The sequence below is a fragment of the Gammaproteobacteria bacterium genome, from assembly GCA_015709695.1.
Lineage (GTDB): Bacteria > Pseudomonadota > Gammaproteobacteria > Steroidobacterales.
The window spans coordinates 2,559,725-2,617,395 of record CP054183.1 but is presented as its reverse complement, the minus strand read 5'-3'; the positions used below and the strand labels follow the sequence as shown (position 1 = coordinate 2,617,395).

The following is a 57,671-nucleotide window of genomic DNA, read 5'->3' as shown; positions in this document are numbered from 1 at the left end:
ATGGACGAACTGCAGGCCGGGCTGGAACAGTTCGGCGCGGATCACCAGCGCCATGGCGCCGCCCACGAACAGCATCACCAGCGCGAACACCAGGTACAGCGTGCCGATGTCCTTGTGATTGGTGGTGGTGATCCAGCGCATCAGGCCCTTCGGCGGCCCGTGGTCATGGTCGTCGTGGCCGTGGCTGTGGTCGTGCTTGTGCTCGGCGTGTTGCGTGGCGCTCATTGCTTGCTGCTCCCTTGCTGCATGCCTGGCGCGGCGGGCCGCGCTGGCTGCACTTGATGACTGGTGTTGGCTGGCGGGTCCCGGATGCCCGGCTCAGGTGCCGCTGGCGGCGGTTGCCGCGGCGGCCCCTGCGGTGGCCACCTGGGTGCCGGCCTTCTGCTCCGCCAGCCAGGCCGCGAACTTCTCCTTCGGCAGCACCTCGACCACGATGGGCATGAAGCCATGGTCCTTGCCGCAGAGCTCGGCGCACTGGCCACGGTAGGTGCCGGGCTCGTCCACCTTGAACCAGCCCTCGTTGATGTAGCCCGGGATGGCGTCGCGCTTCACGCCGAAGGGCTGCATCCACCAGGCATGGTTGACGTCATTGGAAGTGAGCAGGTAGCGGATCTTCACGCCGGCCGGAATCACCAGCGGCCGGTCGACCTCCAGCAGGTAGTGCTCGACCGAGTACGGGTCGATGCCGGAATTGCGCTGGCGCGCGACGTTGCTGGTCTGGGCGAGGCTGCTGTAGAAGCTCACGTCCTGGTCGACGTACTCGTAGTTCCACTTCCACTGGAAGCCGGTGATCTTGATGGTCATCTCCGAGCCGCGCGTGTCCTCGATGAACACCAGCTCGCGTGCCGCGGGCACCGCCAGGAACACCAGCACCAGCACCGGCAGTGCCGTCCAGATGATCTCGGCCGTGGTGCTGTGGTCCCAGGTGGCCGCCCTGGCGCCCCTGGATTTGCGGAAGGCGAACATCGCGTAAATCATGACGGCGAACACCGCGGCGCCGATCACCACGCAGACCCACAGCACCAGCATGTGCAGGTCATAGGTGCGGCGGCTGATCTCGGTGACGCCGGGTGGCAGGTTGAGCTGCCAGGCGGCGTGGGCGGCGGGCAGGGCCAGCAGGCCGCAGACGGCGGCCAGGATTCGGGCGCTGAGGGATCGCGGTGACGACATCGGGTGTTCCTACAAACTGGTCAACCAGGACATTGCAAAACCTTCATTCGCCGGCGCCGCCGGCTTGCGGTGCGCGGATCAGTTCCGCCAGCCGCTGCCGCAGGCTCTCGCGTTCCGGCTCCGTGAGGAACGCGCCGACCTCCACCATCCGGCCCATGGAGCCCAGCAGCAGCCGGCTGGGCCAGCTGGCATGGGCCGCCGGCCTGAGCTGCACGCGGGTCCAGGCCCGGATGAAGCGGACCTCGACCTGGTGGGGCCCGTTGCTGCGGGCGACCACCACGTCACGCTCGTCGATGCTGATCCGCTCGCGGATACGGCCGCGGCGCAGGCTCAGCACCAGCGCCGTGCCCAGTCCGAGCAGTTCGAGACCGGCGAACGGCAACACCGGCCACAGGCCCGCTGCCGTACACGCGCCGGCGGTCGCCAGGGCCAGGGCCGAGGCCGAGCAAAAAAAGAGGGTGGCGGTGCGGGGCGTGAGGGAGCAGTTAGGACTGAGCTCGAGCAGGTGCACTGACGGTCCTTCCGGCTTCTTGTCGCGCCCCCCTGAAACCGGAACCCCGCCCGGCAGTCCGGGCTATGGTAAGGGATGCCCGGAAAGCGCGCAATTCAGGCTTTCCGAGGCCTGCTTCGTGTTCTCAGGGTGGCCGCCGGCGCAATCGCTCCAGGGAAATCTCGACCTCGCCCCGCTCTCCCCGTGTCGCGCCGCGATCGCCGGTCCACGCCTGGCCATAGAGGACTTCCAGCGTGGTGTGCAGGTTGCCGTCATGGCTGCGCCCGGCTTCGAGGGCCTGCAGCATGGCGCGCCAGCGGCCCGGAGCGGTGAGGCTGCGCCGGCGGCGGGGCCCGAGGTCGCTGGCGCCGACGCCACGCAGGTCGGCCACCAGGCGTCCCGTGTCCCGGTAGGTCACCGTCAGGTTCTCGGCGTCCACCACCGGCTCGGCGAAGCCTGCGCGGATCAGCGCATCGCCCAGGTTGTGCATGTCGGTGAATGACAGCGTGTGCGGCTGCTGGTCCACCCGACCCCAGGCGCTGCGCAGCTCCCGCAGCGTCTGCGGCCCGAGGGTCGTCAGCAGCAACAGCCCGGGCACCCGCAGCACGCGGCGCACCTCGGCCAGGACCGCATCGGGATCCTCGCACCAGTGCAGCAGCATGCCGGCGACCACCAGGTCGACGGACCGGCTGGCGAATGGCAGGGCCGCGGCATCCGCGCAGATCCGGTCCCAGGGCTGCGCGGCGGCGCCGGGCATGGCCGGTACCAGGTCGATTGCGAGCAGATGGGCCTGCGGGTAGCGGGCGGCCAGTGCCGCGGTGGCTTCGGGTGGGCCCGCGCCCAGGTCGAGGATGGTCGCAGGCTGCAGGCTGACGAGGTCCAGCCGCTCGAGCAGCCGGGCGCGGATCTCCGCATGCATGAAATCGGCGGCCGCATAACCCGCCGCGACCTTGCGGAAGGCCCGGGCGACGGCCTTGCGGTCGGGGCCGGTCGCCTGCCCGCCCATGCCGCGCCGCCGGGCCTAGTGGCTGCCGGCGGCCAGCGGCTCGGGTCGCAGCCCCAGGCGATCCAGCAGCAACCGGTCGCGGTCGGCAGCCGGGTTCGGGGTGGTCAGCAGACGCTCGCCGAAGAAGAGCGAATTGGCGCCGGCGAAGAAACAGAGCGCCTGCATCTCGTCGCTCATGTCGGTGCGCCCGGCCGAGAGGCGCACATGGGAAGCCGGCATGAGGATGCGCGCCAGTGCGATGACCCGCACGAAATCCAGCGGGTCCACCGCCGCGGTGCCGGCGAGCGGCGTGCCCTCGACCTGCACCAGCTGGTTGATGGGCACGCTGTCCGGATGTGCCGGGAGCGTCGCCAGGGTATGCAGCAGTTCCACCCGGTCGCGCAGCGCCTCGCCCAGGCCGATGATGCCGCCGCAGCAGACCTTGAGGCCCGCGGTGCGCACGTGCTGCAGGGTTTCCAGGCGGTCCCGGTAGCTGCGGGTGCTGATGACCTGCGGGTAATGGCGCTCGGAGGTGTCCAGGTTGTGGTTGTAGTAGTCGAGCCCGGCCTCCTTCAGCTGGCGGGCCTGGGACTCGCTGAGCATGCCGAGGGTGGCGCAGGTCTCCAGGCCCAGTGCACTGACCTCGCGGATCAGCCCGGCAAACTGCTCCACCTGCTTCGGCCTGGGCGAGCGCCAGGCCGCGCCCATGCAGAAGCGGGTGGCGCCGCCGGCCCGGGCGGCCCGCGCGCGCTCGAGGACTTCCGTGCTGTCCATCATGTGCCCGGCATCGACGCCGGTGTCGTAGTGCACGCTCTGCGGGCAGTAGGCGCAGTCCTCGGGGCAGCCGCCGGTCTTCACGCTGACCAGGGTGCTGATCTGCACCGCGTTCGGATCGAAATGCTGGCGATGGACGCTGTGGGCGCGGAACAGCAGATCGTTGAAGGGCAGGCTGGCCAGGGCCCAGACCTCGTCCAGGGTCCAGTCGTTGCGGATGGCGGGCGAGTCGGACACGGGCGGGACCTTGTATCTCGTTGAAATGGGGCCGATGGGAGCTGGCGCCGCCGGCCTCCCATGACGAGGCTGGCAGTATCGAAACCGCCTCCCCGGCTGTCAACCTGCGCCCATGAGCAAAGTCGACGAGTGGCTCGCCTGGCTGGTGCCGCGCCGCTGCGTTCTCTGCAACGCACCGAGCGGTGCTGGCCTGGTCTGTGCGGCTTGCGGGGCCGACCTGCCCTGGCTGCCGGCCCCGGTCGCTCCCTCGGCGCTGTTCGCGCCTCTTTCTTATGAGTATCCGGTGGACCGGCTGGTCCTGGGCGCCAAGTTCCAGCGCCAGCTGTCCCATGCCCGCGCGCTGGGCGAACTGCTGGCCGGAGCACTGGAAGCCCGCGCCGGCAGCGCCTGCCCGGGTTCGGCCGCCCGGCCCGAGGTGCTGCTGCCGGTGCCCCTGCACCCACGCCGGCTCGCCGAGCGCGGCTACAACCAGGCGCTGGAGCTGGCCCGGCCCGTGGCGGAGCGGCTGGGCCTGGAGCTCGCGCCGCGGCTGGCCCGGCGGCAGCGCGCCACGGCCGGGCAGACGGGGCTGAGTCGCCCCGCACGCCGGCGCAACGTCCGCGATGCCTTCGTGGCCGGCGACTGCAGCGGGCTGCGGGTCGCCGTGGTGGATGACGTGGTCACCACGGGCAGCACGGTCGCGGCCCTGGTGCGCGCCCTGCGGGTTGCGGGTGCGGCCGGGGTCGAGGTGTGGGCCGCGGCGCGGACGCTGTGACCGGCGTCAGGCCGGCCGGAAGGTGAAATCCAGGACGATGCCGGCGAACACCGCCGCACCGACCCAGTGGCTGTGCAGGAAGGCAAGGAAGCAGCGGGCCGGATCGCGGTCGGCGATCAGGCGGCGCTCGTGCAGCATCAGGGCCGAGGCCACCAGCAGTGAGCCGAAATACCAGGGCCCCATCGCCGCCAGCTGCCCGGCCAGCGCCAGCGCCAGCACCAGCACGATCATCAGCAGGCTCACGATGAACACATCGGCACTGCCGAAGAGGATGGCGGTGGACTTCACCCCCACCTTCAGGTCGTCGGCACGATCCGCCATGGCGTACATGGTGTCGTAGATCAGGGCCCAGACCACCACCGACAGCCACAGCAGCCAGGCGAGTCGCGGCACGGCGCCCGTCTGCGCGGCGAAGGTCATGGGGATGCTCCAGCCGAAGGCGGCGCCGAGCACCAGCTGGGGCGCGGCGACGATGCGCTTCATGAAGGGATAGGCCACCGTCAGCAGGCCGCCGGCCACCGCCAGCAGCTGCGCGAGGCGGTTGAGCTGGAGGGCCAGGGCGATCGCCACCAGCGACAGGGCGACGAACAGCCCCAGGGCCTCCTGGGGCGTGACGCGCCCGGCGGCCAGCGGGCGGTCACGGGTGCGCTCGACGTGCGGGTCGAGGTCGCGGTCGGCCCAGTCGTTGATGACGCAGCCTGCCGAGCGCATGACCACCACGCCGAGCACCATGATGCTGAAGACCATCGGCTGCGGTCGTCCATCGCCGGAGATCCACAAGGCCCAGAGCGTCGGCCACAGCAGCAGCCAGATACCCACCGGGCGGTCGAGGCGCATCAGCCGCGCATACTCACGCAACGCCATGGATCCGGTGCCCGCTCCCCGACCTGCAGCTGGTTTCATACGGCTCCGTAGCGATCGGCCTCGCCGATCCAGCGGTGGATGAGGGGTTCTGCCAGCTCCGGGTTGCGGGCGAGCACGTCCTGGCCCAGGCGCTGCACCCAGGGTGCGAGGTCGGCGTCGCGCAGCAGGTCGGCCACGCGCAGCTGCGTCAGGCCGGTCTGCCTCGTGCCGAGGACTTCGCCGGGTCCGCGCAGTTCCAGGTCTTTCTGTGCCACCACGAAGCCATCGTTGGTTTCGCGCATCACCTGCAGGCGCTCGCGCGCCATCCCCTGGAGCGGGGGCTGGTAGAGCAGCACGCAGTGGCTGGCGGCGGCGCCACGCCCGACGCGGCCGCGCAGCTGGTGCAGCTGGGCGAGGCCCATGCGCTCGGCATTCTCGATGATCATCAGCGTGGCCTCCGGCACGTCCACACCGACTTCGATGACCGTGGTGGCCACCAGCACCTGCAGCGTTCCGGCGGCGAACTCGCGCATCACGGCGTCCTTGTCCTCCGGCTTCATGCGGCCATGGACCAGGCCCACGGCCAGTCCGGGCAGCGCTGCCGCCAGCATCTCATGGGTGGATTCGGCAGCCTGGTAGTCGAGTTCCGCGGAATCCTCGATCAGCGGGCAGACCCAGTAGGCGCGGTGGCCGGCGCTGGCGGCCTCGCGCACGCGGGCGACCACCTCGGCGCGGCGCCGGTCGGGCAGCGCGATGGTCTGCACCGGCTGGCGGCCCGGCGGCAGCTCGCGGATCACCGAGCTGTCCAGGTCCGCGTACAGCGTCATGGCCAGGGTGCGCGGGATCGGCGTGGCAGTCATCACCAGCTGGTGCGGGCGCTGGCTGCCGGCGGCGCCCTTCTGCATCAGCGCGAGGCGCTGGTGGACACCGAAGCGATGCTGCTCATCGACGATCATCAGCGCCAGGCTGCGGTAGGTCACGCCCTCCTGGAACAGGGCGTGGGTACCGATCACCACCTGGCCGCGACCGCTGCCGATGGCCTCGAGGGCGTGCTGCCGCTCGCGACGGCCGAGGCTGCCGCTCAGCCAGACGGGTTCGATGCCGAGCGGTGCCAGCCAGCGCGTGAAACTGCGCCGGTGCTGCTCGGTCAGGAGTTCCGTGGGCGCCATGACCGCGACCTGGTGGCCGTTCTCGACGGCGCGCAGCGCCGCCGCGGCCGCCACCACGGTCTTGCCGCAGCCGACATCGCCCTGCACCAGGCGCAGCATCGGCTGCGGCTGCATGAGGTCGGCATCGATCGCCGCGAGCGCCTCGCGCTGGCCTGTGGTGAGCTCGAAACCGAGACCGGCGAGGAAGCGCTCGCGCAGGCCATCGCGCGCCGGCAGCGGCAGGGCCGCGTCCTGGCGGGCGCGCTCGCGCAGGCGTCTCAGGCTGAGGTGATGCGCCAGCATTTCCTCCAGCGCCAGCCGGCGCTGCGCCGGGTGGCGGCCGGCCGCGAGCCGCGCCAGGTCCACCCCCGGCGGCGGGCGGTGCAGCGTATGCAGTGCTTCGTGCAGGCCGGGCATGGCATTGCCGTCCGGCAGTCGCCCTTCCAGCCAGTCCGGCAGCAGTGGCAGGTACCGCTCCAGCGCCTGTGTTGCCAGGGCACGCAGGCGGAATTGCTGCAGGCCTTCGGTCGAGGGATAGACCGGTGTCAGTGCCTGTTCGAGGGTGAGCTGCTCGTCGGCGCCGAGGAACTGGTACTCCGGGTGCACCATCTCCAGGCCGCCCGGCCCGCTGCGCGCTTCACCGAAGCAGAGCACGCGGCGACCGCGGGCCAGCTGCTCCTGCTGTGCCTTGCTGAAGTAGAAGAAGCGCAGCGTGATCATGCCGGTGCCGTCGCCGATGCGGCAGAGCAGGCTGCGCCGGCGGCGGAACACGATCTCCGCCAGCGCCACCTCGCCGGCGACCACCACCCGGCTGCCTGGCACGACGGCGCCGATGGGGGTCAGCCGCGTACGGTCTTCGTAACGCTGCGGCAGCAGGAACAGCAGGTCAGCCGGCTGCCTGACGCCGAGCCGTGCGAGCTTCTCCGCCAGCGCCGGGCCGACGCCGTGCAGGTCGGTCAGCTCCCGGGGAATCGCGGCCGGCATCGCCACGGCGGCCGTTCAGCCGGCGAGGATGGCGTCGGCCTCCACTGCCGCGCCCTTCGGCAGGGCCGATACGCCAATGGCGGCACGGGCGGGAAAGGGCTGCGGGAAGTACCCGGCCATGATCTCGTTCACCGCGGCGAAGTGGCCGAGGTCGGTGAGGTACACGGTGACCTTCACGGCCTGCTCGAGTCCGAGCCCGGCTGCCGCGGCCACCGCCGCCAGGTTGCGGAACACCTGGTGGATCTGCTCGCGGATGTCGCCGGCCACCAGCTGGCCGGTGGCCGGATCCAGCGGGATCTGGCCGGAGATGTAGACCATGCCGCCGGCGCGGATCGCCTGGGAATAGGTGCCGATGGCGGCGGGCGCCTGCGCCGTGCTGATGACCTGCTTCGACATGGAGAACCTCGATGCGGCTGCCGGAACCCGGAAACGGCGCCCATGATCGGTCATTCGGCCGCCGGGCACTAGGGTCAGGCGCAGCTGCGGGTGACCTTCTTCACCGCCGCCATGTGGCGGATGCTGCGGATGACCTGGGCGAGCTGCTTGCGGTCGCGCACCAGGATGGAGAACACCAGTGCCGCGGTATCCTCGAGCCGGTCGTCCACCGAGACCTGCTCGATATTCGAACCGGCGTCGCCGATGCGCGAGGCGACTTCGGCCAGCACCCCGGGCTTGTTGTCGACTTCCACGCGGATCTCGCTGGAGAATTCGCGCTCGATGCCGGTCTCCCAGGTGACCGGGATCCACTTGTGCGGCTGCTTGCGGTACTCGCTGAGGTTGCCGCAGGTGTTGCGGTGGATGACCACGCCGCGCCCGGCGCTGAGGTAGCCCATGATCGCGTCGCCGGGCAGCGGATGGCAGCAGCGCGCGTAGCTCACCACCAGGCCCTCGGTGCCGGCGATGGTGATGGGCGAGGCCTTGCCCGCGGCACCCGTGGGCTCGCCCGCCGGCGGCGCCTCGGTCTCGGCACCCTCCTGCAGCAGCACCTTGGCGACCACCGGCGCGAGGCGCTCGCCGAGGCCGATCTGCTCGAACAGTTCGTTGGCGCTGGCGAGGCCGAGCTCGTCGAGCAGCTTCTGCATCTGCTCGCGGCTGACCTTGCGCAGCGCGGAGCGGAAGTCGCGCAGCGACTGGTCGAGCAGGCGCCGGCCGAGCTCGCGTGCCTCGCTCTGCTGCAGGTTCCTGAGGAACTGGCGGATGGCGGCCCGCGCCTTGGCGGAGACCACGAAGTTCACCCAGGCCGGATTGGGGCGCGCCGTCTTCGCGGTGATGATCTCCACCGTCTCGCCGTTGTTGAGCGTGGTACGCAGCGGCACCAGGCGTCGGTCGATCTTCGCGGCCACGCATCGGTCGCCGACGCCGGTGTGCACGGCGTAGGCGAAGTCCACGCAGGTGGCACCGCGGGGCAGGCGCAGGATGTCACCCTTGGGCGTGAACACGTAGACCTTGTCGGGGTAGAGGTCCACCTTGACGTGTTCGAGGAATTCCTCGGAATCCGCCGCCTGCTGCATTTCGCTGATGCTGGCGAGCCATTCGCGGGCGCGGGCCTGCGGCGGCAGGGCCTCGGGTTCGTTGCCGGGTTCCTTGTACTGCCAGTGCGCGGCGATGCCGCTCTCGGCGATGCGGTCCATCTGCTCGGTGCGGATCTGCACCTCGATGGGGATGCCGTTGGGCCCGAGCAGCACGGTATGCAGCGACTGGTAGCCGTTGACCCGCGGGATGGCGATGTAGTCCTTGAACTTCCCGGGCATCGGCTTGTAGAGCTGGTGCACGATGCCCAGACCGCGGTAGCAGCTGTCGACGTCGGGCATGATGAGCCGGAAGGCGAAGACGTCGGCGATTTCCGAGAGCGACTGCTTCTTGCGCAGCATCTTGCGGTAGATGCTGTACAGGTGTTTCTTGCGGCCCAGCACCTTGCCGGGGATGCCGGCATCCTTCAGCGCCTTCTCCAGCCGGTCCTCGATCTTCCTCACGAACTGGCGCTGGTTGCCCTCGGCCTTGCGCACCGCGCGGTCCAGCACCCGGTAGCGGAAGGGGTAGGCATGGCGGAAGCCGAGGTCCTCGAGCTCGGTCTTCACGCTGTTGATGCCGAGCCGGTTGGCGATGGGGGCGTAGACCTCGAGCGTCTCGCGGGCGATGCGGCCCTGCTTCTCCGGCGGCATGGCCTCCAGCGTCTGCATGTTGTGCAGCCGGTCCGCGAGCTTCACGAGGATGACGCGGATGTCCTCCACCATCGCCAGCATCATCTTGCGGAAGCTCTCGGCCTGCGCTTCCGCGCGGCTGGTGAAGGAGAGCTGGTCGAGCTTGCTTACGCCGTCCACCAGCGCCGCCACCTCGGGGCCGAAGCACTTCTGGATGTCGGTCTTCGCGGCGGGCGTGTCCTCGATGACGTCGTGCAGCAGCGCCGCCTCGATGGTCTGGTGGTCGAGGCGCAGCTGCGCGAGGATGCTGGCGACGGCCACCGGGTGGGTGATGTAGGGCTCGCCGGAGCGGCGCTTCTGGCCGGCATGGGCGGCGGCGGCGAACTCGAAGGCCGTTTCGACCCGCTTGAGCTGGTCGGGTGGCAGGTATTCCAGGCGCGCGAGGAGCTGGCGCAGCCCGAAGTTGCGCCGGCCCATCAGCGGCAGCCTGTCGAGCAGCAGGGCCCCGTAATCCATGAATGGATTTTAGCGGGGCAGGCAGGCCCTTTCCGGGCTTATTTCAAGGAGCGGCGCGACGCAGCGGTCAGATGAGGTCGGAATCGTCGTTCATGTTGATCGGCTGGTTGGCCAGCAGATCGTTGGCCTGCTCGGTGGCGAACAGGTCGGCGGGCGTGGGATCGGCCTCGGTGAGGATCTCGGGGCCGACGAGGCCCTCGGCGATCTCGCGCAGGGCGAGCACGGTGGGCTTGTCGTTTTCCCAGTCGAGCTGCGGCGGGGCGCCGTTGGCGAGCCGCCGGGCACGCTTGGCGGCGACCATGACGAGTTCGAAGATGTTTTCGACGTTGCCGAGGCAGTCTTCGACGGTGATTCTGGCCATGGTGCGCTGTCCGGGGGTCGTTTTGGGGTGCAAAGGCTAACCGGGTGGAGGGCGGGGCGCAACCTTGGACCGAAGTGGCCGCCCTTGCGGCCGGTAGCCGACGCTGCGACCAGTGGCCGCCCTTGCGGCGGGAGACACCAGGCGCCGCCGAACCGCCCGGAGGCGGGGGGCCTCCAAACCAAGCGAGTATCGGGGAGCGACTTTGGAGGCCCCCCGCCGCAAGGGCGGCCACCGGCCGCGGCGTCGGCTACCGGCCGCGGCGTCGGCCACCGGTCGAAGCGTCGGCCACCGGTCGAAGCGTCGGCCACCGGCCGCAAGGGCGGCCACCGCGCCGGCCCAGCGTCAGCCCGGCTTCATGCCCCGGCCAATGACCGCGGCCGCCATCCGCTGCACCGCCGGCTCCGTCGTCCGCGAGGCGGCACCGCGGCCCGCGAGGATGGCCTGCAGCGTGGCCAGTGCCCGGTCGCGATCCTCGTTGATCACCACGTAGTCGAACTCCGGCCAGTGGCTCATCTCCGACTGCGCCTCGGCCAGCCGCCGCGCGATGACGGCATCGCTGTCGGTGGCCCGGCCCCGCAGGCGACGCTCCAGCTCGGCGAGCGACGGCGGCATGATGAAGATCAGCACGCTCTGCGGCATGCGCTGGCGCACCTGGCGGGCGCCCTGCCAGTCGATGTCGAGCAGCACGTTGCGCCCGGCAGCGGTGTGCGCCTCGATCTGCGCCCGGCCGGTCCCGTAGTAGTTGCCGAAGACGCTGGCGTACTCCAGCAACTCGCCGGCGGCGATCATGGCCTCGAAGCGCGCATGGTCGACAAAGAAGTAATCCTGCCCGTCCCTCTCGGCGCCCCGCGGCTTGCGTGTGGTGAAGGACACCGAGAAGCGCAGGCCCGGGTCGGCCGCCAGCAGGCCGCGGGTGAGCGTGGTCTTGCCGGCGCCCGAAGGTGCGCTGAGGACGAAGAGCTGGCCTGGCGACGGGGTCATGGCGGGAGAGGGGGCGGCCTGTTGCCGGTGTGTTGCGTCGCCGCTCATCGTACACTGGCCGCCGCAAGCCGCACCCGGCGTCCCTGACTGGAGACCACATGTTGCGTTCACGAGCACGATCCGCCGCCCTTGCGCTGGCGGCCGCCATGGCCTGCGGTGGCGTGGCTGCTGCCGAGGAGTCCTGGCAGCACACCGCGACGGTCTACATGATCGGCGCGTCGATCGATGGCAAGGCATCCATCGGCAATCTCGACGCCGACGTGAATGTCGGCTTCGACGACATCCTCGACAATCTCGAATTCGGTGCCATGGCGTCGTATCGCGGCAAGCGCGGCCGCTGGGCGGTGGTGGCCGATCTGATCTACATGGACCTCGAGCAGAAGAAGGACGGGCTCGGGCCGGCAGGCCGCACCCGCGCCAAGGTCGAGGGTGACCAGCTCATCACCGAGCTGGACCTGTCCTACGCGCTGACCGATCGCCTGGACGTCTACGGCGGCCTGCGGTACTGGGATCTCGATGCGGACCTGCACATCTATGGCGGCGGGCCTCTGGGCCAGACGCTCGCCGCGAGCGAGAGCGAGAGCTGGCTCGATCCGGTCGTCGGTCTGCGCTACGAGTGGCCGCTCGGCCGGGACTGGACGCTGGTGGCGCGCGGTGACATCGGCGGCTTCGGCATCGGCAGCGACTTCAGCTGGCATGCCACGGCGTTTGCTTCCTGGGCCATGAGCGAACACGCCAACCTGCTGATCGGCTACCGCCACCTCGATGTCGACTACGACGATGGCAGTGGCGCCGGCCGCTTCCGCTGGGATGTGGCCGAAGGCGGTCCCGCCCTGGGATTCGCCTGGCGCTTCTGAGGCCGGGGACCGCCGTCCTCACTCGCGCTCGTAGGCAGCCAGCGCCGCGGCCAGGTCGCGGTCATGAGGCTGCGTGCGCAGGGCTTCGCGCAGCGTGAGGATGGCGCCGGCGACATCTCCCGTGTCGTGGCGGGCAACCGCGTAGACGTAGGCCAGGCGCGCATCGGCCGGGTCGAGTTCATGGGCCCGCCGCAGTTCCATCAGGGCTTCGCGGGTGCGTCCCTGGCGGACCAGCGACAGGCCGAGCGCATGGTGGGCAACCGCCACATCCGGGTCACGCGCGAGGGCTTTGCGCAAGGTCTGTTCGGCGGCGGCTTCGTCGCCGGTGGCCCGCTGTGCATCGGCGAGGTTCACGGCCGCCTGCACGAAGCCGGGGTCCAGTGACAGCGCTGCGCGGAACGAAGCCATCGCGGAGGCCGGGTCGCCACGTTCCATGGACAGCGCGCCGAGTTCGACCTGCGCCTCCGGCCGGTCGGCGTTGAAGCGGCGGGCCGCGACCCACTCGGCCAGCGCCGCGGTGAACCGTGGCACTTCGTCACCGACGAGCCGCGACTCCGCTTCCCCGGCGAGCGAGCGGGCGGCCGCCATGCGCACCAGCCGCACGCGGTCTGTCAGTAGTGCCGGCAGGCTCTCGGCACGCAGCCCCGCATCCGCGGAGCGCAGCGCTTCGGCCGCCGTTGCCCGCGCCAGCGCATCGGTGTCGGCCAGTGCTGCGAGCGTCGCCGCCTGCATGTCGGTGCCAGCGAGATGCGTTCCGTGGGCAATGGCGCTGGCGCGCACGATCGCCGGTTGGGCCGCATCGGTGGTGAGCCTGGCCAGCCCGGCTGCCGCCGCGGGGTCGCCACGCCAGGCGGCGGCGAATGTCGTGGCAAAGCCCTGGAAGTCCGGCTTGCCCTGCGGGTACCAGGCCCTGATCGCCCCGGCCGCCCACTGCGCGCCGCGCTCCGCGTGGCAGGTGCCGCAGGCGTTCGGCGTGTCGAGCGTCACGCTCAGGTCCGGTCGCGGGATGCGCAGCGAATGGTCATGGCGCGGGTCCACCACCATGTAGGTCGTCGCCGGCATGTGGCAGGCGGTGCACGCGGCGCCCGGGGTGCCGGCCTGGTGATGGTGATGCGCGGTGGTGTCGAAGCTCGCGGGCGCATGGCATTGCGCGCAGACGGCATTGCCCGGGGCGCGCAGCCGCTGGGAATGCGGGTCATGGCAATCCGCGCAGGTCACGCCGGCGGCCTGCATGCGGCTCTGCATGAAGGAGCCCCAGGTGTAGACCTCGTCGCGCTGCTGGCCATCGGCATGGTAGAGGCCGGGCTCGATGAGTGCGGGCTGGAAGGCGTCGAGCCAGTTGTCGCCGGCGTGCACCGCGTCGGAGAACTGCCCGCGCCGCGCGTGGCAGCGGGCGCAGGTGGTGATCTCGCGCTCGCTGGTGCGCGGAACCGTGCGTGTCGCCGTGATGGCACTACCAGCCTTCCAGGCGATGCCGTGGCGTTCGTCGAGCGCCACGACGAGCCCATGGTCCGCGTCCATTGCCCGCCAGCCGTCGGCCTTCCTCGCCCAGGCGAGGTGCCTGGATGCCGGCCCATGGCAGGCTTCGCAGCCGACGCTGATTTCGGACCAGCGGGTGGCGTAGCTGCGAGTGGCCGGGTCGAAGTTCTTTCGCAGGTTGGTGGAATGGCAATCCGCGCACTGGTAGTTCCAGGTCTGGTCGATGCCGGTCCAGTGCAGGGGATTGCCGGGTTTCAGGTCCTGCCCCGGGTAGAGGTCGAACCAGCGCTGCCCTCCCGCGTCCGCGGGCCGCGTATCCCAGGCGAGGCCGAGCGCCTGTAGCCGGCCGCCGGGCAGCGGCACGAGGTACTGCTGCAGTGGACGCACGCCGAAGCTGTACCGGATCTCGAAGTCCGCAGTGACTCCATCGGGCCCGTCGGTGTGGACGAAAAAGCGGTTGTCGCGCCGGAAAAAACGCGTTTGCTCGCCATCGAATGCCACGGTTTCGCCAGCGAATCGGCCTGCCACCGAGGTGTCACCCGCAACCTGCATCGCCAGCGCGTGCTGGGATCCCGTCCATGCGGCATGTTCGCTGGCATGGCAGCCGGCGCAGGAGGCCGAGCCGACGAAGGACGGGGGAGGCAGCGCCGGTGGCTGCCGCGCAAGCAGCCACCAGGCCGTGCCCGCGACGCCGGCGAGCAGGAAGGCAGCATACAGAAGCCGGGTCACCCGACTCCGGGCATGGCGTGGCTGTGATAGGCTGGCTCCCGACATTGCAGCACGATGGTAGCCTACGGAAGACCCGGTGCTGTCCTGCACGAGGGTAAATCAGGGGGGAGTCATGACGCACAAAGTCCGCAATGCAGCCTGCCTGTGGATCATGGCCTTGTTGCCGATTCCCGGGCTGGCGCAGCAGAACCTGCCATTTGCTGACCCGCCGTCGCCGAGCACGGCCGGCCCGACCATCGCGGAGTCCCGCTACGTGCCGTCGAAGCCGGTGTCGCACCTGCCGGCAGGCGCGCCGAACATCGTCATCATCATGCTCGATGACGTCGGGCCGGCGCTGCCCGATACATTTGGCGGGCCGATCCATACGCCGACGCTGTCGCGCATCGCCCAGAGCGGCATCACCTATAACCGCTTCCACAATGCGGCCATGTGTTCGCCGACCCGGGCGTCGCTGCTGACGGGCCGCAACACCCATCGTGTCGGCTTCGGGCAGATCGCCGAGCTGGCCAACAACTGGGAGGGCTATACGGGCGAGATTCCCGCTACCACCGCTTCGATGGCCAAGGTCCTCGGCTACTACGGTTACAACACCGCGGCTTTCGGCAAGTGGCACAACACGCCGGCGGAGCAGACGACCGCCCAGGGGCCCTACGATCGCTGGCCCACCGGCCGGCTGGTCGGGTTCGATTATTTCTACGGCTTCCTGGCGGGTGAGTCATCCCAGTGGGAGCCGGCGATCGTCCGGAACACGACCCGTATCGAGACACCGGAGAAGGAAGGCTATCACTTCACCGAAGACATGGCGGGCGACGCCATCGCCTGGCTCCGGCGCCAGAATGCCCTGGCGCCACAGCAGCCGTTCTTCATGTACTGGGCGCCCGGCGCGTCCCACGGCCCGCACCATATTTTCAAGGAGTGGGCCGACAAGTACCGGGGCCGGTTCGACCAGGGATGGGACAAGCTCCGCGAGGAGATTTTCGCGCGACAGAAGAAGCTCGGCTGGATTCCGGCCAACGCCAAGCTCACGCCGCGCGCGGCCACCATGGCTGCCTGGGCGGACATTCCCGACAGCGAGAAGCCGTTCCAGAGCCGGCTGATGGAGGTGTTCGCGGGCTACACCGAGCATGCCGACACCCAGGCCGGGCGGCTGGTCGACGAGATCGAGCGGCTGGGGCTTCGCGACAACACGCTGATTTTCTATGTATGGGGCGACAACGGCTCCAGCTCCGAGGGCCAGAACGGCTCGATCAGCGAACTGCTGGCGCAGAACGGCATCCCGACGAAGATCGCGGACCACATCAAGGCCCTTCAGGGGCTCGGCGGCCTCGACGCGCTCGGCAGCCCGAAGACGGACAACATGTATCACGCAGGCTGGGCCTGGGCCGGGTCCACGCCGTTCCAGGGAACCAAGCTCAATGCCGGCCACTTCGGCGGCACGCGCACGCCGATGGCCGTCTCGTGGCCAAAAACCATCAAGGCCGACAAGGCGATCCGCAGCCAGTTCCATCACGTCAACGACATCGTGCCGACCGTCTACGACGTGCTGGGTATCCAGGCGCCGACGGAGGTGGACGGCGTGACGCAACAGCCGCTCGACGGCATCAGCATGCGGTACACCTTCGCCGATGCCAGTGCCACCGGCCGCAAGCAGGCCCAGTATTTCGAGGTCATGGGCGATCGCGGCATCTATTCCCCCGACGGCTGGTTCGCCGCGGCCTGGGGTCCGCGCATCCCGTGGGTGCCCGGGCTGCCGCCGGGTATCAAGGACTGGTCGCCGGACAAGGACACCTGGAACCTCTACGACCTCGGCAGCGACTTCGCGCAGGCCAGAGACCTCGCCGCGTCGAAGCCGCAGAAGCTGGCCGAACTCAGGCAGCTCTTCGACCGGGAGGCGAAGGCCAACCTGGTGTATCCGGTGGGTGGCGGCCTCTGGTCGATCATCTGGAGTCCGCAGTCGGCGCCGCACAATCCGGCAACCGAGTTCCACTACACGCAGGATGTGACGGGTGTTCCCGAGTTCGCGGGGCCGAAAGTCGGTTCGCGCAGCAATCTCGTGACGGTGGAGACCGAGCTCGAGGCTGATTCCTCGGGCGTGCTCTATGCGCTCGGTGCCTTCTCCGGCGGCGTCGCGCTCTGGGTCGACCAGGGCAAGCTGCACTACGAGTACAACCTGTTCGAGATCGAGCGCACGCGCCTGGAAACCGCCGCGCTGCCGGCCGGCAAGGCGAAGATCGAGGTGCAGACCACCATCGCCGCGCCACGCGGCGCGGCTGATGTCGTCATTCGCCTCAACGGGCAGCAGGTTGCCCGCGGCAGCGTCCCGCGGACGGCCGTGCTGGCCTTCACGGCCAATGACGCCTTCGACGTCGGCATGGACAGCTATTCGCCGGTGTCGGAGGCGTACTACGACCGCAAGCCGTTCAGGTTCAACGGACAGATCGGCGCGCTGCAGATCAAGTACCTGCAATAGCCGCACCGTGCCCCGCGAGGCGCGCGACCGGGGTGGTCAGTGGCGGCGCTCGAAGCGGAACACGCCGTTGGCGTCGGTGCCGCGCACCAGGTTTCCCTGCTGGTGCAGGTGATTGAGATGCGCGATGGTTTCGCCCATCGCGAAGGGGATCTGCTGGGTATCCAGCTGGCGGCGGAACAGTGTCGGCATGAGTTCGGCGGCACTGTGCGGCCCGCTGCAGGCCTCCAGCACGTCATGCAGCCGCTGCACGTGATGCTGCGCCAGGTAATCCAGCCGCGCGCTCAGGCCCGTGAAGGGAATGCCGTGGGCGGGGAGCACCAGCGTCTGTGCCGGCAGGGCGCGGAAGTTCGCCAGTGAAGCCAGGAACAGGCGCACCGGATCGGCCTCGGGGTCGAAGTGCCAGACGCCGACATGCGGGGTGATCTTCGGCAGGATCTGGTCGCCCGCCAGGAGCACGCCGAGGTCCGGGCAGTGCAGGGTGGCGTGTTCGGGTGAGTGCCCCCGGCCGATGATGACCCGCCAGTCGTGGTCGCCGATCCGCAGCAGCTGGCCATCGCGGAGTTCAACAGGGGCTTCCGGCAGCCCCGAGACGTTGCGGCGGTAGGCCGAACCCCAGTCGCCGAGCGCGTCGAGCTGCTGATCGTCGAGGCCGTGCCGGCGGAAGAAGTCCAGGCGCACACCGGGATCTTCATTGAAGACCTGGACAGCCGCCTGATGCTCCCGCGCGTTCATCCATATCCGGCAGTCGGCCTGGCCGGCCAGCCAGCAGGCAAGGCCGACGTGATCCGGGTGATAGTGCGTGACGATGACGCGCTGGATGGGTCGCCCCTGCAGGATGCCCTGCCTGGCCGCCGTCCAGCGCTCCCGGGCTGGCGCGAAATTCAGCCCGGTGTCGACCACGCACCAGCCCTCGCCATCGGCGATCAGCCACAGGTTGATGTGATCCAGCGCAAAGGGCAGCGGCATCCGCAGCCAGAAGACCCCGCGCGCGACCTCGATGGCCCCACCCGGCGAGGGCAGTTCGCTGAAGGGGAAGGCGATGCCGTCTGGCGTCGGCTGGGAAATGAGGTTCTCCATGCGGTTGGGTACGGGGCGGGGGCTGGCGGCTACTCGATGTTCTGCACCTGCTCCCTCATCTGCTCGATCAGCACCTTGAGATCGACCGCGTGGCGCGTGGTCTCGGCGTCCGCGGACTTGGACGCCAGGGTGTTGGCCTCGCGGTTGAATTCCTGGAGCAGGAAGTCGAGACGCCGGCCGGCGGGCTCGCCGGGCTTCTTCATGGTGGCGCGGAACTCGGCCACATGCCCTTCGAGCCGGTCGAGTTCCTCGCTGACGTCGAGCTTCTGGGCGATGAGCACCAGCTCCTGCTCGAGGCGCTCCGGGTCGATGCCGGTGGCGAGGCTGCGCACGCGCTCGGCGAGTTTCTCGCGGATGGCCTGCAGCACCAGCGGCAGGCGTGCGCGAACGGCGGCGACGCGTATCAGGATCTCCGCGCAGCGTCCCTCGAGCAGCTCGTGGATCCGCAGGCCTTCGCGGGCGCGGCTGGCGGCGAGTTCGGCGACGGCGCGTTCCAGCCCCGCGAGAGCCAGCGGCAAGGCGCTCTCCACTTCAGGCTGCGGTTCCTCGAGGACGCCCGGCCAGCGCAGGATGTCCACCGGGTCGAGGGCTGCGGGGTTGCCGATGGCGCCGCCGAGGGTGGCGGCGTGGCCGATGATCTCGCGTGCCAGCGCCAGGTTCAGGCGTGCGGGTGTCCTGCCGTCCGTGGCGCTGCGCACCGCGAGGGTGGCGTCGACCTTGCCCCTGCGCAGGCCGCGGGCGATGGCCTGGCGGGCGTCGGCCTCGATGGCGCGGAAGCCCTCCGGCAGCTTCAGCTGCGCTTCGAGGAAGCGGTGGTTGACCGACCGCAGCTCCCACAGCATGAGGCCCAACGGCGAGTCGGTCTCGCTGCGCGCGAAGCCGGTCATGCTGTGGATCATGGGTGAACGTCCTTCGAAACCACCGCGGCCGGCCGGTTGGCGGGGGGTGCCTGTGTCGCAATCCTGAAATTGGCAGATGCGCGGCCGCCGGCCGCGGCTTACACTGCTACCGGCCGCCAAGCTGGCGGAATTGTGCCGGCCGGTCAAGCGGATTCGGCACCGGCATCTTGGGAGCGGCTGGTCTTGCAGGTCGAGTGTGCAGAGCTGAGCCTGATCGGTGATCGGGAAGAAAATCAGGATCGTGTGGCCATTGCCCGGTCGCCCGCCGCCGCGCTGCTGATCGCCATCGACGGCATGGGTGGGCATGCGGACGGCGCGAAGGCCGCCGCCGTCGCCGCCGAGACCATCATCGAGGCGTTCCGGCGCGCTTCCCAGCCGCTGTTCGATCCCCAGGGATTCCTGCACCTGACACTCGGCAAGGCCCACGCCAACCTGGTGCAGCTGGGTGCCGGACAGCGCATGGAGGCCCGGCCACGCGCCACCTGCGCGCTCTGCCTGGTGCAGGACGGCCTGGCCTGGTTCGGCCATGTGGGCGACAGCCGCGTCTACCAGATCCGGCAGCGCCAGGTTTCCGGGCGTACCCGCGACCACAGCCATGTCGAGTTGCTGCTGCAGGAGGGGCTGATCACGGAAGAGGAGATCAGCGACCACCCGATGCGCAACTACGTCGAATGCTGCCTGGGCGGCAACCTGGCCCTGCCCGGCATGAGTATCGGTTCGGCGCGCCGCCTGCAGCCCGGCGACCTGCTGCTGGTGTGCACGGATGGCTTCTGGTCCGGCCTCGAGGACAGTGACGTCGCCACCTGCGCGGCGGGCAGCGAGACGGTCGAGCAGGGCCTGCGCCGGCTCTCGACCCAGGCGGTCCGCGCCAATGGTCCCCACAGCGACAACACCTCCGTGGCCGCGCTGCGCTGGCTCGGCTGAAGGCAGCATCATGCAGAGACCGAGCGGCCGGCGTCCGGACGAGTTGCGCCCCATTGCCTTCCAGGCCGGGTTCACCCGCCATGCCGAAGGCTCGGTGCTTGCGGAATTCGGCGCCACGCGCGTGCTGTGCACCGCGAGCGTGGAGACCGGCGTGCCCGCGTTCCTGCGCGGGCAGGGCCAGGGCTGGATCACGGCGGAGTACGGCATGCTTCCCCGGGCCACCCATACCCGCATGGCGCGCGAGGCGGCCCGCGGGCGGCAGACCGGGCGCACGCAGGAAATCCAGCGCCTGATCGGCCGCTCGCTGCGCGCGCAGGCGGATCTCAAGGCCCTCGGTGAGCGCACGGTGACGCTCGACTGCGATGTGTTGCAGGCGGACGGGGGCACGCGCACCGCCGCCATCTGCGGCGCCTGGGTCGCGCTGTCCCTGGCCGTCGATGTCCTGGTCCGCGAGGGCGGCATGCGGCGCCACCCGCTGCACGGGCAGGTTGCGGCCGTGTCGGTGGGCATCTACCAGGGCATGCCGGTGCTGGACCTGGACTACGCCGAGGATGGCCAGGCGGAGACCGACATGAACGTGGTCATGAACGATTCGGGGGCCTTCATCGAGGTGCAGGGCACGGCGGAAGGCCACGCCTTCCGCCGCGAAGAGCTCGACCAGATGCTGGCTCTGGCTGCCGCCGGCAGTGCGCGGATCATGGAGGTCCAGCGCCAGGCCCTCGCGGACTGGCGCAAGAGCCGGTCCTGAGTCGCCGTGCCACGGCGTGTCGTTCTCGCCACTGGCAACCGCGGCAAGGCCCGCGAGTTCGCCGCCCTGCTCGGCCCGGCCTGGGAACTGTGCCTGCAATCCGACCTGGGCGTGAAGCCCGCCGCGGAGACCGGCGACAGCTTCGCGGCGAATGCGCTCATCAAGGCACGCCACGCCTCGGCCGCCACGGGGCTCCCGGCGCTGGCGGATGATTCCGGACTGGAGGTCGATGCGCTCGACGGGGCACCCGGGGTGCTTTCGGCCCGTTACGCGGGCGAGGCGGCTGGTGATGCCGACAATCTGCGCCTGCTGCTGGAGCGGATGGCGGCGGTGCCCGCCGGTCGGCGCTCCGCGCGCTTCCGTTGCGTGCTCGCTTACGTGCGCAGCGCGGCGGATTCCGCGCCGCTGCTGGCCGAAGGCAGCTGGGAGGGGCGAATCGCCGTCGCGCCGCGCGGCGAGGCGGGCTTCGGCTATGACCCGGTCTTCGAGGACGCAGCCAGCGGGCTGACGGCCGCCGAGCTGCCGGCAACCCGCAAGAACGAGCTGAGCCATCGCGGCCAGGCGTTGCGGGCCCTGCGGGAGTTGCTCCGGCAGGGAGAGCAAGGCAACCGCAGCCCGCACTGATGCAGCGCCGCCGCCGTTTATGCACAAGCAGCAGCGATTCCATAGCTTTCAGTGAGATTTGAGCCGAACAGATGTCAGCAAGGCTTCAGTAAGACGGCTAATGCACTGATATTGCACAATATAATGAAAATGCTCATTTCTTGACCAAATCCGCAGAATCTTCCGGCGCCGGGCGGCGCGTGGCGGCGGCCACAGCCCTTGCCCACAGAGTTATCCACATATTTTGTGGATAAAGGCCGGCGCGCCCCGCCGTGCTTGCCACGACCGTCCCCGGCCCGCTATCCTCTGCGCCCTTTTTCGGTTCCCAGCCGTGCCACCGGGGTTAGCAGTCATGAAGGCCGACATCCACCCGCAGTATCAGGACATCAAGGTCATCTGCAGCTGCGGAAACGAGTTCACGACCCGCTCGACCCTGAAGGAAGAGCTGCACGTCGAAGTCTGCTCGTCCTGCCACCCGTTCTACACCGGCAAGCAGAAGCTGGTCGATTCCGGCGGCCGGGTCGACAAGTTCCGCAAGAAGTACAAGATCGCCTGAGGCGGGTCAGCCGCCCGCCAACCACCACCCCGACAGGCGGACCCGCCGCACGAATCCGTGCTGTGGCGCATGGCCAGCCGTGCGCGCCTTTCCTATAATGAGCCGCCCATTGCGCAGGCTGGGCCAGCAGATGGCCCGGCCTGGCGCATTTCCCGGAATCTCGATCCAGGGCGTCGCACCCGCGGTGACGGCATTGGCCGCAGCGGGGCGCCAGCGGGGTGGTTTGTTTCCTGTACGACGATGGCCAGCCGGGTAAGCAGATGAGCGCAAAGAAATACATCTTCATGGATCCCTCGACGGGCAAGCAGGTCGAGCTGCAGTCGCGTGCCGGCACGATCGGCCCCGACGTGGTCGACGTCCGCGCGCTCTACAACGAGAACGGCCTGTTCACCTATGACCCCGGTTTCGGGTCCACCGCGTCCTGCGAAAGCAAGATCACCTACATCGACGGTGACCAGGGCATCCTCATGTACCGGGGCTACCCGGTCGAACAGCTCGCCGAGAAGAGCTCGTTCATGGAGGTCTGCTACCTGCTGCTGCACGGCGAACTGCCGACTTCGGCGCAGCTCGAGGAGTTCACCCACACCGTCACCACGCACACGATGATCAACGAGACCATCCTGCGCCTGTTCAACGGTTTCCATTACGACGCCCATCCGATGGCCATGGTGGCGGGCGTGGTCGGTTCGATGTCGGCGTTCTACCACGACACCACGGACATCATGAATCCGCGCCACCGCGACATCTTCGCGCACCGGATCATCGCCAAGCTGCCGACCATCGCGGCGGCCGCCTACAAGCACACCGTGGGCCAGCCCTTCACCTATCCGCGCAACGACCTCGACTACTCGTCGAACCTGCTGCACATGTTCTTCGCCGTTCCGGCGGAGAAGTACGCGGTCGACCCCGTGGCGGCGCAGGCGCTCGACCTGCTGTTCATCCTCCACGCGGACCACGAGCAGAATTGCAGCACCTCGACGGTGCGGCTGGCGGGCAGCTCGCACGCCAACCCGTACTCCGCCATCGCTGCCGGCATCTCCGCCCTCTGGGGCCCGGCGCATGGCGGCGCCAACGAGGCGGTGCTGCAGATGCTGCGCGAGATCGCCACGCCGGAGCGCATCCCGCAGTTCATCGCCCGCGCCAAGGACAAGAACGACAACTTCCGCCTGATGGGCTTCGGCCACCGGGTGTACAAGAACTACGACCCGCGCGCGAAGATCATCCGCGCCATGACCCACAAGGTGCTCAAGCAGCTGGGCAAGTCCGATCCGCTGCTCGACGTGGCCATGCGGCTCGAGGAGATCGCCCTCAAGGACGATTACTTCGTCGAGAAGAAGCTCTACCCGAACGTCGATTTCTACTCGGGCATCATCTACAAGGCGCTCGGCATCCCGACGTCCATGTTCACGGTGATGTTCGCCATCGGCCGGGCGGTCGGCTGGTGCGCGCACTGGCGCGAGATGATCACCGATCCCGAGGGCCGCATCGGCCGCCCGCGCCAGCTCTACACGGGCCCGGCCCGGCGCGACTACGTCGACGTCGGCAAGCGCTGAGCCAGCAGTGCGGCGACGTCGCGCGCGGTGGCGCGGCGGGTCGGCCGGCTGTCGATGGCCGACAGCGGCGCGTTGCCACGCCCCCGTTCGGGGAACACGGTCAGCCTGAAATCGAAATCGTTGCGCTGGAACCGGTAGCCGGGGAAGGATTCCGTCCGGTCCCGCCGCACGCGCAACCGCTGCTCGAACGGCCGGGCGGCCAGGCCCAGCGCCTCCAGGGCGGCGCCCAGCGCTTCGGATGTGTCGCTGAAAGCGTGCAATTCGATGGCGCTGGTTTCCGTGGCGGTACCGGCCAGCACTCCACCCACAAGTCTCGGGTCGAAGGCAGCCAGCTCGGCCATCACCTGCAGCGCCTGCTGGCGCATGACGTCCAGGAATGCCTCGTGCTCGTCACCGCGGAAGATGCGGTTGCGCTCCGCCATGGCCAGTTCGACTTCCTGGTTGCTGGGCAGGGCACCCTTGTCACCCAGCTGCAGCCGCAGGCCCGCTTTCTCCTTGGCGCTGCGGAAGTCCCGCAGGCCATGCTCCTGCATGAGGCGGGCGGCCTCCTGGGCGATGGCCGTGCGGCGGTGATCGGGGCGTGAGCGGTTGCGTCTTGGCATGAGGCAGGCTCCCGGCCTGGCGCGCCTCAGAATATCTCGGCGCTGCGGTCCGCCTGCTGCGCCGGGCCGGACTGCTGCATGGACTGCTCCGCGGCCTCCAGGTCGGCGGGCCGGAAGAACTCGAATATGGAGCTGCTGTCGCCTGCGGCGGCCAGGTGGCCGGTATCGGGCGAGATGCGTGCCAGCACCAGATCCATTGGCTGCTGCAGCGGCCGCTCCGGCGTGTGCTTCAGCGCCCGCGCCATGAAGTACTTCCACATGGGCAGGGCGGTCCGGCCGCCTTCTTCCCGCGGTCCCAGCGAGCGCTCCTTGTCGAAGCCCACCCATGCGGTCGCGACCAGCGCACCGTTGAAGCCGCTGAACCAGGCGTCGCGCCGCTCATTGGAGGTGCCGGTCTTGCCGGCTATGTCGTCGCGCCCGAGGTCGCGGGCGCTGCGGCCGGTGCCACGGCGGATCACGTCGCGCATCATGTCGTAGACCAGGAAGGCGTTGTCGGCCGGAATGATCCGTGGCGCCAGGCGCAGGTCGCGATAGAAGCCGGGCGTTTCCGCCACCGTGGGCCGCCAGTCAGTGGCCCTGGCGATCATGTCCTCGACGCTGGCGTAGGCGGGCACCTCGTCCGGCCTGCCCGTGCCATTGCCATCCAGCGCCCTGCCCGCGGGCAGGTCAGCGCCTCCGACTGCGAAGGTGCGTGCGCTGCCATCATCCGCCTGGGGTCCGGCGGGAATGGCTGCCGTCTGCGCCGCATCGCAGGCCTGGCAGGCGCGCAGCGGTTCGGTGGCCAGCACCTCACGGCCACTGGCGTCGAAGACGCGGTCGATGACGTAGTGTTCGACGCGATGCCCGCCGTTGGCGAAGGTGGAGTAGCCCGCCGCCATGTCCCAGGGCGAGGCGCCACCGCTGCCCAGGGCCAGCGACAGGTTGTGGGGCAGGGCGGTATCGTCGAAGCCGAAGCTGCGGATGTAGCGGATCGCCGCGTCGATTCCCGTGCCCATGAGGATGCGCACCGAGCAGAGGTTCAGCGACTTCACCAGGGCTTCCCGCATCCGGGTCGGGCCGTTGAATTCGCGGGCGTAGTTCTCGGGCCGCCAGACGTCCTCGAGCTCGCTGTCGCCGAACACCAGTGGCGCATCGTTGATGAGGCTCGCCGGCGTGTAGCCGTGCTCCAGGGCAGCGGAATAGATGAAGGGCTTGAAGGAGGAACCGGGCTGGCGCTTGGCCTGCACGGCACGGTTGTACTTGCTTTCGAAGAAGTCGAAGCCGCCCGCGAGGGCAACCGTGGCGCCATCGGCCGGGTCGAGCGCCACCATCGCGCCCTCGACGGCCGGCGTCTGGGCCAGCAGCCAGCCCCGGTTGCTGGTATGCAACAGGTGCACGACATCCCCCGGGGCGACCATGTCGGCCACGGACTTCGGCGATTCGCCCACTGCCGCGTCGCTGAGATAGCGCTTCCAGCGCAACCCTTCCCAGGGGACCGTGAGCGGCCCGAGATCGCGGACGTAGAACAGGGCCGAATTGTCCTTGCCGAGCGACAGCACCACGGCCGGCTTGAGATCGGCATCGCCGGGGTAGCGTTCCAGCAGGGCCTGCAACGCCTGGTCGCGTGCCGGACCCGGGGCGCCTGGCACCTTGGCCAGCACACCGCGGGCGCTCGGGCCGCGGTAGCCGTGCCGGCGGTCGTATTCGAAGAGCGCGGTCGCCAGCGCGGTATTGGCGGCCGCCTGCAGGTGGCTGTCGATGGTGGTCATGACACGGTAGCCATCGGTGTAGGCGGCCGTACCGTAGCGCTCCACCATCTGCGCCCGCACCATCTCGGTGACGTAGGGCGCCTCGAGCTCGACCTTCGGCCCATGCAATCGCGCCACCAGTGGCGTGGCCATGGCCTCCGTGTACCGGGCCTGGTCGATGAAGCCCAGATCGTGCATGCGTCCGAGCACGTAGTGGCGGCGCTGGGCGGAGCGGGTGGGCCCGTTGATCGGGTTGAGCTGCGAAGGCGCCTTGGGGATGCCGGCCAGGGTTGCGGCCTCCGCCAGCGTCAGCTCGTCCAGGTCCTTGCCGAAGTAGACCTGGGCGGCGGCGGCGATGCCGTAGGCCCGCTGGCCGAGGAAGATCTTGTTGAGGTATAGCGCAAGGATCTCCGATTTCTCGAACTCCTTCTCTATCTGCACCGCCAGGATCAGCTCCCTGGCCTTGCGCACGAAGCTGCGCTCGGGAGTGAGGAAATAGGCGCGGGCAAGCTGCTGGGTGATGGTGCTGCCGCCCTGGCTGCGCTCGCCGGTGAGCGCGTAGTTGATGGCGGCGCGCATGATGCCCTGGTAGTCGAAGCCCGGGTGCTCGAAGAAGCGGTCATCCTCGGCGGCGAGGAAGGCCTTGACCACCACGTCGGGGATCTGCTCGAAGCGCACCGGCGTGCGCCACTGTTCGCCGAGCTGCGCCATCAGGCGCCCATCGCGCGAATACACCCGCAGGGGCGTCTGCAGTTTCACGTCGCGAATGGTGTCCGCCGAGGGCAGTCCCGGGGCGAGGTAGTAGTAGCCTGCGGCGGCGATGCCGGTGACCAGGATCGCAACGCTCAGGAAGAGTGCCAGGGCCGCGGTTCCAAGGCGAAGTAAGAACTGCATCGCAAAATCCGGCGGTTATCCCTTGCCTCAGGGGTGGCGATTATGCATCCTGTCCGCGGATTTTGGGCAAACTCACCGAAAGGTGAGGACGCAAAGCCACCGGTCTAAGGGAATCCGGGTTGATCATGGCGGGAAGGCTGCCCGCCGCGACCGGTACCGGAACCTAGGACAGCGGGGTTGCCAGACCACGGAGTGCACATCTGCCGATGGGCCGTCGTCTGCCTCAGCACCTCGCCGTTCAGGGCTCCCTCGCGGGCGCTGCCGTTCCTCTCCGATCGTCTGGGCCAGACCGGCTCGCTGGCCGGTGCATGCCCGGGTTTTTGTCCCGGCCCGTGAACGCCATCACGAGTGGTTTGTAACGACCGTGATATATGGTTAAATTGGGATCCTGACGTGGGGCCCGATTTTTCTTGTGCAAGTTGCCGAGATAGAAGGGAAAAGACGTGCTTTTTTCGCCGCGATCGAAACCCCTGATCGGACTTGACATCACGACGTCGTCGATCAAGCTGATCGAGCTGTCGGGCTCCGTCAGCAATTGTCGCGCGGAATGCTACGCGGCCGAGCCGACGCCGCCGAACGCCATCAACGAGAAGGTCATCGTCGATGCTGCTGCGGTGGGCGAGGCCATCCGGCGTGCCGTGAAGCGCGCGAACACCAAGACCCGCGAAGTCGCCATCGGCATCAGCGGCGATGCGGCGATCACCAAGATCATCCAGTTGCCGAAGACGCTCAGCGACAGCCAGCTCGAGGCCCAGGTCGAGATCCAGGCCGACCAGTACATCCCGTTCCCGATGGAGGAAGTCAGCTACGACTTCCAGCGCGTCGGCGAATCGAAGGCCGACCCCGACATGCTCGACATCCTGCTGGTGGCGACGCGCACCGAGAACGTCGACCAGCGCCGCGCGGCCGTGGAGGCTGCCGGACTGATACCCCGCGTGGTGGACGTGGAGGCATTCGCGCTGGAGAACGCCTGCCAGCTGATGGCCCACCAGATGCCCGACGGCGGCATGGGCCACCTCATCGCGGTGGTGGATTTCGGCGCCAGCAACACGGCCTTCAGCGTGCTGCAGGACATGCGGGTCGTCTACACCCGCGACTTCTCCTTCGGCGGCCAGCAGCTGACCGAGGAAATCATGCGTACCTACGGGCTGTCGCTCGAGGATGCGGGCCGCGCCAAGAAGGAAGGCGGCCTGCCCAGCAACTACGCCCCGGAGGTCCTCGATCCGTTCATCGACGACATGACCCAGCAGGTCAGCCGCTCGCTGCAGTTCTTCCTCGCGTCGGGCAGCAACCGCGAGCAGCCCGACCAGATCCTGGTGTGTGGCGGCTGCGCCAACATTCCGGGTGTCGCCGACGTCATCTCCAGCAAGGTTGGCATTCCCACGGAGATCGGCGATCCGCTGGGGCAGATGAAGCTTTCCTCCCGGGCAAAGACGCAGGGCATCCGCAAGGACGCCACGGCGCTGCTGACGGCCTGTGGGCTGGCGCTACGGAGTTTCGACTCGCATGCCAATTATTAACCTGTTGCCGTGGCGCGCGGCCCTGCGCGCCAAACGGCGCAACCAGTTCTTCATGGGACTGGCTGGCGCCGTGGTCGCGGCGGCTATCGTGGTCGGCCTGGCCAACCTCGTCATGGGTGCCATCATCGACAATCAGCATGCCCGCAACGGCCTGCTGAAAGGCGAGATCCAGGCGCTCGACATGCGCATCAAGGAGATCCTCGACCTGGAGGCGAAGAAGGAAAGCCTGCTGGCCCGCATGGAGATCATCGAGCAGTTGCAGCGCAGCCGCCCGGAGATCGTCCATGTCTTCGACCAGCTGGTGCGTACCCTGCCCGACGGCGTGAGCCTCAGCTCGATCAAGCAGAAGGGTGCCAGCATCGAGATCAAGGGTGCGGCGGAATCCAATACGCGCGTATCGGCGTTCATGCGCAACGTCGACAAGTCCGGCTGGCTCAAGGACCCCGATCTCGAGGTCGTGGAGGTCAAGTCCACCGGAAAGAAGGGTGACGCCAACGCGCCGCGGGCCAGTGAGTTCACGGTGATGGTCAAGCAGGCCTCGACCCGTGAGGAGGGGAGCAAGCCGTGAACTTCCTCGAGCAACTCCGCCAGCTCGACTTCAATGACATCGGGCGCTGGCCGGGAGTCTTCCACGCCTTCTTCGTCGGCGTCTTCTTCCTCGTGGTCGCGGTCGGCGGCTTCTACATGATCGTGTGGAAGAACCAGATGCCGCTGCTGGAGAAGGCCGAGCGCGAGGAGCGGGAGCTGCGCCAGTCCTTCGAGCAGAAGCAGAAGAAGGCTGCCAACTTCAGTGCCTACAAGGCGCAACTGGCCGAGATGGAGCGCTCCTTCGGCACCATGCTGCGCCAGCTGCCCGGCAAGACCGAGATCCCGAACCTGCTGGTGGACATTTCCCAGACCGGTCTGGCGGCAGGCCTCCAGGAGGAGCTGTTCCAGCCGATGGACGAGATCCGCAAGGATTTCTACGCGGAGAAACCCATCAAGATCCGCCTGCGGGGCTCCTACCACGAGTTCGGCCGCTTCGTCAGCGACATCGCCGCCCTGCCCCGCATCGTGACCCTGCATGACATCGAGATCACGCCGGCCGGCAAGGATGCACCTGCCGACCAGCTGATCCTCAACGTGACCGCCAAGACCTATCGATACCTCGATGAGAGCGAAGCCGCTCCCGCCGAGGGCAAGGGCGCGCCACGGGTTGGAACCAAGCCGGGTGCGGCGCCCAAGGGCAAGCCGGCGAGCCCCGGACAGGCGAAGAAGGCGGGTTAAGGCCATGACGTCGCTCAGCCACAAGCTCGTGCGTATGCTGCTCCCGCTGCTGGCGCTGTCCGTGGCCGGTTGCGTCGGCGGCAACGACGACCTCGACAAGTACATCAATGACGTCAAGGCGCGCCCCGGCGGCCGCATCGAGCCGTTGCCGCAGGTCAAGCCTTACGAGACCTTCACCTACGAGGCGCAGTCGCTGCGCTCGCCGTTCGCGCCCGATTCGCCGAAGGGACGTGCCAATGCAGGCCCGCGCCCGGAGGCGAACCGTCCCAAGGAGTACCTGGAGCAGTTCCCTCTCGACACCCTGAAGATGGTCGGGACTCTGCAGAAGGATCACCAGCGTTACGCACTGCTGCAGGCCCAGGACGGCCTGGTGCACCGCGTGGTGCCGGGCAACTACGTCGGCCAGAACGATGGCCGCGTGGTATCGGTGACCGAGGGCGAGGTCAAGGTCGAGGAGTTGGTGCCGGATGGCATCGGCGGTTTCTACAAGCGGTCGGCGGCCATAGGCCTGTCCGACTGACAGCGCCCCCCAGGGGGAGAGCGTGGGAGTAAGTGACGATGAGCACGGCTAGGCCAGCAGTAGTATTCCGGGCGCCCGGGGCATCGGGTGTCGACGGCGGTTTGCTCGGGCGGGCACTCGCCGCCGGGGCCATGGCCATCCTCACCGCGCTCGCGGTGCTGGCGGGCCTGGTACTGGCGACTTCGGGTGCGCTGGCCGCCGATGCGGCCCTGCAGTTGCAGGACGTGCAGGTGCAGACCCTGCCGGGGAACAAGGTGGAGCTGGAGCTCAAGCTCTCCGGCGCCGCACCGGAGCCGCTGTCCTTCACGATCGAGAACCCGGCCCGTATCGCTCTGGATCTCCCCAACACCGTGATCGCGCTGCAGTCACGGCGCAAGGACGTCGGGATCGGCAACCTGGCGACCGTGCTGGCCGCCGAATCGGGTGGTCGCACCCGTGTCGTCCTCAATCTCGACACCATGGTGCCCTACCAGACGCGCGTTGCCGGCAACAGCGTGTTCGTGACGCTGGGCACGCCGGGCTCCGGCGCGGCCACCTCCACCGCAAGCGCCGAGGCCGCCTCGGCCCCGGCAGTCGCCGCACCGGGCGGCGCCTCGGCCACAACCCCGGGTGCCGCCCGCAGCATCCAGGCTGTCGACTTCCGCCGCGCGGAGAACGGCGGCGGGCGCGTGATCCTCAATCTCTCCGAGGTCGGAGCGCCGGTCGATGTGCGCAAGGAAGCCGGCCAGATCGTGCTGACCCTGGGCAATACCCAGCTCCCGGATTCCATGGTCAAGCGCCTGGACGTGACGGACTTCGCCACCCCCGTGGACACCGTGGACGTCTCCCGCGTGGGCGCCAATGCCCGCATCGTGATCGCCGCGCACGGCAACTTCGATGAGCTGGCCTACCAGTCCGACAAGGTGTTCACCGTCGAGGTGAAGCCGGTCGTCAAGGCCGCGGTCGAGCAGAAGGCCACGCTGTTCAGCCCGGACAAGCAGTACTCCGGCGAGAAGCTGACGCTCAACTTCCAGGACATCGAGACCCGCGCGGTGCTGCAGCTGCTGGCCGATGTCAGCGGCCGCAATATCGTCGTCTCCGACTCGGTGCAGGGCAACGTCACCCTGCGCCTGCAGAGCGTGCCCTGGGACCAGGCGCTGGACATCGTGCTGGCCACCAAGGGTCTCGACAAGCGCCAGAACGGCAATGTCATGATCATCGCGCCGGCGGAGGAGATCGCCGCCCGCGAGAAGGCCGACCTCGAGGCGCGCAAGGAGATCCGCCAGCTCGAGCCGCTGGTCTCGGAGTACCTGCAGGTCAACTATGCGAAGGCGGACGACCTCGCCAAGCTCATCAAGGGCAAGAGCCAGAACTCGCTGCTGTCCGAGCGTGGTTCGGTGGCCCTCGACGAGCGCACCAACACCTTGCTGGTGCAGGACACCGCGGAGCGGGTGACCGATATCCGCCGGCTGGTGTCGACCCTCGATATCCCGGTCCGCCAGGTGCTCATCGAATCGCGCGTGGTGGTGGTCCGTGACGACTTCAGCCGCGACCTCGGCGTCCGCTGGGGCGTCACCGCGGTGGATGACCACGGCAGCAGCCTGCTGTCCACCACCGGCAGCGCAGCCGGCAACGACACGATCGTCGGCTCGGCCATCAGCAACATCAACAGCACCGGCAACCCCTACCCGGTGACGACGCCGACGCTGAATGACCGCTTCAACGTCAACCTGCCGGTGGCCAATCCGGCCGGACGGCTGGCGGTGGCGCTGCTCAACGAGAATTTCCTCGTCGACCTGGAACTCTCGGCGTTGCAGGCCGAGGGCCGGGGCGAGGTGATTTCCTCGCCGCGGGTCATCACGGCCAACCAGAAGGAAGCCTTCATCAAGCAGGGCGTGGAGATCCCCTACCAGGAATCATCCAGCAGCGGCGCCACCAGCACGCAGTTCAAGGAAGCGGTGCTGTCGCTCACCGTGAAGCCGCAGATCACGCCGGATGACCGCATCATCATGGACCTGCGGGTCACCAAGGACAGCGTCGGCAAGGTCATCACCAACGAGCGCGGCGGCCAGGTGCCCAGCATCGACACCCGCTCGGTCGAGACCCAGGTGCTGGTCAACAACGGCCAGACCGTCGTCCTCGGCGGTATCTACGAGACCGAGCAGGGCGAGGACATGCGCAAGGTGCCGTTCCTCGGCGACATTCCCGGGCTCGGCTACCTGTTCCGTTCCAGCACGCGCGTCTCGAAAAAGTCCGAGCTGCTGATCTTCGTCACGCCGAAGATCCTGAAGGAAGGCTCGAGCATTTATTGATCGGGTGCCGTACGGGGCATCGCTGAGGATCTTGTACCCATGAACAGAAATCGCACACTTCTGGTTTCCCTGCTGGCGCTGGTGCTGGCCGCTTGCGGCGGTGGTGGCGGGTCCATCCTTTCGCCGCCCGATGGCAACACGGCCGCTGGATCTGTCGCATCGATACAGCTGATCGCCAACAACACGCAGCTGCCGTCCGACAAGACGGGCTCAGAGAAGGTGCTGATCACTGCCATCGTCCGTAATGCGAGCAACAACGTCGTCGCCAACGTGCCGGTGGCCTTGAGCGCCGACTCCGGCGCGTTGCTGGTCACGCAAGGCACCACGGACGCCAATGGCACGGCTACAGCTGAACTGACCAACGGCCTCGACCCCACCAATCGCATCATCACGGTCACTGCGACCGCAGGTATAACGCAGACGCTCAGTATCGCTGTTGTCGGCACGACCCTCAGCCTCACTGGCCCGCCAGCACTGGCGTTGAACAGCACTGGTCAGTTCACTGCGTCGCTGAAGGATTCTGCTGGCGCCGGCATCAGCGGGATTTCGGTAGCGTTTACCTCCGCCAATGGCAATGTCGTGAGTCCGCCGACCCGCACCACCAATGCTTCAGGCAGTGCGGACGGTACACTGACGGCTGGTACGGCGGGTTCCGGCGGCGGTGACACAGTCACGGCCACGGCCATGGGCATGACGGCCACGGCGGATGTCAGCATCTCCGGCGATTCCTTCGCCTTCATCGCGCCTGCACCGAACTCGGAGGTCATCCTCAACACCGGGCAGGTGGTGCAGCTGCAGTGGCTGCAGAATGGCAACCCGGTCCCCAATGGTTCCGTCGTCCAGTTCTCCACGACCCGGGGTTCGGTCTCCGGCGTGTTGCCGACTGCCGGTGGCGTCGCCCAGGCCACCATTACCAGCAGCACGGCGGGTAGCGCCATTGTCACCGCCCGAGATCCGGTCAGTAACACCACGGCAACGCTGAATATCGAGTTCGTCGCCACCAACCCGGCATCGCTGGATCTTCAGGCGTCACCGTTCACGGTGCCGGTGAGTGGCCAGTCCACGCTGACCGCGGTGGTGCGTGACGTGAACCAGCAGGTGGTGAAGAACGCTGTGGTCTACTTCGAGGTGGTCAGCGATACCAGTGGCGGTGCCGGCATCGCACCGGGCAGCGTCACCACCAATTCGGTGGGAACGGCGCAGGCGGTGTACACCGCCGGACCCAACGCCACCGCCCAGAATGGTGTCACGCTTCATGCCTATGTTCCGGACCCGAACCCCCTGAATCCGCCCCTGGCCGAGGACTCGGTCCAGCTCACGGTGGCACAGCAGGCGCTGTTCATCTCGCTCGGCACCGGCAATGACCTGTTCGAGCCGACCACAGCGTCGTTCGCCAAGGAATGGGACATCATCGTCACCGATTCCGTCGGTGCAGCCGTCGCCAACAAGGTGGTGCAGGTCAGCCTCAACTCGGTCAAGTACTACAAGGGCGCGATGGTGCAGGGAATGACCAGCTGGGGCCGAGGTACGGAAGGTGTCAACTACCAGTCCTGCAACGACGAGGACACCAACCGCAACGGCATCCTCGACCCCCTCGAGGACATCAACGGCAGCGGCCGCCTGGAGGCGGGCAACATTGCCACCGTTGCGGCGGTGAGCCCCTCGGCACCCGCCACCAATCCCTGCGCGACGGCCAATGCCGGCAGTACCGCCGTGGCGGTCAGCACCAATAACCAGGGGCTCGCCCGGGTCTGCGTGATCTACCCGCAGAACTACAACTGGTGGGTGCGTGCCGAGATCGAGGCGAGTGCCTCGGTATCGGGTACCGAGTTCGCGCGTGCCCAGCAATTCCTGCTCGATGCCAAGGCCGAGGACGTCAACAATGTCTCGGCGACGCCGCCCGGCGAAGAAAGCCCCTTCGGCACCGTGCTGAACTGCGCGGATCCCAACTGACGAATCCTCCCGCCGCTGGCCGGTATCGCCAGCGGCGGGACGATGACCAGCGCCGGCGCAAGCCGGCCGCCGCGTTTCCCTCCGGGGCATAGCCGCCCGCCACGCTAGAATGGCGCCCATGCGCCCCAGCGACAGCATTTTCCTCATCGGCCCCATGGGTGCCGGGAAGTCCGCCGTGGGCCACAAGCTGGCCGAGGACCTCGGGCGCGAGTTCATCGACAGCGATGAAGTCATCGAGGCGCGTACCGGGGTGGACATTCCCTACATTTTCGAGCGCGAGGGTGAGGCGGGCTTCCGTGCCCGCGAACGCCAGGTCATCGACGAGCTGACGCAACGGCCCGGCGTGGTGCTCGCCACCGGCGGCGGTGCGGTGCAGGATGCGGGCAGCCGGGCGCTGCTGGGCTCGCGCGGCCGGGTGGTGTACCTGCATGCGTCGGTGGAGCACCAGCTGCGGCGCATCCGCAGCAGCAAGCAGCGGCCGATGCTCAAGGGTGGCGATCCGCGGGAGATCCTCGAGGCGCTGATGGCGCTGCGCGACCCGCAGTTCCGTGAGATTGCCGATGTCATCGTCGAGACCGACGGGCGGCGCGTCGCCGCGGTGACACGCGAGATCTGCCGGCGCCTGGATGAGCTGGAACAGGGAGGGAAGTGACGGCCATGATGACCATCACCGTGGACCTGGACACGCGCAGCTACCCGATCTACATCGGCAGCGGCCTGCTGGGCCGGCGCGGGCTGCTCGATCCGCACGTCGCCGGGAGGGATGCGCTCATCGTCACCAATGCCACGGTGGCACCGCTCTACCTGGACCGCCTGCTCGGCACGATCCGCACGGCGGGGTCGTCCAGCCGCGGCCGCGTCGAATCCCTGACCCTGCCCGACGGCGAGTCGCACAAGACCATGGCCACGGCGGAGCGGATCCTCGATGCGCTGGTCGCGCACCGCTTCGGCCGCGACTGCGTGGTGCTGGCGCTGGGCGGGGGCGTGGTCGGCGATGTCACCGGCTTCGCCGCGGCCACCTACCAGCGCGGCGTGGATTTCATCCAGGTGCCGACGACGCTGCTCGCCCAGGTGGATTCCTCCGTCGGCGGCAAGACCGGCATCAACCATCCTGGCGGGAAGAACCTGGTGGGGGCATTCCACCAGCCGCTGTGCGTGGTCTCCGACTCCGACACCCTGCGCAGCCTGCCGGACAGGGAGCTCTCCGCCGGCCTGGCCGAGGTGCTCAAGGGCGCGCTGATCGCCGATGCGCCCTTCTTCGAATGGCTCGAGGCGCATGCCTCGGATCTGCTGGGCCGCGAGGCCGCTGCGCTCAATCACGCCATCCGCCGTTCCTGCGAGATCAAGGCCGAGGTGGTGGCCGGCGACGAGCGGGAGCGCGGACGCCGCGCGCTGCTCAACCTCGGCCATACCTTCGGCCATGCCATCGAGCTCTGTGCCGGCTACGGGACCTGGCTGCACGGCGAGGCCGTGGGCGCCGGCATCGGCATGGCGGCCCGCTTCTCGCAGCGCCTGGGCTGGCTGCGGGCCGCCGATGTGGCACGCATCAACACGGCGCTGCAGGCGCTGCGCCTGCCGACGAAGCCGCCAGCGGCGGATCCGCAGGCCTTCCTGGCTGCCATGGCCATGGACAAGAAGGTCCTGGCGGGGCGGATGCGCCTGATCCTGCTGCCCGCCATCGGCCAGGGCAGGGTGTCGGCGGATTTCAACCCGCAGGAGCTGCAGGACTTCGTGCGTGGCGAACTCGCGGCGTAGTGCCGGCGCGAGGGGAAGGCAGGTGGGACCCCTCGTTCCATCTCAAGGAACGAGGGGTCCCACCCGCCTTCCCTGAGCCGCTTGCCGTGTACGCGGCGAGCGATGCCACCAGCCGCGGACGGCGGTACGACGAGCCGGCACACCCGTACCGGAGCGCCTTCCAGCGTGACCGCGACCGCGTCCTGCACTCCGGGGCATTCCGCCGCCTGGTCTACAAGACCCAGGTATTCGTCAACCACGAGGGCGACCTCTACCGCAGCCGCCTGACCCACTCGCTGGAGGTGGCACAGATCGGGCGCACCGTCGCCGGCTGCCTCGGCCTCAACCAGGACCTCGTCGAGGCCATCTGCCTCGCCCACGACCTCGGCCACACGCCCTTCGGCCACTCGGGCCAGGACGCGCTCGACCGCTGCATGAAGCCCTGGGGCGGCTTCGAGCACAACCTGCAGTCACTGCGGGTGGTCGAGGAACTCGAGGAGCGCTACCTGGCCTTTCCCGGGCTGAATCTCAGCTTCGAGACGCGCGAGGGGATCCTCAAGCATTGCTCCCTGGCCCACGCACGCGGTCTCGGCGAGCTGGGCGAGCGTTTCATCCTGCGTCGCCAGCCGGGCCTCGAGGCGCAGCTGGCCAACCTCGCCGACGAGATCGCCTACAACAACCACGATGTCGACGACGGCCTGCGCGCCGGCCTGCTGACCGTGGAGGAGCTGGCCAGTGTCGGCCTGTTCCGCCGCCACCATGATGCGGTGCGCAGGATGCGCTCCCGCCCGAGCCGGCGAGTGCTGATCCACGAGACCGTGCGACGCATGATCAACGAGGTCGTCACCGACCTCGTCCGGGCCACGGCGGAGCATATCGACGCCGCCGCGCCGGCCTCCATCGAGGACGTGCGCGCCCGGTCGCGGGCGCTGGTCCGCTTCAGCCCGGAGGTCGCGGCCGGACACCGTGAACTGAAGACATTCCTGCGTCGCCATCTCTATCGCCACGAGCGGGTCCTTGCCATGAACCGGCAGGCCCGCCGGGTGATCGAGGCGCTGTTCCTGCGCTTCATGAACGACGTGAGGGCGATGCCGGCCGAACATGCCGCGCGCGCCCTCGCCTGGGACCGCGAGCGCGGCGAGGCCGGTCGGGCCCGCGCCGTCGCCGACTACGTTGCCGGCATGACGGATCGCTACGCTGTGGCGGCCTACCGGCGGCTGGTCGACCCGACCCTCGCCTGGTAGGGATACCGGGCGCGGCCTCCGCGGTAGCGCCGATGGAATTGGGTACACTGTGCCCCCGTTTCGCCGATCCCTGTCGATCCCCTGCCGATACCCAAGGGAAACCGCCATGGCCACCAGCAAGTCCATCGATCCCCGCGATCGCCTCATTTTCGCCATGGATGTCGCCGAGCCCGCCGCCGCGCGCGAGCTGGCGGAACAACTGGGTGATGCCGTGCAGTTCTACAAGCTCGGCCTCGAGATGATGATGTCGGGAGGCTACTTCGAGCTGCTGGACTGGATGGCCAGGCGGGGCAAGAAGGTGTTCGCCGACCTCAAGTTCTTCGACGTGCCGGCCACGGTGGGCGCGGCGGTGCGCCAGCTCGCCCGGCGTGGCGTCAGCTTCGCCACGGTGCATGGCAACCAGGGCATCATGGAGGCGGCCGCGAAGGCCAAGGGCGAGGTGAAGATCCTTGCCGTCACCGTGCTCACCAGCCTGGATCGCGGCGATCTCGATGACCTCGGCTTCGCCTGCGACGTGGAGCAGCTGGTGCTGTCACGGGCACGCCGTGCCCTCGAGGCCGGCTGCGATGGCGTGGTGGCCTCCGGTCTGGAGCTGCCGGCCATGCGCCGGGCCGTGGACCAGCGCCTGCTGGTGGTGACGCCGGGCATACGTCCCGTGGAGAACCGCCCTGCGGACGACCAGAAGCGTGTCGTCACCGTGGAGCAGGCGTTTCGCGACGGCGCGGACTATATTGTCGTCGGCCGGCCGATCCGTGACGCGGCGGACCCGCGCCAGGCGGCGCAGGCCATCCAGGCGACGATCGCCGGCATGTTTTCTTCCCGGGGAGCACAGCAATGATTCTTCTGACAGGAGCCACCGGCAAGACCGGTGGCGAGACCGCGAAGGCACTGGCCGCGCGCGGCGTGAAGGCCCGCGCCCTGGTGCGCAACGTGGAGAAGGCCGCGGCCCTCGAAGCGGCCGGCATCGAGGTCGTCGCCGGTGACATCGGCGATGCCGCGAGCGTCCGCAAGGCGCTGGCCGGCATCGACAGGCTGCTGTTGCTGCTGCCGAACGGCGAGCAGCAGCTCGCCCTCGAGAAGCAGATGGTGGACCTGGCTCGCGAGGCCGGTGTGCGCCATGTCGTGAAGATGTCCTCCATGGAGTCCATGGTGAATGCCACGGCGCCCATCCCGCAGATGCACTGGGCGGCCGAGCAGTACATCCGCGCTTCCGGCCTGGCCTGGACCATGCTGCGGCCGAATTTCTTCATGCAGAATTTTCTCGCCAACGCGAAGTCGATCAAGGAGAACCGCTCGTTCTCGCTGCCGATGGGCGATGGCAGGACGGCCATGGCCGATACCCGCGACATCGGCGCCGTGGCGGCCGAAGCCCTGGCGGGCCAGGGCCATGAGGGCAAGAGCTACGACATCACCGGCCCCGAGGTGCTGACCTTCCATCAGGTCGCGGAAAAGTTCTCCGCGGTGCTGGGCACGAAGATCAGCTACGTGCCGGCCGACCCCGAGGCCTACCTCGGCATCCTCAGGCGCGTGTTGCCCGAATGGCACGCCAATGCGGTCTCGGCACTGTTCCGCGAGATCGCGGCCGGTGAAGTGCTGCCGCACCTGTCCGACACCGTGCGCCGGCTGCTCGGGCGCGAGCCCATTTCGCTGGAGCGGTTCGTCCGCGACCACATCAGCGCTTTCCGCTGAGCGCACGGATCTCCCGTTCTATGACCGGCCAGGCGTTGTCGAGCAGCCTGGACTGGCCGGCGGCGTTGGGGTGGATGCCATCGGCCTGCATCATCGCGGGGTCGAGGGCCACGTCCTTCATGAAGAAGCCGATGACGGCGGCGCCGGTCGTCTTCGCCACCGCGGGATAGATGGCGGCGAAGCTGGCCGTGTAGCGCTCGCCGTAGTTCGGCGGCATCTGCAGGCCGGCCAGGATGACGCGCGCGCCGGCATCCTGCGCCATCCGCGTCATGGCGGCGAGGTTGTCGCGGATCAGGGCCACGGGCGTGGCGCGCAGGCCGTCGTTGCCGCCGAGTTCGATGATGACGATTGCCGGCTGGTGCAGCTTCAGCGCGCGCGGCAGGCGCCCGAGGCCACCGGTGGTGGTGTCGCCGCTGGTGCTGGCGTTCACCACCCGATATCCGTAACCTCTGGCCTCCAGCCGGTCCTGCAGCAGCGCGACCCAGCCCTGCCCGGGCTCCAGGCCGAAGCCGGCACTCAGGCTATCGCCGACGACCAGCAATGTCCGCGCGGCATCCGCAGCCTGCGCCGGCTGCCAGGCGGCAACCAGCATCAGGACGATGAGCTTGGCGGATCGGAACGACAATCTGGACAGGGTAGTACTGCGCACGGCGGGGCTCGGCAAGCAGGTTAGCAGCCCCGAAGGGCCGCTGACCATCCTCGATGACGTCAGCCTGGAGATCCGCGCCGGCGAGACGGTGGCGCTGGTGGGGCCCTCCGGTGCCGGCAAGACCACGCTGCTCGCGCTGCTCGCCGGACTCGACCAGCCGAGCTCCGGTCGCGTGTGGCTCTGTGGCGAGGACCTCACGCAGCTCGACGAGGATGGCCGCGCGCGGCTGCGCGGCAAGCGCGTGGGCTTCGTCTTCCAGTCCTTCCACCTGGTGCCGTCGCTGACCGCGCTGGAAAACGTCATGCTGCCGCTGGAACTCGCCGGTGAACGGCAGGCTGCGGGCCGCGCCCGGGAGGTGCTGGCATCCGTGGGGCTCGAGCGCCGCCTCGCGCATTACCCGAAGCAGCTCTCGGGCGGGGAGAAGCAGCGCGTCGCCATCGCACGCGCCTTCGTCACGCAGCCCGAGGTGCTGTTCGCCGACGAGCCGACCGGCAACCTCGATACCGCCAGCGGGGAGCGCATCGCCGGGCTGCTGTTCGGGCTCAATCGCCAGGCCGGCACCACGCTGGTGCTGGTGACCCACGAGCGCGAGCTGGCGGCCCGTTGCGACCGGGTCCTCGAACTGGTCGGCGGCCGGTTGCAGGCGTGAACACGCTGCGCTTCGCCCTGCGCTCCCTCGGCCGCAGCCTGCGTGGCGGCGAGCTCAACGTGCTCATCGCGGCGATCGTTCTGGCGGTGGCGGCGATCACCGCCGTCGGCTTCTTCACCGACCGCGTCGGCCGCGCCATCCGCCAGCAGGCGAGCGCGATCCTGGCGGCGGACCTGGTGATCCGCTCGCCGGCGCCGATCGCGGCGGGTCTCCTCGACGAGGCGCACGCGCTCGGCCTGCGCACCGCCGAGGCGGTGGGTTTTCCCTCGGTGGTGCTCACCGACACCGACCAGAGCTCGCTCGCCACCATAGAAGGTGTCACGGCCGGCTACCCGCTGCGCGGCGAAATGAAGATCTCGACGCAGATGTTCGGCGCGGCCAGCGTGGCCAGCGGCATCCCCGCCATCGGCGAGGCATGGGCCGAACCCGGCCTGCTGGGCAAGCTCGGCATCGAGGTGGGGGCGCGGGTGCAGGTGGGCAAGCGCCAGCTGACAGTCACGCGGGTGCTCGAGTACCAGCCCGACCAGAACCCGGGTTTCGCCAACCTGGCGCCCTCGCTGCTGGTGAACATCGCCGATGTCGCCGCCATGGACGTGGTGCGGCCCGGCAGCCGGATCACCTACCGCCAGCTGTTCGCCGGCGACGAGGCCGCGCTGGCCGCCTTTCGCAGCGAAGTTGCGCCGCGGCTTGATCGCGAGGCGGTATTCCGCGACCAGCGGGATGCGGGGCAGCAGATCAACGAGGCCATCGACCGTGCCCAGCGGTTCCTGACGCTCGCTTCGCTGGTCACCGTGGTGCTGGCGGCGGTGGCGACCGCCATGGCCGCGCGCCTCTACGCCCTGCGGCACCTGGACACGGTCGCCCTCCTCAAGAGCATCGGCGCCACCCAGGGCTTCATCGAGCGCCTGTCGCTGCTGCAGCTCGCGGTCATCGTGCTGGGCACCACGGCGGCGGGTTCGCTCATCGGCTTCGCTGCCCAGCAGGTTCTGGCGGTCCTGTCGGGGGGGCTGCTGCAGGTACAACTGCCGCCGCCGCGCGTCCTGCCGGCCTGGCTCGGGGCACTGACGGCGGCCACGGTTGCCTTCGGCTTCGCCCTGCCGCAGCTCTGGCAGCTGCGCAGGACGCCACCCATCCGCGTGCTGCGCCGGGACCTGCCGCCGCCGCCGTTGTCGGCGGGCCTGGCCTATGCCGTCGCCGTCGCGGCGCTGGCCGGCATGATCTACGCCATCGTGCGCGACCTGCTGCTGGTAGGCCTGATCGTCGGCGGCCTGCTGGCGCTCGCGGCGGTTTCGGGGCTGGCCGGCTGGGGCCTGGTGGCGCTGGTCGCCCGCTTCCGCGGCGCGGCCGGCGTGGCCTGGCGGTATGGCCTCGCCAACATCTCGCGGCGCGGCCTGGAGAGCATCGTGCAGATCGTCGGCTTCGGCCTGAGCCTGATGGTGCTGCTGCTGCTCACCGTGGTGCGCAGCGACCTGCTCGGCGCCTGGCGGCAGGCCATCCCCGAGGATGCGCCGAATTACTTCCTGATCAACATCGATCCGCCGACCTGGCCCGCCATGCGCGATTTCATCCGCCAGGAAATCGGCTCGACACCGGTCTCGCTGCCGTTCATCCGCGGACGGCTCACCGCCATCAACGGCACCGACGTGGCGAAGCTCGGGATGCGCGAGGGGCCCGGCGCGAGCTTCATCCGCCGCGAGCAGAACATCACCTGGACGGCCGAACTGCCGGAGAGCAACCACGTCCGCAGCGGCCAGTGGTGGGGTCCCGGTTACCGTGGCCCGCCGCAGATTTCCCTCGAGCAGGATGTGGCGCGCAGCCTCGGCGTAAAGGTCGGCGATACCATGACCTTCAACATCGCCGGCGAGGAGTTCACCGCGCCGGTGACCAGCATCCGCAGCATCGAGTGGGACTCCTTCGCGCCGAACTTCTTCCTCATGCTGTCTCCCGGTCTGGCTGCCGAGCTGCCCCAGACCTACATCGCCAGCTTCCATGTGCCGCCGGAGCGTCGGCACAGGCTCAATGACCTGGTGCGGCGGTTCCCGGGCGTCACGGTGTTCGACCTCGAGGCGATCCTCTCGCAGGTGCGCCTGGTGGTGGACCGGGCGTCGCTCGCGGTGCAGTACGTGTTCCTGTTCACGCTTCTGGCAGGCGTCATGGTGCTGCTGGCGGCGGTGCAGGTGACCCGCGACGAGCGCCGCTTCGAGAGCGCCATCCTGCATGCGCTGGGTGCCGACCGGCGCAAGATCCTGCAGGGCGTCGCCGCGGAATTCACCACGCTGGGCGCGCTCTCCGGCACGCTCGCCGCCCTGGGCGCGACGGCCATCGGCCTGGTCCTGGCGGAGCAGGTGTTCGACCTCCGCTACACGGTGAGCCCGTTGCTCTGGCCGGCCGGGCTGCTGCTCGGGGCGGTGCTGGTGGGCCTCACCGGCACGCTGGCGGCACGCCGTGCCGTGGACGAACCCCCGGTGGCGGTGCTGCGCGACGCCTGAAGTGCCCGGGGCACGGGCATCTATATACTGCATGGCCCATGAGACGGGGACACAAGGTGCTGTCCTGCGGGGCCGTGGTCCTGCGGGAGACGCGGGACGGCTGGCGCCTGCTGCTGCTGCGCGCCTTCACCCACTGGGACTTCCCCAAGGGCCTGCTGGAAGCCGGCGAGCAACCGCTGCAGGCTGCCCTGCGCGAGGTGCGGGAGGAGACCAGCCTCGACGACCTGGTACTGCCCTGGGGCGAGGACTTCCACGAGACCGGGCCCTACAGCCGCGGCAAGACCGCCCGCTACTACCTCGCCGTCACTTCGCGCAGCGACGTCGCCATCCTCCCCAACCCGGAGACCGGACGCCCCGAGCACAGCGAATTCCGCTGGTGCAGCTTCGCCGATGCCCGCGCCATCGCCTCGCCCCGGGTCAGGGAAGTGATCGACTGGGCAGGGCAGCGGATCGGTGCCGGCTGAGCCGGGTCACTGCGCGCAGGTGTAGACGCCCCAGCGGGTGAATTCACGGAAAGCCACCGGTGCGGATTCCCAGGCGTCGCCATTGATCAGCAGCGGCGGCAGCTGGACGCTGAAGGCCGATACGGCAGGGATGCCGGTTTTCGACGTCATGCCCCTGCCAACCGGGAAATACCAGAAATGATAATTGCCGCGGGAGGCATCGGCAGAACCCGCCAGCTGGGCGTCCGGAGCCAGGTTCCGTGGACCTGGAGCGCTGATCTCCGCGATCGGCAACAGCTGGGGACGAGCCCACTCCTCGCTGCTGAGGACGAGATCGGGGGAGCGCAGTTGCACGATGACTCCGTCGGGTACGGAGACATTGACGTCGAGAAGGATCGCATCCGCGGCCTGGTCACGGGATGCCCGCCAGTGCACCTGCACGCCATGGGGCGCCTCGACACGAAGATTGTCGCGGACCCCCGCCACGCAGTAACCGTCCTCCCTGATGCCGGGGCCCGATGGTTCATATCCCGAGAATTTCGACGGCATGCATCCCGTTGCCATCAGCGCCATGGCGATGATCGACGCGACCGCTGCAGCAGCCCTGGTCACTGAGCGCACCCTATGCGGCACCCGGTACCATCGACGCCACGGCAAAGGGCGCGGCGAGCAGCACGTTCCCGGCGTCGGACCAGGGAACAGGGAGGATCGGTGCCGGCTGGGCCGGGTCACTGTACGCAGGTGTAGACCCCCCAGCGGCTGAATGCCTTGAAGGTGACCGGCGGCGCCTGCCAGGCCTCGCCATCGATGGTCAGCAATGGCAGCGCAATGCTGAATTCCGGTGCTGCCGGAATGCCGGTCCACATGAAGCTGCCGGCCCTCTCCGGGAAGAACCACAGGTCGAATTGCCCCCAGGCCGGGTCGGCCGGCCCGATGAGTTCAGCGCCGACAGGAAGGGAGTCCGGGCCCGGTGCCGTGATCGCCTGCACTGTCAGATGGCGAGGCTCGGGCCAGCTTTCGCTGCGGAATACCAGATCCGCGGACTGCAGGCGCACCACCACGCCCGCTGGCACGGTCAGGTAGACATGCAGCAGCACGGTGTCTGCGCCATCGTCACGATCCGCCTGCCAGTGGACGCCGACACCGTGCAATGCCTCCTGCTTGAGCCGGGTATGGATGCCTGCCACGCAGAAGCCGGGTTCGCGCTGCCCTGGGCCCGACGGCTCATAGCCGGAAAACCGCCACGGAATGCAGCCACAGGCAGTGAGCGCCAGAGCAGCCACCAGCATCCTGCGAAACAGCCTGCCGTCAATCATTGAAGGCACCATAGGCGAAACCTGGCACTGCCGAGGCTGCGGCAAAGGGCGTGGCGAGCAGCACGTTCCCGGCATTCAGACCGAGGAACAGGGAGGATCGGTTGATGTTGTTGCCGAGGTTGTCATAAAAGAACGGCGAGTTGAGGAAATCATGCGGACCGGCATAGGTCTCGACAAGGTGATCCACGAATGATCCCGGCTCGTATCCCATGCCGAGGAACTGGCCACCCCCGCCCTGTGCGCCGCCCAGGGGACTGCTCCTGCACGGCATGCGACACCCGCCCAGCTTGAACTGGTCAGCGCGAAAGCCATCGCTGACGCCGCCTGCATTCTCGGGATTCAGCCGCGACTGCGCCACCATCACCCGCCGCATCTCCACCGCAGCCCAGGTCAGCGAGGACAGCGTACCACTGGTCAGGAAACCGTTGCGGAACTCCCCGCCCTGCATTTCGGCGGACAGGCCGCCGATGGTGGATTCCGCCAGCACCCGGCCGGCGCTGTAACCGCCGCCGAACTGGATGCCGACGGCGCCCATCAGGCCACCGGTGAGGGCGCCGGCGGCAACGCCGCGCAGGTTCCCCGTGGCGATGGCGCCTGCCACGGCACCCCCCGCGGCGGCACCGACCACCGTGCTCGATATGGTCGCCGCGGCGAGCGTGTCGGCCGCGACCACGCCGCCGGCCGCGCTCGCGGCTGCCCCGGCTGCGGAGATCTGTGCGGCGTAAGCCCAGGATGACACCGCCCCCGCGGTGTAGAACGCGGCGACTGCCGCGACGATGGGACGGCCCCAGTTGCGGACCAGCCGCTGCCCGGCATGCCCGATGCGGTGCAGGCCCCGCCGGATCACCTTGCGCAGCTTGCTGAACAGGTAGCCGCTGGGATCGAAGTAGCTGGCCGGATTGTTGTTGGCATAGCTGTACGGATTGAGGGCCTGGGGATCGAGCCCGCCCGCGAGCACGGGATCCGGCGCCAGCATCCGCCCGAGCAGGGGATCCTGCAGCCGGCCGTTCATGTGCACCAGCTGCATGTTGTCCAGGTGCTCGTGCCCGGTGAAGCCGCGTTCGACCCAGTGCGCGTCGCCGTAGCGCTGGTCGGTGGCGTCGACGCTCCAGTTGGTGTTGCGCCGCTTGCCCCAGGCATCGAAGCTCAGCGCGAAGATATTCCTGCCGGTGCCGACGGCGCGCACCAGGCGGTCCACGCTTCCGGCATGGTCGTGCAGGACGTAGTAGGCCTCGAGGCCGTTCGGAGTCGACTCCACCTGGCTGTAGACCGCCCGGCCGTGGGCGAAAACGGTGGCACGGTAGCGTCGCGTGCTGCCCTCGGTCTCGACCTCGAAGTGCGGGCCGACGTAGTGGATGGTTTTCTGGCTGGAGCCGGTCCTGGTCTCCTGGCTGATGCGGGCCCGGTCCGGCCCGTAGCTGAAGCGCGCGAAGTCGGCGCCGCGGGAGATCTGCCTGGGCAGGTTGTAGCTGGTCCAGGTCAGGGACGTGCCATTGCGGTTGGTCATGTTGCCGTTGGCGTCGTAGGCGAAGCCCATGGCGCCACGCGGGCCACCGGACACGGCCGTGACGCCGTGCGGCGGCTGCGATCCCGTGCCGTAGCTGAAGCTGCCCGCATCGGATTTCGAGCGGATGTTGCCGTCGGTGCTGTAGCTCATGCCCACCGAGCGGGTGCCGTTCAGGCTTGCCTGGATCAGCCGGTTGAGCGCGTCATAGGTGAAGCGCTCGGACAGCACGGGAGAGGCGAGCCGGTTGTGCCGTGCCAGCAGGTTGCCCACGACATCCCATTCGTAGGCGTAGGACTGGATGGCGGTCGGCACCATCGACGGGCCGGCCTTGATCTCCGCCAGCCGCCCGGAGGCGCGGTCGTAGATGTTGCGTTCCTCGATCTCCTCGCTGCCGAAGCTCGACCAGCTGTCGCGGCCGCGGGGATCCATCTCCAGCAGGGTATAGACGGGATTCAGCCCGAGGCTCTCCTCGGTGATGGACCTGAGGTGCCCGAAGGCGTAGCCGAACCGGAACTGCGGCCGCCAGCCGACGGTGGCCGGATAGGTCATGGCGGCCAGCCTGCCCTCCGCGCCATAGGCATAGTCGGTCTGGTAGCTGCTGCCGTCGATGGTGGTCGACGTGCGCAGGAGCTGGCCCTTGCTGTCGTACACATACGCTTCCTGGAAGCCGGCCGGCCCGCGATCAGTGGGCGCCGTCACGGACTGCGGCAGGCCACGGCCCGCGCCCGTCGCCACGAAGCTCCACACGGTCGTTCCCTCCGGCTCGACCCGGCGTACCAGCCGCCCGAGCTGGTCGTACTCCAGGGTCATGACGTTGGCGGGCGTCTTGCCGTCGCTTTGCCGGATGAGCTGCCCGAAGGCGTCATGGGCGAAGCTGCGCCTGCCGGCATCGGGATCGACGGATTCCACGAGCAGCCCGCGCTCGTCGTAGCTGAACTGCCGGCCGTGGCCGCCGGCATCGACTGTCCCGGTCAGCTGGTCGGAGGCGTCGTAGGCGTAGGTCATCGTGCTGCCGAGCAGGGCGGTCACCCGCGTGACGCGGCCCCCGGCATCCCGGCGCATCACGGTCTCGTAGCCGGCGGCATTGCGCGCCGTGGTCTCCAGGCCGGCATAGATGAAGGCGGACTCGATGCCGGACGGTATCGCCTCGCTCATCGGCTGGTCTAGGCTCTTGGGTCGGCCCAGCAGGTCGTGGGTGAGCGTGGTCCAGTACAGGGTGGACGCATCGGCCAGGTACGGTGCCGACTGGCGCTGCAGCCGGCCCAGCGCGTCGTACTCGAACAGCTGGCGGCTGCTGCGGCCATCGACCAGGACCGACGCCCGGCCGAGGACCCTGCCCGCGCCGTCGTGCTGCGTCTCGCCCCAGGAGCCATCGCTGCGCGTCTCGCGGATGGCATAGCGTGCACCCGGTGCGAAGCACGGCCCGCAGGCGGAGTAGGTGGTGGTCGTGCTCCCGGTCGAGCGGCTTTCGGTGCGAATGCGACCGAAGTCATCGTGCTGCCAGCCGGTGACGAAGCCCCGCGGCTCGGAACGCCCGGTCTCCAGGCCGAGGGCGTCGTTCCATGCATGGCCGACCACATGATCCGCCTCGCCGCTGATCACCCGGGATTCGGTCAGCGGGCGGCTGCTGCCACTGGCATAGGCGAAGCGGCTGACGCGGGCCGGCAGCTGGCCGGCCACATCGGTGCGGGTGACGCTCGTCGTGCGGCCGGCGGCGTCGTAGGCGTAGGTGCTGCGCAGCTGCTGGGCGGGGGCGCTGGCCGTGGCATCGGTTTCGCTCATGACCCGGCAGGTCGTGCTGCTGTAGGTCACCAGCTGCGTGCGCGAGCGGGTGGCCACCCCCGTGGCGTCGCGCGAGGTATCGATGCGGGTCGGCAGGGCGAGGCAGCCGGCGGCACCCGCCGCGTCGTCGAAGGTGGTGCTGCGGGTGGTGCGAAAACTGCGGCCCGGGTCCAGGGGCGACGTCGTCTCCGTGACTTCACGGCTGGGCGCCCCGTGGATCAGGTTCCAGGTGAGAGTGCGACGCACCGACCGGACCAGGCTGCCCCGCAGGCCGCCGTCGGCGTCGACCTCGTAGTCTTCCGTCAGGTCGCCGGTGAGGTACACGAAGCGCGTGTTCAGCACCATCGCCGGCGGGCCGACGGCCATGGCCCAGGTCGGATCGTAGACGGACACCTTGCGGTCCTGGTCCCAGGTGGTGATCTCCTCGACGCGGCCGATGAACGGGAAGTCCTGGCGGAACCGGGTGACGGAGCGCAGCCCCTGGCGTGAATCGAGCGAGGCCACCGTCTCGAAGCCGAGGAAGCCCCGTCCCTGCCGGTCACGGCGTGCGCCGCTGTATTCGAGGCTGACGTCGTAGCGGCCGGCGCCGGAGACCGTGTAGCGGGCGAGCACCGGCAGCGCGCCGCCCCGCAGGGCGATCGAGCCCGGTGGATGGCTGCCGGACATCCGGTATCCGGGCATCCGGCCGAGCGTCTGGAAGCTGAAGGTCATGGCGTTGTCCAGCCCGTCGCGCAGCTGGCGCATCAGCTCGGGCCGCGGCGCGCCCGGGCTGCCGTCCGGACCCGGCGGGGGCACATGGCGAAGCAGTGACCAGGCGGGCTGGCTGGCCGAACCGAACAGCAGGTCGGCGTTGCCATCGGCGTCGGCATCGGCGACCAGCAGCCGGCTCACGCCGCCGGCCTGGGGCAGCGTCTCGTCGATCAGCTGGCCGGCGGGATCGGGACAGGCACCGTCGGAGAGGTGAACCCTCCACGCTCCGCCCGGCGTGCCCAGCACGAGGTCGCTGCGACCATCGCCGTCGTAGTCGATCGCGGTGGCCTGGCCCTGTGCGCCGGTTCCCGGGATGGCGGCGCAGGCCTGCGGTACCAGGCCGGGGAGTCCGCCGGCCGCGGTGCCGTGGCTCAGCAGGCTGTGCCAGGCGCCGTCGGCATGGCGCAGGACATCGGAGAGGCCATCCCCGTTGAGGTCGAGGACCAGGACCTTGCCCGGGGTGGCTTCCGTGGTGAACGTGGCGATGGCATCCGGGCCGAAGCCGAAGCCGTTGGCGAGGAGCGCCTCCCAGCGATAGCCGCCGCCCCCCGGGGCCGCGGATGAGCGCGCCACCAGCAGGTCGGCGCGGCCGTCACCGTCGAAGTCGCCGACTTCCAGCAGGCCAGGATTGCCTGACGGGAGGCGATTGGCCGCCGGTACGGCCGGCAGGCCCGCCCCCTTCTCGGCTTCGAAGGCGCCGCCGGTGTTGCGACGGTAGAGGACCTGGCCATCACGCAGGTAGGCGATGTCCTCGAAGCCGTCGCCGTCGAGATCCACGGGGGCCAGTTCCGCGCCGGCGGACAGCGATACGCCGGTGTTGCGTACGCTGAAGGCCTCGCCGGGCACCGATGGTGCCTGGTAGACCAGCCAGTCGGGACCCTGGCTGGACGCGACCATGAGATCGGTCAGGCCATCGCCGTTGTAGTCGATGGGCAGCCCGACGCTGTTCTCCGTGATGCTGCCGCCCACCACCACCGGTGCGCGAAAGCCGCCCGACTGCGGGTCCGACGGCCACACGGCCCAGTGGCCCTGGTGGGCGCCGTAGAGGTCCGTGGCGCCGTCGCCGTCGAAGTCACCGGGTACGGCACCGTCGACCGGGATCGCCGGCAGGTTCAGCGCCTCGCGTGTGGCGGGGCCGTCGTCCCACTGGAAGGTCGTCGGTGGCAGGCAATCGCGGGGCCCGCACTGGGCAATGCTGGCGAGCCGGCTGCGCCGCACACCACCCGGCACCGGTGTCGCGTAGCCGAGCGCGTAGCGATGCACGCGGGTGAAGCCGCTGCCGGCGTCGTGTGCATACTCGATGGCGCTCAGGCGGCGGGACTCGCGCCAGGGCGAACCCCAGGTGTAGCCGCTGCGCTGGTCATCCGCCGGGCGTGCTTCCCAGCTGAAGGCCAGGCGATAGCGCGCCTGTGCCGGGGTTTCCCCGGCGCCATAGCTCCAGAGGATCTCGGTCGGGTAGTGCTCGCCCGCCACCGCGTCTTCCTGGTACTGGAAGGCCATGCGCTGCCCGAAACGGTCCTCGACTTCGTTGAGCGCCCAGGCGCGCACCTCGCCGGTGCCGGGCGCCTCGACCCGGGAATCGGCGTCGTTGCCGTAGCGGTACACCAGGCCATCGGGGCGGCGAAGCTCGAACGACAGCGGGCCGGTTCCCAGCGCGCCCAGCATCGTCACGACTTCGTAGTTGTGCAGCTCCGTGCGGTACTGGGCGCCGCTGACTCCCGGCACCGCCGAGATCAGCACCAGCGGATGGCCGTCGAGGCAGTAGCGGTCCTGGCGCGAGAAGCGCACGCCCTGGACGCGCCCATCGAGGGCGACCGTGAGCGGACAGCGGCTGATGATCGAGAAGCCGCTGAGGGACCAGCCCGCCCCGGCTTCCCCGCGCGCGGACTGGCTGTTGTACTCGAGGCCGATCGCCGGCCGCAGGCCGTTCATGCCGGCGGCCACCGTGACCGGCACCGAATAGGCCACCGCACCCGTGGCGGTGGCCTCGAAGCTGCCGTCGACCCGGCCCGGCACGGTCGCCCCCCGGGCCGTGCCGGCGATGAGCAAGATCGGCAGAAGCACCATTCTCCACCAGGCTGTGCGCATGTCCCGTCTCCGCTCGAGTCGATGGCAGGCATCAAAGCAGCGGTGGTGGCGGGCAGCGATGCGCCAATCCCGGCGGTTGCTGCACTAAGTGCGGCAATCTGCACGAAGCGCGGCGAATCAGGCCCGGGATGTAGGCGGGGCGGGCGTCGTGCATAATCCGCCCCGGGTTCCGGTATCCCGGTTGCCGAGGTGCGTCGGCGACGCAGCGGGTGCCGGTCGGGTCGCGAACGGATTTCTCCGGAGAGGATGACTATGCCAATGCGCTTCAAGCAGGCGGCATGGATGCTGGCAACCTGCCTGGGCATCGTGCTGCCGGGGCTCGCCTCGGCCGCCGCCGAGCCGCAATACACCTATGGCGAGATCGCCTACGCCAACACCGACTACGACCACTACGGCGACGGCGACGGCTTCATGCTGGGCGGCTCCTATGCCCTCAACAGGAACATCCACCTGCTGGCTGCCTACGAGGACACTGACCTCGACCACGACGCGGATTACAACGCCCTCGCCCTCGGCATCGGCCTCAACACGCCGCTGCGCCAGGGGCTCGACCTGGTCGGCCGCCTGCGGCTCATCAGCGCCAACCTCGACCAGCCGGGGGATGACGACGAGACGGGCTTCAGCCTCGAGGGCCTGATGCGGGTGATGGTCAATCCGCAGCTGGAACTCAACGGCGGCATCCTCTACGAGGACGTGTTCGACGACAACACGGCGCTGGAACTGGGCGGCCTGTACGAAATCGCGCGGAACGTCTCCATCGGCGCCGGCCTGGTGCTCTCCGACGATGTCACCCGGTTCAACCTCGGCGTGCGCTTCTACTTCGCGCCGCCAGCCCAGCTCCGCTAGGCGCATGCGTGCCCTGGCGCTGGTGGTGGTGCTGGCGCTCGCCGCCTGCACCAGCCAGCGCGCCGCGCCGCCGCAGGCGGACGTCATCGTCATCGGCGCCGGCATCGCCGGCCTGGCGGCGGCACTGGAGGCCAGTGCCGGCGGCGCGCGGGTCGTGGTGATCGACAGCAACTCGGTGGGCGGCGGCCACGCGGTGCTCGCCGGCGGCTTCTCGCTGGTCGGCACCCCGCTGCAGGAGAAGCGCGGCTACCGCGACGACCCCGAGCTGGCGATCCGCGACATCCTCGCCTGGGGCGGGGATGCCGATCCCTACTGGGTGCGCCGCTACGTCGAGGCCTCGCGCCCCGAGGTGCACGACTGGCTGGCGGCCCGGGGCGTGGAGTTCGTGATGATCCTGCCGAGCGCGGAGGACAGCGTGCCGCGCTTCCACTTCACGCGCGGGGCGGCCGTCACCGCCGTGCTGCCGGTGCTGCGCGATGCGCTCGCCGACGAACGGATCAGCTTCCTCTTCAACCACGAGGTGACCACCCTGCTGCGCGACGGGCACACGGTCGGCGGCGTGGTCGCGCGTGACCTGCGCAGCGGCCGGCAGCTCAGCCTGCGGGCGCCCGCGGTGGTGATCGCCACCGGCGGCTTCGAGAGCAACGATGAGCTGGTGCGCGAGCACTGGCCGGCGGATCGCGCCGTGCCTGCGCCGCTGTATGTCGGTTCCGGCGAGTTCGCCACCGGCAGCGGCCTGCGCCTCGCCACGCAGGCGGGCGCGGCGCTGGCGCGGCTGGACCGGCAGCTGGTCTACGTCACCGGCATGCCCAACCCGCGCGATCCCTCGGGCCGGCGCGGGCTGCTGGTGCAGAATCCCGCCGCCATCATGGTGGATGGCGGGGGCCGCCGTTTCATCAACGAAGACGCGCCTTCCAAGGACATCGAGTCGCTGGTCCTGTCGCGAAAGCCGCCGACCTACTGGCTGGTGTTCGATGCCGCGGGCCGCAGGCAGCTGATGGTCCGTGGCGGACCCTGGCTCGATCGCCGCACCATCGACGGCGAGATCATGGGCAACCCCGCCCTGGTGAGCCGTGGCGATGACCTGGCCTCGCTGGCCGCCGCCACCGGCCTGCCGGCAGCGGCGCTGGGCGCCACCGTGGCCCGCTACAACGGCTTCGTGCAGGGCGGCCGTGACGAGGACTTCGGCCGCTTCGGCGCGACAGCCGGCGGGCGGCTGCCGCCGGCGCTGGGCGAGCCGCCCTACTACGCCATCAAGCTGTACCCGATGACGCGCAAGAGCATGGGCGGCATCGCCATCGACCATGATGCACGGGCGCTCGATGCCGGCCACCGGCCCATCCCGGGCCTCTACGCGGCGGGCGAGGCCACCGGTGTCGCCGGCATCAACGGCAGCCATGGTGGCAGCGGCACCTTCCTCGGGCCGTCGCTGCTGCTCGGGCGCATCGCCGGGCGGACGGCCGCTGCCGAGGTGCTGCCCGCCGGCCAGTCTGCCGCCACCGGACCCCTGCCGCCCGTGCCGCCGGCGGACAGCCATCCTCCCGAAGCCCTCGCCGACCGCCTGGCGCAGGTGGAGCCGGGGTACTGGCACTTCACGCAGGTGCACCGCCTGGTGCAGGAGCGCGCCCTGGCCTGTGGCAGCTGCCACGACGCCACCTGGCCCGCCGGCCCGGCGCAGACGCGCGCGCAGCAGCAGGCGCAGCTCGCCAGCTGCACCCGCTGCCACTGAGCAGCGCGGGAAAAAGTTGGCGAGCGCACGGGTGCGCCCCTGTCGGTGGCCCGCTCGACCCTGGGCTGGCCGTCGCGCCTGGCCCGGAGGGATGCGCCGGTGATCGCGGCGATGCGTGAGCTTGCGACCCAGTACCGGCGCTACGGCTACCGCCGGTTCCAGGTGTTCCTGGAGCGCCGCAGTCTGGAAATGGGCGCCGATCGTGGGCACCGCCTCTGGCGCCAGGAGCGGCTGCAGGTGCCGCGGTGCCGGATGGGCAGTCATCGCCAAACGTAGGACAAAAGGCGGCCCGAAAAGCGGCCATGGAGAGGCCTGCATTGGGTAATTGAACTGACCTAAGCCAATGATCTATATTGATGTATGGCTATGCGGAAACCGGCCAACAAAGCGGACATGAAGGCGGCATCGGATCGAAGCGAAACCGCCTCCGGGATGGAGCCGTTACTGCTGCGGGAGGACTCCCGCCATCGGCCAGGACTCACTGACCTTGCGCTGGAACTCGCGCAGAAGAGCGCGGGCTTCCGGCGCTCGCTGCCGGAAAGTCTGCTGTCGTCGCTGGCCGATCTGGTTCGGTCAATGAATTGCTACTACAGCAATCTCATCGAGGGTCACGACACCCACCCCGTCGAGATCGAGCGGGCCCTGCGGGGCGACTACAGCAAGGACGCCACGAAGCGCGACCTTCAGCTTGAGGCGAGGGCGCATATCGAGGTCCAGCGCTGGATCGACGGCGGCGGGCTCAAGGGTCGATCGGTCACGACCACGGCGCTTCAGGAGATTCATCAACGCTTCTGTAGCCTGCTCCCCGATGAGCTTCTGACTGTTGAGGATCCCGTCACGAAGGATCGGGTCAGGGTCGTTCCGGGCGAACTCCGCCACCGGGACGTCAAAGTCGGGCGGCACGTCGCGATCAGCCCGGCCGCCGTGCCGCGCTTCCTTGAGCGCTTCGAGCAGGTGTACGGCCAGCTGGGCAAGACCGAGACGATTCTGGCGACGGCGGCGGCTCATCACCGGCTGGTGTGGATACACCCTTTTGTGGACGGCAATGGCCGCGTTGCCCGCCTGATGTCCCATGCGACGATGCTGGAGGCCCTGGACAGCGGTGCAGTCTGGTCTGTTGCTCGCGGCCTTGCCCGCAACGTGCAGGCCTACAAGTCACATCTGGCAGCCTGTGACCAGGCACGCCGGAACGACCTCGATGGCCGCGGTCCCTTGAGCGAGGAAAACCTCGCAGAATTCACGCGGTTCTTCCTCACGACCTGCCTGGATCAGGTGGCTTTCATGGAAAAGCTGGTGCGGCCCGAGGAGCTGCGGACCCGAATTCAGCTCTGGGTGGAGGAAGAAATCCGCCTCGACCGCCTGCCGCCCAAGTCCGGCTCCATTCTCGATGCGGTGCTCTATCGCGGCGAACTGCCTCGGGGCGATGCGGCGGGCATCGTTGGCACCGGCGAACGGCAGGCCCGGCGGGTGGTCTCTGCTCTCCTCGACCGGGGTGTCCTGACGTCCACCAGCACGCGGGCGCCGCTGCGGCTGGCATTCCGCGCAGCCCTGGCGCCGCGGTGGATGCCAGGCTTGTTCCCGGATCATGCATGAGGCGAGCGGGACCAGCGCAGAAGAATCCTTCAGCGCACCGGGCGTGCCAGGCAAAGTTTCGGGCGGCGGGGTCCACGGGACGAATACCTGCGGCTTCCGTGATGACGCCAACTTCTTCCTCAAGATCCAGGCGACCTTCCCCGGAGTTGCGCGATGAACCAAAAAAGAGCCCCGCAGTGCGGGGCTCGTTCATCGTTGGCCGGTCCAGGCGCCGCCCCAGGTCGCTGGGGGGGAGGGGAAGACGACCCGGGGAGGGGGGTCGGCGCCTGTCCGGTCTTTGCTCGATGATCTGTCAGAGCATGAAGGCCAGGATCAGCACCGGGAACATCACGGCAACCAGTGCGGTGGTCACGCCCTCGAGCTGCTCGAAAACGTTCAGGCTGCAACTGGTGTTCATGGTTCGTCCTCCTTGCCATCCGTGTCGCGATCCGATGGTGCCAATCTAGAGGAGGGACGCGGCGACTTCCTTTCGGTGCCGTAACACTTTGTACCAAGTTGTAACGGGCCCGGTCAGGCCTGGGTCGAGAGGAAGACCCCGCGGGAGCGGGGGAAGACGACGCTGAGGAATCCGGCCCCGACCAGCCAGCTGCCGTCGCTGGAGCCGTCGTCGAGGCGGATGTGGGTGATGCGCGCCACTGCCTGGCACCAGTCGCTGTCTACCTTGACGACCGTTCCGGGTTCCAGCAGCCGGCGTGTCTCGAAGCCGATGCCGTCGGGGGAGACATCGCGGGAGTGGCCGGTGATGGCGGGTCCGGGCCAGCGGGTGAACAACCGCAGCTCGTGGTTGCCCGGCAGGCGCGGCAGCGCGCGCCGGCCATCGCTGGCGAGCTGCCTTGCGGTCGCCGGGTGCAGCGGGCTGGCGCAGTGGCGGCAGCGGGCATCGGGCTGCTGCACCGGACGCGACTGGTGCGGTGCGCCGCAGAACAGGCAGTGCTCGGCCTGGTGGCCGCGCGCACCACGGCGTGCGGCGGGCGCGTCGCGGGCGGCCTCCGTCCGCGTGTCGATCACGCGCAGCTGGAAGTCCTGGTCGTAGGCGGCGCGCTTCCGCGGGCTGGTGAGCACCGCATAGGCTTCGTTGATCAGCGCCGCGTGGCCGTGTTCGCCGCCGAGGTCCGGGTGGGCCTTCAGCCGCTGCATGAGGGTGCGGTAGCTGGCGCGGATGATCTCCACCGGCGCGCCCGGCTGCACCTGCAGGATGCGGTAGTAATTGCGGCGGTTCTCCATGGCGGCCAGCCTACGCCAGGCCCGCTCCGGATATCTGAGGCCGCGGTCGCGGTTCCGCCGGCCGGCGCGGCCTCAGGCCTGCCGGGTACGGGCCGCGGCGGCCCTGGAGTTGAAGTCGGCGAGCATTTCCCTGAAGGTCATGCGGAACCAGGCGGCGCCGATGCCGCCGGCGACGACATTGGCGGTCGCCGCGGCGATGAAGATGCCGACCAGGCCGAACAGGTGCGACAGCAGCCAGGCCAGCGGCGCATAGACCGCGATGGTCCGCGACAGCGAGACGAACATGGCCACCATCGGCTTGCCCAGCGCATTGAGCGCACCGTTGACGGTCATGGAAATGCCGAAGGCCATGTAGCTGAACGGCACGATGTGCATCTGCATCAGCGCCGCCTCGCGGGCCTCGGGCTCCAGCCCGAACAGGGTCGTCAGCAGGCCGCCGGCCAGGAACATCACCACCGCGACACAGGCGCCGTAGATCAGCGAGAAGCGGTAGGCGAAGCTCACGCCCTCGCGGACGCGGTCGAGGCGCCCGGCGCCGAAGTTCTGGCCGCTGAAGGGGGTCATGGCAGCCGAGAGCGCCATCAGCGCCATGAGCGTCAGCCCCTCCACGCGCGCCGCCATGCCGAAGCCGGCCACGGCGCCGTGGCCATAGCGCGCCACCTGGCTGGTGATGAATGCCGTGGTGACGGGCGCCACCAGGCCGCTGGTGAGAGACGGCAGGCCGACGTGCAGGATGCGCCGCCAGGAGTCGCCGATCAGTTCCGCCCGGAAGTTGCGGAAGCTCACCAGGTTCTCGCCGTACATGATGAAGTAGATCGAGGCGCACATGGTGACCGCATTGGCGATCACTCCGCCGAGCGCGGCGCCCTCGATCTCCATGCGCGGGAAGCCGAACAGGCCGAAGATCAGCACCGGGTCGATGAGGATGTTGAGCACCGCCGAGGTGGTCATGATCATGGCCGGCCGCTTGGCATCGCCCAGCGCGCGCAGCACCGAGTTGGCGATCATGGGGGCCACCATGAAGACGCCGCCCCAGTAGTAGATCCGCATGTAGCGGTGGATCATCGGCAGCGTGGTCTCGTCGGCGCCGAGCAGGCGGAACAGCGGGTCGATGGTCAGCAGGCCGACGATCAGCACGCCGATGGCGCAGGCCACCGCCAGCAGCATGGCGTGCCCGGTGATGCGGCGCACATCGTCACGGTTGCCCGAGCCGAACAGCCGCGAGACCACCGAGGAGGTGCCGGTGCCGAGCGCCATGGCGATGACGCCGACGACGAAGCTCACCGGGAAGGTGAAGCTGACCGCCGCCAGCTGCTCGGTGCTGACGCGGGCGATGAAGAACGCGCCGGCGACGTTGTTGGTGACGATGGCGATCATGCCCAGCGCCATGGGGATCATCAGCGAGAAGATGTTCCTGCCGATCGGGCCCTCGGTGAGCAGGGCCCTGCGCCTGCCTTGCGGCTTCATGCGCTCTCCCCGGCGTCGACGCCGGCAATGGCCAGGTACTTGATCTCCAGGTAGTCCTCGATGCCGTAGCGGGAGCCCTCGCGGCCGATGCCGGACTCCTTGACGCCGCCGAAGGGGGCGACCGTGGTGGAGATCAGGCCGGTGTTGAGGCCGACGATGCCGTACTCGAGCGCTTCGGCGACGCGGAAGCTGCGGCCGAGGTCGCGGGTGTAGAGGTAGGCCGCCAGGCCGGACTCGGTGTCGTTGGCCATGCGGATCGCCTCGGCCTCGGTGCCGAAGCGGAACAGCGGCGCCACCGGGCCGAAGGTCTCCTCGCGGGCGAGCCGCATCGCCGGGGTGGCCCCGGCGAGGATGGTCGGTTCGAAGAAGCTGCCGCCCAGCGCATGGCGCCGGCCGCCGGCGAGGATGCGGGCGCCCTGC

General features: G+C 69.0%; 49 protein-coding genes and 1 riboswitch (2 of these 50 running past the window's edge). Of the genes, 26 read left to right on the top strand and 23 right to left on the bottom strand.

What is annotated here, in order from left to right; genetic code table 11:
• From ctaD to bioB, 5 genes are all read right to left on the bottom strand, one after another.
• Positions 1–225: the beginning of a cytochrome c oxidase subunit I gene (gene ctaD / locus HRU81_12105; GenBank protein ID QOJ32792.1), read on the bottom strand. Its footprint begins 1,380 nt before the window's first position; 225 of the gene's 1,605 nt are visible here — the first part of the coding sequence; it begins with the start codon at positions 223–225; the stop codon falls past the left edge of the window.
• A 93-nt stretch (positions 226–318) separates the two neighbouring features.
• Positions 319–1,170 (bottom strand): cytochrome c oxidase subunit II, encoded by an 852-nt coding sequence (gene coxB, locus HRU81_12100; protein ID QOJ32791.1) that lies wholly within the window; start codon positions 1,168–1,170, stop codon positions 319–321.
• Positions 1,171–1,213: 43 nt separating this feature from the next.
• Positions 1,214–1,681 carry a DUF2244 domain-containing protein gene (locus HRU81_12095; GenBank protein ID QOJ32790.1) on the bottom strand — a complete coding sequence of 156 codons (468 nt, stop codon included), beginning with the start codon at positions 1,679–1,681 and terminating at the stop codon, positions 1,214–1,216.
• Positions 1,682–1,805: 124 nt separating this feature from the next.
• Positions 1,806–2,666: a methyltransferase domain-containing protein gene (locus HRU81_12090; protein ID QOJ32789.1), complete on the bottom strand. Its 861-nt coding sequence runs from the start codon at positions 2,664–2,666 to the stop codon at positions 1,806–1,808.
• Positions 2,667–2,681: 15 nt separating this feature from the next.
• Complete coding sequence (bioB, locus tag HRU81_12085; protein QOJ32788.1) at positions 2,682–3,656, bottom strand: biotin synthase BioB; 975 nt, start codon at positions 3,654–3,656, stop codon at positions 2,682–2,684.
• A 112-nt stretch (positions 3,657–3,768) separates the two neighbouring features.
• Here bioB and HRU81_12080 point away from each other — a divergent pair, with 112 nt between their 5' ends.
• Complete coding sequence (locus HRU81_12080) at positions 3,769–4,410, top strand: ComF family protein (protein ID QOJ32787.1); 642 nt, start codon at positions 3,769–3,771, stop codon at positions 4,408–4,410.
• A 6-nt stretch (positions 4,411–4,416) separates the two neighbouring features.
• On the opposite strand, the gene ubiA is transcribed toward HRU81_12080, so the two are convergent.
• From ubiA to gmk, 6 genes are all read right to left on the bottom strand, one after another.
• Positions 4,417–5,274, bottom strand: coding sequence for a 4-hydroxybenzoate octaprenyltransferase (gene ubiA / locus HRU81_12075; GenBank protein ID QOJ32786.1), 858 nt, complete (start codon positions 5,272–5,274; stop codon positions 4,417–4,419).
• A gap of 35 nt (positions 5,275–5,309) precedes the next feature.
• On the bottom strand, positions 5,310–7,385 hold the full coding sequence (gene recG, locus HRU81_12070) for an ATP-dependent DNA helicase RecG (protein QOJ33398.1): 2,076 nt from the start codon (positions 7,383–7,385) through the stop codon (positions 5,310–5,312).
• Between the two features lie 15 nt (positions 7,386–7,400).
• Positions 7,401–7,781: a RidA family protein gene (locus HRU81_12065; protein QOJ32785.1), complete on the bottom strand. Its 381-nt coding sequence runs from the start codon at positions 7,779–7,781 to the stop codon at positions 7,401–7,403.
• Positions 7,782–7,855: 74 nt separating this feature from the next.
• Complete coding sequence (locus HRU81_12060) at positions 7,856–10,003, bottom strand: bifunctional (p)ppGpp synthetase/guanosine-3',5'-bis(diphosphate) 3'-pyrophosphohydrolase (GenBank protein QOJ33397.1); 2,148 nt, start codon at positions 10,001–10,003, stop codon at positions 7,856–7,858.
• Positions 10,004–10,109: 106 nt separating this feature from the next.
• Positions 10,110–10,403 carry a DNA-directed RNA polymerase subunit omega gene (gene rpoZ / locus HRU81_12055; GenBank protein ID QOJ32784.1) on the bottom strand — a complete coding sequence of 98 codons (294 nt, stop codon included), beginning with the start codon at positions 10,401–10,403 and terminating at the stop codon, positions 10,110–10,112.
• A 342-nt stretch (positions 10,404–10,745) separates the two neighbouring features.
• Positions 10,746–11,384 (bottom strand): guanylate kinase, encoded by a 639-nt coding sequence (gene gmk, locus HRU81_12050; GenBank protein ID QOJ33396.1) that lies wholly within the window; start codon positions 11,382–11,384, stop codon positions 10,746–10,748.
• Between the two features lie 98 nt (positions 11,385–11,482).
• Here gmk and HRU81_12045 point away from each other — a divergent pair, with 98 nt between their 5' ends.
• Positions 11,483–12,241: a hypothetical protein gene (locus tag HRU81_12045; protein ID QOJ32783.1), complete on the top strand. Its 759-nt coding sequence runs from the start codon at positions 11,483–11,485 to the stop codon at positions 12,239–12,241.
• Between the two features lie 18 nt (positions 12,242–12,259).
• Here the strand turns inward: HRU81_12045 and HRU81_12040 are convergent, their stop codons facing one another.
• The gene (locus HRU81_12040; GenBank protein QOJ32782.1) at positions 12,260–14,449 is read right to left on the bottom strand and encodes a tetratricopeptide repeat protein; all 2,190 of its coding nucleotides are present in this window, start codon (positions 14,447–14,449) and stop codon (positions 12,260–12,262) included.
• A 112-nt stretch (positions 14,450–14,561) separates the two neighbouring features.
• Here HRU81_12040 and HRU81_12035 point away from each other — a divergent pair, with 112 nt between their 5' ends.
• Positions 14,562–16,919 (top strand): arylsulfatase, encoded by a 2,358-nt coding sequence (locus HRU81_12035; GenBank protein QOJ32781.1) that lies wholly within the window; start codon positions 14,562–14,564, stop codon positions 16,917–16,919.
• A 36-nt stretch (positions 16,920–16,955) separates the two neighbouring features.
• Here the strand turns inward: HRU81_12035 and HRU81_12030 are convergent, their stop codons facing one another.
• Entirely contained in the window at positions 16,956–17,996 is a 1,041-nt protein-coding gene (locus tag HRU81_12030; GenBank protein ID QOJ32780.1) for an MBL fold metallo-hydrolase, read from the bottom strand.
• 29 nt (positions 17,997–18,025) lie between these two features.
• Positions 18,026–18,895 (bottom strand): YicC family protein, encoded by an 870-nt coding sequence (locus HRU81_12025; protein ID QOJ32779.1) that lies wholly within the window; start codon positions 18,893–18,895, stop codon positions 18,026–18,028.
• Between the two features lie 183 nt (positions 18,896–19,078).
• On the opposite strand from HRU81_12025, the gene HRU81_12020 reads away from it, so the two are divergent.
• The 5 genes from HRU81_12020 (at position 19,079) to HRU81_12000 (ending at position 23,279) form a co-directional block, all read left to right on the top strand.
• The gene (locus HRU81_12020) at positions 19,079–19,819 is read left to right on the top strand and encodes a serine/threonine-protein phosphatase (GenBank protein QOJ32778.1); all 741 of its coding nucleotides are present in this window, start codon (positions 19,079–19,081) and stop codon (positions 19,817–19,819) included.
• Between the two features lie 10 nt (positions 19,820–19,829).
• Positions 19,830–20,567, top strand: coding sequence for a ribonuclease PH (gene rph, locus HRU81_12015; GenBank protein QOJ32777.1), 738 nt, complete (start codon positions 19,830–19,832; stop codon positions 20,565–20,567).
• Between the two features lie 6 nt (positions 20,568–20,573).
• A complete protein-coding gene (gene rdgB, locus HRU81_12010; GenBank protein ID QOJ32776.1) occupies positions 20,574–21,191 on the top strand; it encodes an RdgB/HAM1 family non-canonical purine NTP pyrophosphatase in 618 nt (205 codons plus the stop codon).
• A gap of 331 nt (positions 21,192–21,522) precedes the next feature.
• The gene (gene rpmE / locus HRU81_12005; GenBank protein ID QOJ32775.1) at positions 21,523–21,726 is read left to right on the top strand and encodes a 50S ribosomal protein L31; all 204 of its coding nucleotides are present in this window, start codon (positions 21,523–21,525) and stop codon (positions 21,724–21,726) included.
• A gap of 260 nt (positions 21,727–21,986) precedes the next feature.
• Positions 21,987–23,279 (top strand): citrate synthase, encoded by a 1,293-nt coding sequence (locus tag HRU81_12000; GenBank protein QOJ32774.1) that lies wholly within the window; start codon positions 21,987–21,989, stop codon positions 23,277–23,279.
• On the opposite strand, the gene HRU81_11995 is transcribed toward HRU81_12000, so the two are convergent.
• Positions 23,255–23,881 (bottom strand): hypothetical protein, encoded by a 627-nt coding sequence (locus HRU81_11995; GenBank protein QOJ32773.1) that lies wholly within the window; start codon positions 23,879–23,881, stop codon positions 23,255–23,257. The genes HRU81_12000 and HRU81_11995 overlap by 25 nt on opposite strands.
• A gap of 26 nt (positions 23,882–23,907) precedes the next feature.
• Positions 23,908–26,502 carry a transglycosylase domain-containing protein gene (locus HRU81_11990; GenBank protein ID QOJ32772.1) on the bottom strand — a complete coding sequence of 865 codons (2,595 nt, stop codon included), beginning with the start codon at positions 26,500–26,502 and terminating at the stop codon, positions 23,908–23,910.
• Positions 26,503–26,557: 55 nt separating this feature from the next.
• A riboswitch (cyclic di-GMP riboswitch) is annotated at positions 26,558–26,687 on the top strand.
• Positions 26,688–26,972: 285 nt separating this feature from the next.
• On the opposite strand from HRU81_11990, the gene HRU81_11985 reads away from it, so the two are divergent.
• The 11 genes from HRU81_11985 (at position 26,973) to HRU81_11935 (ending at position 38,719) form a co-directional block, all read left to right on the top strand.
• Entirely contained in the window at positions 26,973–28,022 is a 1,050-nt protein-coding gene (locus HRU81_11985) for a pilus assembly protein PilM (protein ID QOJ33395.1), read from the top strand.
• On the top strand, positions 28,009–28,590 hold the full coding sequence (locus HRU81_11980) for a PilN domain-containing protein (protein ID QOJ32771.1): 582 nt from the start codon (positions 28,009–28,011) through the stop codon (positions 28,588–28,590). Before HRU81_11985 ends, HRU81_11980 begins: the two co-directional genes overlap by 14 nt.
• Entirely contained in the window at positions 28,587–29,288 is a 702-nt protein-coding gene (locus HRU81_11975) for a type 4a pilus biogenesis protein PilO (GenBank protein ID QOJ32770.1), read from the top strand. The genes HRU81_11980 and HRU81_11975 overlap by 4 nt, the downstream gene beginning before the upstream one ends.
• Positions 29,289–29,322: 34 nt before the next feature.
• Positions 29,323–29,808, top strand: coding sequence for a pilus assembly protein PilP (locus tag HRU81_11970; protein QOJ33394.1), 486 nt, complete (start codon positions 29,323–29,325; stop codon positions 29,806–29,808).
• Positions 29,809–29,846: 38 nt separating this feature from the next.
• Positions 29,847–32,099 (top strand): type IV pilus secretin PilQ, encoded by a 2,253-nt coding sequence (locus HRU81_11965; GenBank protein QOJ32769.1) that lies wholly within the window; start codon positions 29,847–29,849, stop codon positions 32,097–32,099.
• Positions 32,100–32,138: 39 nt separating this feature from the next.
• The gene (locus HRU81_11960) at positions 32,139–34,052 is read left to right on the top strand and encodes an Ig-like domain-containing protein (GenBank protein QOJ32768.1); all 1,914 of its coding nucleotides are present in this window, start codon (positions 32,139–32,141) and stop codon (positions 34,050–34,052) included.
• Between the two features lie 118 nt (positions 34,053–34,170).
• Complete coding sequence (aroK, locus tag HRU81_11955; GenBank protein ID QOJ32767.1) at positions 34,171–34,704, top strand: shikimate kinase AroK; 534 nt, start codon at positions 34,171–34,173, stop codon at positions 34,702–34,704.
• A gap of 5 nt (positions 34,705–34,709) precedes the next feature.
• Positions 34,710–35,807 (top strand): 3-dehydroquinate synthase, encoded by a 1,098-nt coding sequence (gene aroB / locus HRU81_11950; protein ID QOJ32766.1) that lies wholly within the window; start codon positions 34,710–34,712, stop codon positions 35,805–35,807.
• On the top strand, positions 35,807–37,030 hold the full coding sequence (locus HRU81_11945) for a deoxyguanosinetriphosphate triphosphohydrolase (GenBank protein ID QOJ32765.1): 1,224 nt from the start codon (positions 35,807–35,809) through the stop codon (positions 37,028–37,030). Before aroB ends, HRU81_11945 begins: the two co-directional genes overlap by 1 nt.
• 106 nt (positions 37,031–37,136) lie before the next feature.
• On the top strand, positions 37,137–37,868 hold the full coding sequence (gene pyrF / locus HRU81_11940) for an orotidine-5'-phosphate decarboxylase (protein QOJ32764.1): 732 nt from the start codon (positions 37,137–37,139) through the stop codon (positions 37,866–37,868).
• Positions 37,865–38,719 (top strand): SDR family oxidoreductase, encoded by an 855-nt coding sequence (locus HRU81_11935; protein ID QOJ32763.1) that lies wholly within the window; start codon positions 37,865–37,867, stop codon positions 38,717–38,719. Before pyrF ends, HRU81_11935 begins: the two co-directional genes overlap by 4 nt.
• Here HRU81_11935 and HRU81_11930 read toward each other — a convergent pair.
• Complete coding sequence (locus HRU81_11930; GenBank protein QOJ33393.1) at positions 38,703–39,311, bottom strand: arylesterase; 609 nt, start codon at positions 39,309–39,311, stop codon at positions 38,703–38,705. The genes HRU81_11935 and HRU81_11930 overlap by 17 nt on opposite strands.
• A 7-nt stretch (positions 39,312–39,318) precedes the next feature.
• Here HRU81_11930 and HRU81_11925 point away from each other — a divergent pair, with 7 nt between their 5' ends.
• The 3 genes from HRU81_11925 to HRU81_11915 are packed head-to-tail and all read left to right on the top strand — an operon-like array spanning position 39,319 to position 42,970.
• Positions 39,319–40,017, top strand: a complete 699-nt coding sequence (locus HRU81_11925; protein QOJ32762.1) for an ATP-binding cassette domain-containing protein — start codon at positions 39,319–39,321, stop codon at positions 40,015–40,017.
• A complete protein-coding gene (locus HRU81_11920; GenBank protein ID QOJ32761.1) occupies positions 40,014–42,506 on the top strand; it encodes an ABC transporter permease in 2,493 nt (830 codons plus the stop codon). Before HRU81_11925 ends, HRU81_11920 begins: the two co-directional genes overlap by 4 nt.
• A gap of 38 nt (positions 42,507–42,544) precedes the next feature.
• Positions 42,545–42,970, top strand: a complete 426-nt coding sequence (locus tag HRU81_11915; GenBank protein ID QOJ32760.1) for an NUDIX domain-containing protein — start codon at positions 42,545–42,547, stop codon at positions 42,968–42,970.
• 6 nt (positions 42,971–42,976) lie between these two features.
• Here HRU81_11915 and HRU81_11910 read toward each other — a convergent pair whose 3' ends face one another.
• The 3 genes from HRU81_11910 to HRU81_11900 all read right to left on the bottom strand — a co-directional run bounded on the left by HRU81_11910 (position 42,977) and on the right by HRU81_11900 (position 50,392).
• Positions 42,977–43,561: a hypothetical protein gene (locus HRU81_11910; GenBank protein ID QOJ32759.1), complete on the bottom strand. Its 585-nt coding sequence runs from the start codon at positions 43,559–43,561 to the stop codon at positions 42,977–42,979.
• A gap of 116 nt (positions 43,562–43,677) precedes the next feature.
• On the bottom strand, positions 43,678–44,136 hold the full coding sequence (locus HRU81_11905; GenBank protein QOJ32758.1) for a hypothetical protein: 459 nt from the start codon (positions 44,134–44,136) through the stop codon (positions 43,678–43,680).
• Positions 44,137–44,257: 121 nt separating this feature from the next.
• Positions 44,258–50,392: a VCBS repeat-containing protein gene (locus HRU81_11900; GenBank protein ID QOJ32757.1), complete on the bottom strand. Its 6,135-nt coding sequence runs from the start codon at positions 50,390–50,392 to the stop codon at positions 44,258–44,260.
• Positions 50,393–50,650: 258 nt separating this feature from the next.
• Between HRU81_11900 and HRU81_11895 the strand changes: the two genes are divergently transcribed.
• From HRU81_11895 to HRU81_11880, 4 genes are all read left to right on the top strand, one after another.
• Positions 50,651–51,238: a hypothetical protein gene (locus tag HRU81_11895; GenBank protein ID QOJ32756.1), complete on the top strand. Its 588-nt coding sequence runs from the start codon at positions 50,651–50,653 to the stop codon at positions 51,236–51,238.
• Positions 51,239–51,242: 4 nt separating this feature from the next.
• Positions 51,243–52,967, top strand: a complete 1,725-nt coding sequence (locus tag HRU81_11890; GenBank protein QOJ32755.1) for an FAD-dependent oxidoreductase — start codon at positions 51,243–51,245, stop codon at positions 52,965–52,967.
• Positions 52,968–53,012: 45 nt separating this feature from the next.
• Entirely contained in the window at positions 53,013–53,243 is a 231-nt protein-coding gene (locus tag HRU81_11885; protein ID QOJ32754.1) for a hypothetical protein, read from the top strand.
• Between the two features lie 156 nt (positions 53,244–53,399).
• Entirely contained in the window at positions 53,400–54,560 is a 1,161-nt protein-coding gene (locus tag HRU81_11880) for a Fic family protein (protein ID QOJ33392.1), read from the top strand.
• A 510-nt stretch (positions 54,561–55,070) separates the two neighbouring features.
• Here the strand turns inward: HRU81_11880 and HRU81_11875 are convergent.
• From HRU81_11875 to HRU81_11865, 3 genes are all read right to left on the bottom strand, one after another.
• Positions 55,071–55,784, bottom strand: coding sequence for a J domain-containing protein (locus HRU81_11875; GenBank protein ID QOJ32753.1), 714 nt, complete (start codon positions 55,782–55,784; stop codon positions 55,071–55,073).
• Between the two features lie 72 nt (positions 55,785–55,856).
• On the bottom strand, positions 55,857–57,251 hold the full coding sequence (locus HRU81_11870) for an MATE family efflux transporter (GenBank protein ID QOJ32752.1): 1,395 nt from the start codon (positions 57,249–57,251) through the stop codon (positions 55,857–55,859).
• Positions 57,248–57,671: the 3' end of an NAD-dependent succinate-semialdehyde dehydrogenase gene (locus HRU81_11865; protein QOJ32751.1), read on the bottom strand. It continues 1,046 nt past the right edge of the window; 424 of the gene's 1,470 nt are visible here — the last part of the coding sequence; its start codon lies off the right edge, out of view — the gene reads right to left on this strand; the stop codon is at positions 57,248–57,250. Before HRU81_11865 ends, HRU81_11870 begins: the two co-directional genes overlap by 4 nt.

Excerpts from the sequence above, each read along its gene's own strand:
- coxB (QOJ32791.1), bottom strand. The coding sequence starts at position 1,170 with ATGTCGTCACCGCGATCCCTCAGCGCCCGAATCCTGGCCGCCGTCTGC.
- HRU81_12090 (QOJ32789.1), bottom strand. The coding sequence starts at position 2,666 with ATGGGCGGGCAGGCGACCGGCCCCGACCGCAAGGCCGTCGCCCGGGCC.
- HRU81_12080 (QOJ32787.1), top strand. The coding sequence starts at position 3,769 with ATGAGCAAAGTCGACGAGTGGCTCGCCTGGCTGGTGCCGCGCCGCTGC.
- ubiA (QOJ32786.1), bottom strand. The coding sequence starts at position 5,274 with ATGGCGTTGCGTGAGTATGCGCGGCTGATGCGCCTCGACCGCCCGGTG.
- recG (QOJ33398.1), bottom strand. The coding sequence starts at position 7,385 with ATGCCGGCCGCGATTCCCCGGGAGCTGACCGACCTGCACGGCGTCGGC.
- HRU81_12065 (QOJ32785.1), bottom strand. The coding sequence starts at position 7,781 with ATGTCGAAGCAGGTCATCAGCACGGCGCAGGCGCCCGCCGCCATCGGC.
- HRU81_12060 (QOJ33397.1), bottom strand. The coding sequence starts at position 10,003 with ATGGGCCGGCGCAACTTCGGGCTGCGCCAGCTCCTCGCGCGCCTGGAA.
- rpoZ (QOJ32784.1), bottom strand. The coding sequence starts at position 10,403 with ATGGCCAGAATCACCGTCGAAGACTGCCTCGGCAACGTCGAAAACATC.
- gmk (QOJ33396.1), bottom strand. The coding sequence starts at position 11,384 with ATGACCCCGTCGCCAGGCCAGCTCTTCGTCCTCAGCGCACCTTCGGGC.
- HRU81_12045 (QOJ32783.1), top strand. The coding sequence starts at position 11,483 with ATGTTGCGTTCACGAGCACGATCCGCCGCCCTTGCGCTGGCGGCCGCC.
- HRU81_12035 (QOJ32781.1), top strand. The coding sequence starts at position 14,562 with ATGACGCACAAAGTCCGCAATGCAGCCTGCCTGTGGATCATGGCCTTG.
- HRU81_12030 (QOJ32780.1), bottom strand. The coding sequence starts at position 17,996 with ATGGAGAACCTCATTTCCCAGCCGACGCCAGACGGCATCGCCTTCCCC.
- HRU81_12025 (QOJ32779.1), bottom strand. The coding sequence starts at position 18,895 with ATGATCCACAGCATGACCGGCTTCGCGCGCAGCGAGACCGACTCGCCG.
- rph (QOJ32777.1), top strand. The coding sequence starts at position 19,830 with ATGCAGAGACCGAGCGGCCGGCGTCCGGACGAGTTGCGCCCCATTGCC.
- rpmE (QOJ32775.1), top strand. The coding sequence starts at position 21,523 with ATGAAGGCCGACATCCACCCGCAGTATCAGGACATCAAGGTCATCTGC.
- HRU81_12000 (QOJ32774.1), top strand. The coding sequence starts at position 21,987 with ATGAGCGCAAAGAAATACATCTTCATGGATCCCTCGACGGGCAAGCAG.
- HRU81_11995 (QOJ32773.1), bottom strand. The coding sequence starts at position 23,881 with ATGCCAAGACGCAACCGCTCACGCCCCGATCACCGCCGCACGGCCATC.
- HRU81_11990 (QOJ32772.1), bottom strand. The coding sequence starts at position 26,502 with ATGCAGTTCTTACTTCGCCTTGGAACCGCGGCCCTGGCACTCTTCCTG.
- HRU81_11980 (QOJ32771.1), top strand. The coding sequence starts at position 28,009 with ATGCCAATTATTAACCTGTTGCCGTGGCGCGCGGCCCTGCGCGCCAAA.
- HRU81_11970 (QOJ33394.1), top strand. The coding sequence starts at position 29,323 with ATGCTGCTCCCGCTGCTGGCGCTGTCCGTGGCCGGTTGCGTCGGCGGC.
- HRU81_11965 (QOJ32769.1), top strand. The coding sequence starts at position 29,847 with ATGAGCACGGCTAGGCCAGCAGTAGTATTCCGGGCGCCCGGGGCATCG.
- HRU81_11960 (QOJ32768.1), top strand. The coding sequence starts at position 32,139 with ATGAACAGAAATCGCACACTTCTGGTTTCCCTGCTGGCGCTGGTGCTG.
- aroK (QOJ32767.1), top strand. The coding sequence starts at position 34,171 with ATGCGCCCCAGCGACAGCATTTTCCTCATCGGCCCCATGGGTGCCGGG.
- aroB (QOJ32766.1), top strand. The coding sequence starts at position 34,710 with ATGATGACCATCACCGTGGACCTGGACACGCGCAGCTACCCGATCTAC.
- pyrF (QOJ32764.1), top strand. The coding sequence starts at position 37,137 with ATGGCCACCAGCAAGTCCATCGATCCCCGCGATCGCCTCATTTTCGCC.
- HRU81_11935 (QOJ32763.1), top strand. The coding sequence starts at position 37,865 with ATGATTCTTCTGACAGGAGCCACCGGCAAGACCGGTGGCGAGACCGCG.
- HRU81_11930 (QOJ33393.1), bottom strand. The coding sequence starts at position 39,311 with ATGCTGGTTGCCGCCTGGCAGCCGGCGCAGGCTGCGGATGCCGCGCGG.
- HRU81_11925 (QOJ32762.1), top strand. The coding sequence starts at position 39,319 with ATGAGCTTGGCGGATCGGAACGACAATCTGGACAGGGTAGTACTGCGC.
- HRU81_11915 (QOJ32760.1), top strand. The coding sequence starts at position 42,545 with ATGAGACGGGGACACAAGGTGCTGTCCTGCGGGGCCGTGGTCCTGCGG.
- HRU81_11900 (QOJ32757.1), bottom strand. The coding sequence starts at position 50,392 with ATGCGCACAGCCTGGTGGAGAATGGTGCTTCTGCCGATCTTGCTCATC.
- HRU81_11895 (QOJ32756.1), top strand. The coding sequence starts at position 50,651 with ATGCGCTTCAAGCAGGCGGCATGGATGCTGGCAACCTGCCTGGGCATC.
- HRU81_11890 (QOJ32755.1), top strand. The coding sequence starts at position 51,243 with ATGCGTGCCCTGGCGCTGGTGGTGGTGCTGGCGCTCGCCGCCTGCACC.
- HRU81_11880 (QOJ33392.1), top strand. The coding sequence starts at position 53,400 with ATGGAGCCGTTACTGCTGCGGGAGGACTCCCGCCATCGGCCAGGACTC.
- HRU81_11875 (QOJ32753.1), bottom strand. The coding sequence starts at position 55,784 with ATGGAGAACCGCCGCAATTACTACCGCATCCTGCAGGTGCAGCCGGGC.
- HRU81_11870 (QOJ32752.1), bottom strand. The coding sequence starts at position 57,251 with ATGAAGCCGCAAGGCAGGCGCAGGGCCCTGCTCACCGAGGGCCCGATC.